At 64.9% G+C, this 57,671-nt stretch carries 48 protein-coding genes, 3 rRNA genes and 2 pseudogenes (2 of these 53 cut by a window edge); 20 read left to right on the forward strand and 33 right to left on the reverse strand.

Features of this window, described 5'->3' with window-relative positions; all coding sequences use genetic code 11:
• The 8 genes from LKE06_RS25590 to LKE06_RS25625 all read left to right on the forward strand — a co-directional run.
• A protein-coding gene (locus LKE06_RS25590; RefSeq protein WP_228001920.1) for a dihydrodipicolinate synthase family protein crosses the window boundary here: on the forward strand, positions 1-151 show its end. The gene continues 761 nt to the left of window position 1, outside the view; 151 of the gene's 912 nt are visible here — the last part of the coding sequence; the start codon falls outside the window, past its left edge; it ends in the stop codon at positions 149-151.
• Between the two features lie 48 nt (positions 152-199).
• Complete coding sequence (locus LKE06_RS25595) at positions 200-1,663, forward strand: aldehyde dehydrogenase (NADP(+)) (protein WP_228001921.1); 1,464 nt, start codon at positions 200-202, stop codon at positions 1,661-1,663.
• On the forward strand, positions 1,660-2,895 hold the full coding sequence (locus LKE06_RS25600; protein ID WP_228001922.1) for an NAD(P)/FAD-dependent oxidoreductase: 1,236 nt from the start codon (positions 1,660-1,662) through the stop codon (positions 2,893-2,895). Before LKE06_RS25595 ends, LKE06_RS25600 begins: the two co-directional genes overlap by 4 nt.
• On the forward strand, positions 2,892-3,224 hold the full coding sequence (locus LKE06_RS25605) for a (2Fe-2S)-binding protein (RefSeq protein WP_228001923.1): 333 nt from the start codon (positions 2,892-2,894) through the stop codon (positions 3,222-3,224). Before LKE06_RS25600 ends, LKE06_RS25605 begins: the two co-directional genes overlap by 4 nt.
• On the forward strand, positions 3,221-4,735 hold the full coding sequence (locus LKE06_RS25610) for an FAD-dependent oxidoreductase (protein ID WP_228001924.1): 1,515 nt from the start codon (positions 3,221-3,223) through the stop codon (positions 4,733-4,735). The genes LKE06_RS25605 and LKE06_RS25610 overlap by 4 nt, the downstream gene beginning before the upstream one ends.
• Positions 4,735-5,736, forward strand: coding sequence for a proline racemase family protein (locus LKE06_RS25615; protein WP_228001925.1), 1,002 nt, complete (start codon positions 4,735-4,737; stop codon positions 5,734-5,736). The genes LKE06_RS25610 and LKE06_RS25615 overlap by 1 nt, the downstream gene beginning before the upstream one ends.
• A gap of 112 nt (positions 5,737-5,848) precedes the next feature.
• Positions 5,849-7,210 carry an amino acid permease gene (locus tag LKE06_RS25620; RefSeq protein WP_228001926.1) on the forward strand — a complete coding sequence of 454 codons (1,362 nt, stop codon included), beginning with the start codon at positions 5,849-5,851 and terminating at the stop codon, positions 7,208-7,210.
• 50 nt (positions 7,211-7,260) lie between these two features.
• Entirely contained in the window at positions 7,261-7,938 is a 678-nt protein-coding gene (locus tag LKE06_RS25625; protein WP_228001927.1) for a GntR family transcriptional regulator, read from the forward strand.
• Positions 7,939-8,054: 116 nt separating this feature from the next.
• Here LKE06_RS25625 and der read toward each other — a convergent pair whose 3' ends face one another.
• From der to steA, 11 genes are all read right to left on the reverse strand, one after another.
• Positions 8,055-9,470 carry a ribosome biogenesis GTPase Der gene (gene der / locus LKE06_RS25630; RefSeq protein WP_228001928.1) on the reverse strand — a complete coding sequence of 472 codons (1,416 nt, stop codon included), beginning with the start codon at positions 9,468-9,470 and terminating at the stop codon, positions 8,055-8,057.
• On the reverse strand, positions 9,467-10,144 hold the full coding sequence (cmk, locus tag LKE06_RS25635; RefSeq protein WP_228001988.1) for a (d)CMP kinase: 678 nt from the start codon (positions 10,142-10,144) through the stop codon (positions 9,467-9,469). Before cmk ends, der begins: the two co-directional genes overlap by 4 nt.
• 65 nt (positions 10,145-10,209) lie before the next feature.
• A complete protein-coding gene (locus LKE06_RS25640) occupies positions 10,210-11,667 on the reverse strand; it encodes a pseudouridine synthase (RefSeq protein ID WP_228001929.1) in 1,458 nt (485 codons plus the stop codon).
• A 9-nt stretch (positions 11,668-11,676) separates the two neighbouring features.
• Complete coding sequence (gene scpB, locus LKE06_RS25645) at positions 11,677-12,354, reverse strand: SMC-Scp complex subunit ScpB (protein WP_372477429.1); 678 nt, start codon at positions 12,352-12,354, stop codon at positions 11,677-11,679.
• A 53-nt stretch (positions 12,355-12,407) separates the two neighbouring features.
• Positions 12,408-13,283, reverse strand: a complete 876-nt coding sequence (locus LKE06_RS25650; RefSeq protein ID WP_228001990.1) for a segregation and condensation protein A — start codon at positions 13,281-13,283, stop codon at positions 12,408-12,410.
• Positions 13,284-13,363: 80 nt separating this feature from the next.
• Positions 13,364-14,239, reverse strand: a complete 876-nt coding sequence (locus LKE06_RS25655; RefSeq protein ID WP_228001991.1) for a ParA family protein — start codon at positions 14,237-14,239, stop codon at positions 13,364-13,366.
• Positions 14,240-14,668: 429 nt separating this feature from the next.
• On the reverse strand, positions 14,669-15,628 hold the full coding sequence (gene xerD, locus LKE06_RS25660; RefSeq protein WP_228001930.1) for a site-specific tyrosine recombinase XerD: 960 nt from the start codon (positions 15,626-15,628) through the stop codon (positions 14,669-14,671).
• A gap of 12 nt (positions 15,629-15,640) precedes the next feature.
• Positions 15,641-16,300 carry an NUDIX domain-containing protein gene (locus tag LKE06_RS25665; protein ID WP_228001931.1) on the reverse strand — a complete coding sequence of 220 codons (660 nt, stop codon included), beginning with the start codon at positions 16,298-16,300 and terminating at the stop codon, positions 15,641-15,643.
• Positions 16,297-18,021 (reverse strand): CTP synthase, encoded by a 1,725-nt coding sequence (gene pyrG / locus LKE06_RS25670; RefSeq protein WP_228001932.1) that lies wholly within the window; start codon positions 18,019-18,021, stop codon positions 16,297-16,299. The genes LKE06_RS25665 and pyrG overlap by 4 nt, the downstream gene beginning before the upstream one ends.
• A gap of 228 nt (positions 18,022-18,249) precedes the next feature.
• Positions 18,250-19,194, reverse strand: coding sequence for a copper transporter (locus LKE06_RS25675; protein ID WP_228001933.1), 945 nt, complete (start codon positions 19,192-19,194; stop codon positions 18,250-18,252).
• Entirely contained in the window at positions 19,194-20,402 is a 1,209-nt protein-coding gene (steA, locus tag LKE06_RS25680; RefSeq protein WP_228001934.1) for a putative cytokinetic ring protein SteA, read from the reverse strand. The genes LKE06_RS25675 and steA overlap by 1 nt, the downstream gene beginning before the upstream one ends.
• Before the next feature lie 208 nt (positions 20,403-20,610).
• Between steA and LKE06_RS25685 the strand changes: the two genes are divergently transcribed.
• The 3 genes from LKE06_RS25685 (at position 20,611) to LKE06_RS25695 (ending at position 25,014) form a co-directional block, all read left to right on the forward strand.
• Entirely contained in the window at positions 20,611-22,278 is a 1,668-nt protein-coding gene (locus LKE06_RS25685) for a sigma-54-dependent Fis family transcriptional regulator (protein WP_228001935.1), read from the forward strand.
• A gap of 83 nt (positions 22,279-22,361) precedes the next feature.
• Complete coding sequence (locus LKE06_RS25690; protein WP_228001936.1) at positions 22,362-23,870, forward strand: aldehyde dehydrogenase family protein; 1,509 nt, start codon at positions 22,362-22,364, stop codon at positions 23,868-23,870.
• 25 nt (positions 23,871-23,895) lie between these two features.
• A complete protein-coding gene (locus LKE06_RS25695) occupies positions 23,896-25,014 on the forward strand; it encodes an NDMA-dependent alcohol dehydrogenase (protein WP_228001937.1) in 1,119 nt (372 codons plus the stop codon).
• A 60-nt stretch (positions 25,015-25,074) separates the two neighbouring features.
• On the opposite strand, the gene LKE06_RS25700 is transcribed toward LKE06_RS25695, so the two are convergent.
• On the reverse strand, positions 25,075-26,007 hold the full coding sequence (locus LKE06_RS25700) for an endonuclease/exonuclease/phosphatase family protein (protein WP_228001938.1): 933 nt from the start codon (positions 26,005-26,007) through the stop codon (positions 25,075-25,077).
• Between the two features lie 376 nt (positions 26,008-26,383).
• Positions 26,384-26,521 (reverse strand): hypothetical protein, encoded by a 138-nt coding sequence (locus tag LKE06_RS25705; RefSeq protein WP_228001939.1) that lies wholly within the window; start codon positions 26,519-26,521, stop codon positions 26,384-26,386.
• Between the two features lie 103 nt (positions 26,522-26,624).
• Between LKE06_RS25705 and LKE06_RS25710 the strand changes: the two genes are divergently transcribed.
• Positions 26,625-26,828 carry an SRPBCC family protein gene (locus LKE06_RS25710; protein ID WP_228001940.1) on the forward strand — a complete coding sequence of 68 codons (204 nt, stop codon included), beginning with the start codon at positions 26,625-26,627 and terminating at the stop codon, positions 26,826-26,828.
• A 102-nt stretch (positions 26,829-26,930) separates the two neighbouring features.
• Here the strand turns inward: LKE06_RS25710 and recN are convergent, their stop codons facing one another.
• The 15 genes and pseudogenes from recN to LKE06_RS25785 all read right to left on the reverse strand — a co-directional run bounded on the left by recN (position 26,931) and on the right by LKE06_RS25785 (position 44,924).
• Positions 26,931-28,700: a DNA repair protein RecN gene (gene recN / locus LKE06_RS25715; protein WP_228001941.1), complete on the reverse strand. Its 1,770-nt coding sequence runs from the start codon at positions 28,698-28,700 to the stop codon at positions 26,931-26,933.
• Positions 28,678-29,676 carry an NAD kinase gene (locus tag LKE06_RS25720; protein WP_228001942.1) on the reverse strand — a complete coding sequence of 333 codons (999 nt, stop codon included), beginning with the start codon at positions 29,674-29,676 and terminating at the stop codon, positions 28,678-28,680. Before LKE06_RS25720 ends, recN begins: the two co-directional genes overlap by 23 nt.
• A complete protein-coding gene (locus tag LKE06_RS25725; protein ID WP_228001943.1) occupies positions 29,673-30,494 on the reverse strand; it encodes a TlyA family RNA methyltransferase in 822 nt (273 codons plus the stop codon). Before LKE06_RS25725 ends, LKE06_RS25720 begins: the two co-directional genes overlap by 4 nt.
• 1 nt (position 30,495) lies before the next feature.
• Entirely contained in the window at positions 30,496-30,780 is a 285-nt protein-coding gene (locus LKE06_RS25730) for a hypothetical protein (protein ID WP_308188440.1), read from the reverse strand.
• A gap of 25 nt (positions 30,781-30,805) precedes the next feature.
• A complete protein-coding gene (locus LKE06_RS25735) occupies positions 30,806-31,711 on the reverse strand; it encodes an HAD-IIA family hydrolase (protein WP_228001944.1) in 906 nt (301 codons plus the stop codon).
• A gap of 191 nt (positions 31,712-31,902) precedes the next feature.
• Positions 31,903-32,385 carry a MepB family protein gene (locus LKE06_RS25740; RefSeq protein ID WP_228001945.1) on the reverse strand — a complete coding sequence of 161 codons (483 nt, stop codon included), beginning with the start codon at positions 32,383-32,385 and terminating at the stop codon, positions 31,903-31,905.
• Between the two features lie 467 nt (positions 32,386-32,852).
• A pseudogene (locus LKE06_RS25745) lies at positions 32,853-33,776 on the reverse strand (tetratricopeptide repeat protein); the annotation flags it as partial.
• A 611-nt stretch (positions 33,777-34,387) separates the two neighbouring features.
• Positions 34,388-34,504: ribosomal RNA gene (gene rrf / locus LKE06_RS25750) — 5S ribosomal RNA — on the reverse strand.
• Positions 34,505-34,636: 132 nt separating this feature from the next.
• Positions 34,637-37,774 (reverse strand): 23S ribosomal RNA (locus LKE06_RS25755).
• A 331-nt stretch (positions 37,775-38,105) separates the two neighbouring features.
• A 16S ribosomal RNA gene (locus LKE06_RS25760) occupies positions 38,106-39,622 on the reverse strand.
• Together the 16S, 23S and 5S rRNA genes form the textbook arrangement of a ribosomal RNA operon.
• A 513-nt stretch (positions 39,623-40,135) precedes the next feature.
• On the reverse strand, positions 40,136-41,425 hold the full coding sequence (gene tyrS, locus LKE06_RS25765; protein WP_228001946.1) for a tyrosine--tRNA ligase: 1,290 nt from the start codon (positions 41,423-41,425) through the stop codon (positions 40,136-40,138).
• A gap of 177 nt (positions 41,426-41,602) precedes the next feature.
• Positions 41,603-42,031 carry a DoxX family protein gene (locus LKE06_RS25770; protein WP_228001947.1) on the reverse strand — a complete coding sequence of 143 codons (429 nt, stop codon included), beginning with the start codon at positions 42,029-42,031 and terminating at the stop codon, positions 41,603-41,605.
• Positions 42,032-42,150: 119 nt separating this feature from the next.
• On the reverse strand, positions 42,151-42,780 hold the full coding sequence (locus LKE06_RS25775; protein ID WP_228001948.1) for a DNA-3-methyladenine glycosylase: 630 nt from the start codon (positions 42,778-42,780) through the stop codon (positions 42,151-42,153).
• A gap of 74 nt (positions 42,781-42,854) precedes the next feature.
• Positions 42,855-43,745, reverse strand: coding sequence for an RNA polymerase sigma-70 factor (locus tag LKE06_RS25780; protein ID WP_228001949.1), 891 nt, complete (start codon positions 43,743-43,745; stop codon positions 42,855-42,857).
• Positions 43,746-43,781: 36 nt separating this feature from the next.
• Positions 43,782-44,924, reverse strand: coding sequence for an NAD(P)/FAD-dependent oxidoreductase (locus LKE06_RS25785; protein ID WP_228001950.1), 1,143 nt, complete (start codon positions 44,922-44,924; stop codon positions 43,782-43,784).
• Positions 44,925-45,316: 392 nt separating this feature from the next.
• Here LKE06_RS25785 and LKE06_RS25790 point away from each other — a divergent pair, with 392 nt between their 5' ends.
• From LKE06_RS25790 to LKE06_RS25810, 5 genes are all read left to right on the forward strand, one after another.
• Entirely contained in the window at positions 45,317-45,763 is a 447-nt protein-coding gene (locus tag LKE06_RS25790; RefSeq protein ID WP_228001951.1) for a MarR family transcriptional regulator, read from the forward strand.
• A gap of 170 nt (positions 45,764-45,933) precedes the next feature.
• Positions 45,934-46,167, forward strand: coding sequence for a multicopper oxidase domain-containing protein (locus tag LKE06_RS25795; RefSeq protein ID WP_228001952.1), 234 nt, complete (start codon positions 45,934-45,936; stop codon positions 46,165-46,167).
• Between the two features lie 82 nt (positions 46,168-46,249).
• Positions 46,250-46,984 (forward strand): ABC transporter ATP-binding protein, encoded by a 735-nt coding sequence (locus LKE06_RS25800; RefSeq protein WP_228001953.1) that lies wholly within the window; start codon positions 46,250-46,252, stop codon positions 46,982-46,984.
• Positions 46,981-47,748, forward strand: coding sequence for an ABC transporter permease (locus LKE06_RS25805; protein ID WP_228001954.1), 768 nt, complete (start codon positions 46,981-46,983; stop codon positions 47,746-47,748). Before LKE06_RS25800 ends, LKE06_RS25805 begins: the two co-directional genes overlap by 4 nt.
• Positions 47,745-48,383, forward strand: a complete 639-nt coding sequence (locus LKE06_RS25810; protein WP_228001955.1) for a TetR/AcrR family transcriptional regulator — start codon at positions 47,745-47,747, stop codon at positions 48,381-48,383. The genes LKE06_RS25805 and LKE06_RS25810 overlap by 4 nt, the downstream gene beginning before the upstream one ends.
• 36 nt (positions 48,384-48,419) lie before the next feature.
• Here LKE06_RS25810 and LKE06_RS25815 read toward each other — a convergent pair whose 3' ends face one another.
• Complete coding sequence (locus LKE06_RS25815) at positions 48,420-48,635, reverse strand: Trm112 family protein (protein ID WP_228001956.1); 216 nt, start codon at positions 48,633-48,635, stop codon at positions 48,420-48,422.
• A gap of 345 nt (positions 48,636-48,980) precedes the next feature.
• On the opposite strand from LKE06_RS25815, the pseudogene LKE06_RS25820 reads away from it, so the two are divergent.
• A pseudogene (locus LKE06_RS25820) lies at positions 48,981-49,897 on the forward strand (IS982 family transposase).
• On the opposite strand, the gene LKE06_RS25825 reads toward LKE06_RS25820, so the two are convergent.
• The 3 genes from LKE06_RS25825 to LKE06_RS25835 all read right to left on the reverse strand — a co-directional run bounded on the left by LKE06_RS25825 (position 49,891) and on the right by LKE06_RS25835 (position 53,627).
• Positions 49,891-50,496, reverse strand: coding sequence for a TIGR03086 family metal-binding protein (locus LKE06_RS25825; protein ID WP_228001957.1), 606 nt, complete (start codon positions 50,494-50,496; stop codon positions 49,891-49,893). The pseudogene LKE06_RS25820 and the gene LKE06_RS25825 sit on opposite strands and share 7 nt — an antisense overlap.
• A gap of 435 nt (positions 50,497-50,931) precedes the next feature.
• A complete protein-coding gene (locus LKE06_RS25830; protein WP_255649825.1) occupies positions 50,932-51,417 on the reverse strand; it encodes a GtrA family protein in 486 nt (161 codons plus the stop codon).
• Positions 51,414-53,627, reverse strand: a complete 2,214-nt coding sequence (locus tag LKE06_RS25835; protein WP_228001994.1) for a hypothetical protein — start codon at positions 53,625-53,627, stop codon at positions 51,414-51,416. Before LKE06_RS25835 ends, LKE06_RS25830 begins: the two co-directional genes overlap by 4 nt.
• 300 nt (positions 53,628-53,927) lie before the next feature.
• Between LKE06_RS25835 and LKE06_RS25840 the strand changes: the two genes are divergently transcribed.
• Positions 53,928-54,977: a glycosyltransferase gene (locus LKE06_RS25840; protein ID WP_372477430.1), complete on the forward strand. Its 1,050-nt coding sequence runs from the start codon at positions 53,928-53,930 to the stop codon at positions 54,975-54,977.
• A complete protein-coding gene (rffA, locus tag LKE06_RS25845) occupies positions 54,974-56,110 on the forward strand; it encodes a dTDP-4-amino-4,6-dideoxygalactose transaminase (protein WP_228001959.1) in 1,137 nt (378 codons plus the stop codon). Before LKE06_RS25840 ends, rffA begins: the two co-directional genes overlap by 4 nt.
• Positions 56,111-56,163: 53 nt before the next feature.
• Here rffA and LKE06_RS25850 read toward each other — a convergent pair whose 3' ends face one another.
• A protein-coding gene (locus LKE06_RS25850) for an acyl-CoA synthetase (protein ID WP_228001960.1) crosses the window boundary here: on the reverse strand, positions 56,164-57,671 show its 3' portion. 1,444 nt of this gene lie beyond the right edge of the window; the window shows 1,508 of its 2,952 coding nt (coding positions 1,445-2,952); the start codon falls outside the window, past its right edge — the gene reads right to left on this strand; the stop codon is at positions 56,164-56,166.

The following is a 57,671-nucleotide window of genomic DNA, read 5'->3' on the forward strand; positions in this document are numbered from 1 at the left end:
GACCGAATTCGTGCACGCGATCAAGCTTGCGCAGGACCTGGCCGGACGCAACGGTGGCAAGTGCAGGCCGCCGCGCGTGCCGCTCGCGCCGGAACTGGCCGACCGGATCACCGCCGCGACCCGCGACGTACTGGCCAAGGGCTACCGGTAGACCGAACACCCACGCAGAACGGTGAATACGGGAAGTGAGGAGCAGGCGATGACCGGAATCCTGGTCGAATCCGTCACGGACACCACCTCGGACGAGGTCGCTGCCACCGTCGCGGCGGCAGCAGCGGCGGCGCGGCCATGGGCTGCGATGTCGCTCGCCGATCGAGCCCGCGTGCTCGATGGCATCGCCGACGCGCTCGACGCGCATGCCGCACAGCTGATCGCGCTGGCAATGCGGGAGACAAATCTGGCCGAGCCGAGGCTGGTCGGTGAGTTGCGACGCACCAGTTTCCAGTTGCGGCTGTTCGCGCAGACGGTGCTCGACGGCGGCTTTCTCGACGTGCGCATCGACGACGCGGACGCCGACTGGCCGATGGGTGCGCCGCGGCCGGAGCTGCGACGCATGAATATTCCGCTCGGCCCGGTCCTCAATTTCGCGGCGAGCAATTTCCCGTTCGCGTTCTCGGTCGCGGGTGGTGATACCGCCTCCGCACTGGCCGCCGGATGCCCGGTGATCGTCAAGGCCAATCCCGGGCACCCGGCACTTTCCAGTGCGGTCGGCGAGCTCATCGAGACGGTGCTCGCCGAATGTGGCGCGCCCCGTGGGAGTTTCGGGCTAATCTTCGGCCGCAACGCCGGGGTTCAGGCGCTTACTCATCCGGCCGTCGCCGCAGTGGCCTTCACGGGTTCCACCGCGGGCGGCCGGGCGCTCTACGACCTGGCCTGCGGACGCCCGGTACCGATCCCCTTCTACGGGGAATTGGGCTCGATCAACCCGGTGTTCGTGACGGCCGACGCGGCACGGTCTCGGGCACCGGAGATCGCCGCGGGGCTGCTGACCGCGGTGAGTTCCAGTGCCGGGCAGCTGTGCACGAAGCCGGGACTGGTTGCGGTACCCGAACAATCACCAGTGCTCGACGAGCTGACCCGCACCGCTTCGGTGCCGACCGGAGAGATGCTCAACGAGACGATCGCCGCAGGGTTCGCCAGTGCTGTCGCGCGGGTGCGCGAGCATCCAGAGGTGCGGGTACTGGCAGGCGGTAGCCCCGGCGAAGCACTGCTGCTCGTGACGTCAACGCGCACCGTGCTCGCCGATCGGGACGCGTTGATGCACGAAATGTTCGGCCCCGCGACGTTATTGGTGACCTACCGGGATAACGACGAACTCCTCGAACTGGCCCGGTCGGTGCACGGCGAGCTGACCGTGTCGATATTCGGTGACCACACCGACGACACCGCCCACGCACTGCTGAGCACGGCGGCGGGCACGGCCGGGCGGGTGCTCTGGAACTCTTGGCCCACCGGGCTTTCGGTTACCTACGCCCAGCAACACGGCGGACCATACCCGGCGACCACCGCCCCGGCGACTACGTCGGTGGGCACCGCGGCCATCGCGCGTTTCCTGCGTCCGGTCGCGTTCCAGTCGGTGCCCGATGAGATGCTGCCGCCGCAGTTGCGTATCGCGAACCCACTCGGCGTGCCGCGCTCGGTGAACGGGGCACGCGCGCAATGAGTCTCGACTCGCCCGGCGCGGCGTCCCTTCCGGGGACCGACGTACTGATTATCGGCGGCGGCATGATCGGGTGCGCGCTCGCGGACCGGCTCACGCTCGATGGCGCGTCGGTGCGGGTCTGTGAGGCAGGCGGTTTGGCGTCCGGCACCACCGCGCACGGCGAGGGCAACGTGCTCGTCTCCGATAAGGGCCCCGGGCCCGAACTGGAGCTTGCGCAGCTATCGCGCGGGCTGTGGCCAGGCATCCTCGAGCGCATCGATGAGGGGGCGCTCGAGGATGTCACGGTCGCCGAATGGGAACCCAAGGGCGGCATCGTCGTTGCCACCACCGATGCGGGGGCCACCGCGCTGGCTGAGTTCGCGCGCAGCCAGCGCGCGAGCGGGGTGCGCTGCGAAAACCTAGACGCGGATCAGTTGGCCGCCGCCGAGCCCGCGCTGACCCGGGACGTCGCCGCCGCCGTCTATTACCCCGATGACGCCCAGGTCCAACCGGTCGGCGCGGCATCCGTATTGATCGGAGCCGCTGTCGCCGGCGGCGCGGTTGTCGAAACACGCTGCGCCATAACCGGACCAATCGTCCGCGACGATCGGCTCGTCGGTGTGCAGACCACCAGAGGACCCCGCTACGCCGATATCGTGATCAACGCGGCCGGGCCGTGGTCGGGCCCGGTATCGGATCTGCTCGGCGCGCCGATCGCGGTCAAGCCGCGACGCGGCGACGTATTGATCACCGCACCGATGCCACCGACTGTGTTCCACAAGGTCTACGACGCGGACTATGTCGGCGCCGTCAGCAGCTCGGATACGGCCTTGCAATCGTCAGCGGTGGTCGAGTCCACCCGCGGCGGCCCGCTGTTGCTCGGGTCCTCCCGCCGCCAGTGCGGCTTCGACAATCGACTGCGCCCCGACAGCATGGCCGCCATCGCCCGAAAGGCACTGCGGCTCTATCCGATCCTCGCCGATATCGCGATCATGCGCGCATACGGCGGTTTCCGTCCCTACGTCGACGACCATCTCCCGGTTATCGGCCCCGATCCGCGGCTGCCAGGACTCTGGCACGCGACCGGACACGAAGGGGCGGGCATCGGTCTGTCGGTCGGTACCGCGCACTTGCTATCCGCGGCACTTGCCGGCCGCTCCGTCGAGATCGAAATCGCGGCCTTCGCTGTCGACCGGCCGGCCGTCATCGCTCCCCGCTGCAGCGAACCGGCCGCGAGAAAGGTATCCCGATGAGTCCCAAGGTGATTCCCCCGGACAGGGATCCGGTCGGCCGAGCGGACCGGCCGCTGACGATCATCGTCGATGGCGCGCGGGTCCCCGGTGTGCGCGGGCAGACGCTCGCGTCCGTGCTGCTTGCCGATGGTCGCTCGCACTGGCGGACCGCGCCGACCGGCGGGTCGCGCGGTGTTTTCTGCGGCATCGGAATCTGCTTCGACTGCGTCGCGACTGTCAACGGGGTGCCCGACATCCGGTTGTGTCGCCGTCCCGCCCGCGACGGCGACACCGTCACCACCCAGACCCGTCTCCCCCACTCACCTGACGCCGACCGAGGTGTGCAATGAGCAGGCACGTGGTCGTGATCGGCGGCGGGCCCGCAGGCACCGCCGCCGCCGAATCCGCGCTACGCGCCGGTGCGACCGTGACACTGATCGACTCCAACGAGGCGCTCGGGGGCCAGTACAACCGGCGCATCCCGGCCGCCTACGAGGTCCGGCGCCCCCTGAGCATCGGGCACGGGTACGCCGCCGCCGAGCGTAGCGCGCGCCTGCTGAGCGAACACCCTCGCTGCGAATACCTCTCGTGGGCAACGGTTTATCAGATCGAGCGCCACCTCGATGGCGGCTGCCCAGCCGTGCGGCTGCTGCTCGGCGTCGAGGGTGACCCGCGCACCCACCGGGTGATACAGGGCGACGCGCTGGTACTGGCCACCGGCGCATATGACCGGGTATGTCCATTCCCCGGCTGGGATCTGCCCGGCGTCTACACCGCCGGGGCGGCACAAACCCTCGCGAAAACCCAGCGCGTGCTCGTCGGCCGGTCAGTATTGCTTTCCGGCACCGGCCCATTTCTGCTGCCGGTGGCACAGTCGCTCGCCGCAGGCGGTGCCGACGTCGCGGCGGTCCTGGAAGCCAATCCCGGCCGCCGGATCGCCCGGCACTGGACCACTCGGCCCTGGCAGTTACGCCACAGTGCCGGCAAGGCCGCCGAGTTGTTGGAATACATCACTTGCGGTGTGCGACACCGGATTCCACTGCGCACAGGTCGCGCGATAGTCGCGGTGGCTGGCGACGGCCGGGTCGAGGAGGCGACGGTTGCTCGCCTCGACGAGAACTGGACCCCGATCCCCGGCAGCCACACCACGGTCCCGGTGGACGCGGTCGCCGTCTCACACGGATTCACCCCGCAGCACGAACTCGCGGTCGCGGCCGGAGCCCAGCTGAGGGCGGACGGCTTCGTGCTCGTCGACGGCACCCAGCGGACAACCGCCGAATCGGTCTGGGCGGCAGGCGAACTGACCGGCATCGGCGGGTCACAGGTTTCGGCCGTGGAAGGCGCCGTCGCTGGGTTGGCCGCCGCAGGTGCCGACCCAACCATGGATCGGGCGCTGCGTGCGCGCCACCGTACCGCCGAACAGTTCGTGGCACGCCTGGCGGCCGCGCATCCCATCCGGCCCGGCGTGCTGACCTGGTCACAACCCGAAACCGTGATCTGCCGCTGTGAAGGCACCAGCCGCGGCGAGTTGGCGTCGGTATGGGCCCACGCCACGGGCGACGGCTACCGGTCGGCCAAACTGGCAACCCGCGCCGGACTCGGCCCGTGCCAGGGCCGGATCTGCGCCGCCAATATCGAGGCACTGCGGGTACGCGAACATGCGGACGGTGCCGTCGACGCACAGGATCGCGCCTGCCCGGGCAGCGCCTGCGAAACCCTACATGACCAGCAATACCCGGCCGGTGCCGTCGAACGGTCCGCAACCCCCGGCCTAGCCGCCGCCACCCCCGCCTGGCGACCACTCGCCGCTCCGGTGCGACTACGCGAACTCGCCGATCTCGACAGCGAAGGACAGCCCTGATGCACAGCAGCATGATCATCTCCGCCATCGACACCCACACCGAAGGGATGCCGACGCGCGTGATCACCGGTGGCGTCGGCACGATCGCCGGCGACACCATGGCCGCTCGCCGCATGTATTTCACCGAACACCTCGACGGGCTACGCAGGCTACTGGTCAACGAGCCGCGCGGGCACGCCGCGATGAGCGGGGCGATCCTGCAGCCAGCCACCACCGACGACGGGCATTACGGTGTGCTGTTCATCGAGGTCAGCGGGCTGCTCCCGATGTGCGGACACGGCACCATCGGAGTGGCTACCGCGCTGGTGGAGGCAGGCATGGTACCGGTCACCGAGCCACACACCGAGATTCGGCTGGATACCCCGGCCGGACGGGTGGTGGCCTCGGTGGCCGTCAGCGGTGGTCACGCTGATTCGGTCACTCTGCGCAATGTGCCCGCGTATTGCGACAGCCTGGACAACAAGGTTGAGGTGCCCGGCATCGGCGTGGTGCGCTACGACATGGCCTACGGCGGAAACTTCTACGCCATAGTCGATATCGCCGAACTCGGGCTGCCGTTCGACCGCACCCGGAAGGATCGGATTCTGGAATCGGGCCTGCGAATCATGGAGGCCATCAACGAATTCCGGCGCCCGGCGCATCTGGAGGACGAGCGGATCGCCGGCTGCAAACACGTACTGTTCCTGGCCCCGGATTCCGAACCGGCGCACACCCGCAACGCGATGGCCATCCATCCCGGGTGGTTCGACCGCTCTCCTTGCGGTACCGGCACTTCCGCACTGCTGGCCCGCCAGCATGCTCGCGGCCTGCTGTCGGGTGATCAAGTGCTGCACAACGATTCGTTCATCGGCACCACCTTCACCGCGCGCGCCGTCGACACCACCACCGTCGGCGACCGTACCGCGATCGTGCCCGCGATCACCGGCCGCGCCTGGCTGACCGGAACGGCGAATTACCTACTCGACCCCACCGACCCCTTCCCCGAGGGTTTCGTCTTCTAGCGCAACAGATCTCCGACGCTTCACATCACCACCCCTGCGAAAGGCCACGACAATGTCTGTCGTCACCCGAAACCCGCGTCCACCCATCACAAGAAGCGGCATGATGCGGCGAATGCCCGTCACCGTCCCCGAAACCGGTGACTTCAAAAAGAGCATGGGCCTATGGCAACTGGTCGCGCTCAGCCTCGGCGGACTCGTTGGGGCCGGTGTATTTTCGCTTGCGGGCGTGGTGGCGAACGAGGTGTCGGGCCCGGCCGTGCTCGTATCGTTCGCGATCGCCATCATCGCCTCCGGAGCCGCCGGTCTGTGTTATGCCGAATTCGCTGGCATGGTTCCGAAAGCGGGTTCGGCCTACACCTATTCGTACGTGGCGCTCGGCGAAATCATCGGCTTCATGATCGGCTGGGACCTGCTGCTCGAGTACACCGCCATCGTCTCGGTGGTCGCGATCGCGGTATCCGGCTATCTGAACTACATCACCCACTATGTCGGATTCGACCTGCCCACGTGGGCTCTCGGCGCGCCCGGCACCGGATCCGGTCACAAGATCGACCTGTTCGCGGTCCTGCTCTGCCTGCTGCTGGCGTTCCTGCTCTCGCGCGGCACCCGCGAATCCGCCCGCGTCCAAACCGGCCTCGTCGCAGTCAAATTGGTGATCGTCGCGGTGGTGGTCATCGCGGGCGCGTTCCATATCAAGGCGGGCAACTACACACCATTCTTCCCATTCGGCGTCGGCAGCGCGGTTTCCGGTGCGGCACTGGCTTTCTTCGCGGTCTACGGCTACGACGCGATGAGTGCCGCCGCCGAAGAATCCAAGGACGGCAAGAAATTGATGCCGAAGGCCATCATGATCAGCCTGGGCATCGCCAGCGTTGTCTACCTGCTGGTCTGCCTGGTCATCGTCGGGATGGTCAACTACACCGACATCAACGTTTCCTCCCCATTCTCCAGCGCCTTCGACACTGTGGGAATGGGCATTCTCGGCCTGGTGATCGCGGTCGGTGCCGTCGTCGGCGTCACTACCTCCGCGTTCGCGAATATGCTCGCTGTCACTCGCGTCGGCTTCGCCATGAGTCGCGACGGTCTGCTGCCCTCGTACTTCGGCAAGAACAGCCCGCGCCGCAAGGTTCCCAGCCGAGTGATCTGGCCGGTCGGCATCGTGTCTGCCGGGATCGCGGGCTTTCTACCGATCCGGGAAGCCGCCGAACTCACCAATGTCGGAATACTCATGGCATTCATCGTCGTCGCGATCGGCGTGATCCAGCTGCGCCGGACACGCCCGGACGCCGATCGGGCCTTCCGCACGCCGTGGGTTCCGCTTGTGCCGCTGATCGGTGTCGGCTTCTCCGCGTGGCTGCTCAGCCACCTCGACTGGGTCACCTGGCTGCGGTTCGTCGTCTGGCTGATGTTGGGTCTGGCACTGTATTGGGGCTTCAGCTACCGGAACTCGAAACTGAATACGATGGAGAGCTAACTATGCTCGGAGCCTCGGGCACACCCACAGGAGAAACCCGGAGTGCATTGATGATCGAACGGTTGGACACCCGCAAACGGCCCACGCTGCGCGATCATGTCTCGGACGCGCTGCGTGCGGCGATCATCTCCGGTGAACTCGAGCCCGGCGAGCTCTACTCGGCGCCATGGCTGTCGGAGCGGTTCGGGGTCTCGGCGACACCGGTACGCGAGGCGATGCTGGATCTGGTCAAGCAGGGTCTCGTAACCTCGGTGCCGAATAAGGGTTTTCGCGTCACCGAGACCTCCGAGCACGACCTCGATTCGATCGCCCGCATCCGCATGCTGCTCGAGCCACCGAGTGTCCGGGCGATCATCGACAGCATCCCCGCCTCCGATATTCCCGGGCTGCGCGAGCAGGCCGACAAGATCGTCGACGCCGCCAAGCACGGCGATCTGGTCGAATACATCGACGCCGACCAGCGATTCCATCTGATGCTGCTGGACTATTGCCACAATCCCCGGCTGTCGCGGATCGTCAGCGACCTACGCGCCCAGACCCGGCTATTCGGCCTCGCCGCGCTCGTCGAGCGCGGCGAACTGGAGAATTCCGCGCAGGAACATCACACGATCGTCGACCTGATCGAACGCCGAGCGGGCGAGGAGGTCGAACGCTTTCTGCGTCGGCACATCGGGCATGTGCGCGGAATCTGGGCAGCAGGCAACGCCCCTGACGAGGAGATCTCGTAGCCGCCGGTGCCGGTGCCGCACGTCGAGTCACTTCAGACGTTTACCCGCCCCACTGCGGCCATAGCCACTGTGAGGCGTGTAAACGTTTGCGAGACAGCGTGTTTCGCGCCTGATGGCTATTTCCTGCGGTCCCGCTTCTCCCGCACACGCACCGAGATCCGCACCGGTGAACCGTCGAATCCGAATTCCTCGCGCAGGCGGCGCTCCAGGAAGCGGCGATAGCCCGCTTCCAAGAAGCCGGTGGAGAAAAGCACGAAGGTCGGGGGGCGGGTGGTGGCCTGGGTGGCGAACAGGACGCGTGGCAGCCGGCCGCCGCGCATCGGCGGTGGTGTCGCCGCGATGACTTCCTTGAGCCAGGTGTTCAGGCGGCCGGTGGGGATGCGCTTATCCCAGGATTCCAGGGCGGTTTCCATTGCGGGAACAAGCTTTTGGACGGCGCGGCCGGTGTGGGCGGAGATATTCACCCGCTGCGCCCACGGGACGCGGACCAGGTCGCGATCGATTTCGCGCTCGAGTTGCAGGCGACGGTCCTCGTCGACCAGATCCCACTTATTGAATGCGAGCACCAACGCGCGCCCCGACTCGGCGACCATGCTGATCACCCGCAGATCCTGCTCGGTGATGGGCTGCGAGGCGTCGACCAGCATGATGGCGACTTCGGATGCCTCCAGCGCCGATTTGGTGCGCAGCGACGCATAGAACTCCATGCCGCTGGCATGCGAAACCTTGCGACGCAGACCTGCGGTGTCGACGAACTTCCAGACCTTTCCACCCAATTCGACCAGCGTGTCGACCGGGTCGACGGTGGTACCCGCGACATCGTGCACCACCGACCGCTCGTCGCCTGCCAGCTTGTTCAGCAGGCTGGACTTGCCGACATTCGGCTTGCCGACCAGCGTGACACGACGCGGGCCGCTACCGCCGCTACCCTCACGCGGGGTTTCCGGCAGCACGGCGAGCACATCGTCGAGCAGGTCACCGGTGCCGCGACCGTGCGAGGCGCTGACCATGCGCGGCTCACCCAGACCGAGTGACCACAGTGCGGCGGCCTCGGACTCCAGCCGTTGATCATCGACCTTGTTGGCGACCAGGATGACCGGCGTCTTGGCGCGGCGCAACACCTTGACAGCGGCCTCGTCGGTCGCGGTCGCGCCGACCACCGCATCGACGACGAGCAGGATCGCATCGGCGGTGTTCATGGCCAGTTCGGCCTGGCGCGCCACCGACTGCTGCAAGCCCTTCGCGTCGGGCTCCCAGCCGCCGGTATCCTGCACCAGAAACTTGCGTCCCGCCCAGTTCGCCTCGTAGGACACCCGGTCCCTTGTCACCCCGGGAATGTCTTCCACGACCGCCTCACGACGGCCGATAATCCGATTGACCAGCGTCGACTTGCCGACATTCGGGCGGCCGACCACGGCGAGGGTCGGCATGGGAAGGTGCGCGTCGACATCGAACTCACCGTCGAGATCGGCTACCTCCCAATCGGATTCGTCACTCCATACCCCGTCGCCGACGAGAACGTCCTCGCTCACTGCGCACCTCCCATCCGGCTCGCCGAAACCTGCTGCCGCACAACGCGGTACAGATCATCGATGACTTCGTCCATATTCATCTCACTGGTGTCGACCAGTACCGCGTCGACGGCCGGGCGCAACGGCGAGACCTTGCGGGTGGAATCGAGGTTGTCGCGCCGCTGCACATCGGCGAGCACAGCCTCGTAGTCGTCACCTCGGCCTTCACGAATGTTCTGCTGGTTGCGCCGTTGCGCGCGGGCCTCAGCGGAGGCGGTCAGGTAGATCTTCGCGTCCGCGTCCGTCAGCACGACCGTCCCGATATCGCGGCCCTCGACCACGATTCGCTGTGCGGCGGTGGCGATTTCGCGTTGCAGGGCAACCAACAGTTCACGCACCTCGGGCACGGCGGACACCGCCGAGACAGCCTTCGTGACGGCATCGCCGCGAATCTCCTCGGACACATCCGCACCGTCGAGCGCGATCACTTCCTGACCCGGATCGGTGCCGATCGTCAGCGGCAATTCCTTGACGGCAGCGCCGATGGCTGCGGTGTCGGTCAACTCGATACCGGCACGCAGCACACGCAGCGTGGCCACCCGGTACATCGCACCGGTGTCCAGGTATCGAGCGTTCAGGCGGGTCGCCAAGCGCCGCGACACACTGGATTTACCGGTACCCGAGGGACCGTCCATCGCAACAACCAGTGCCGAAGCGCCCGATACCTGCCCAGGGGCCTCGACCGGGATCTCCAGACCGTTCACAACGACACCGCCTCATACAGTTTGCCGATTTCATCGCGACCGAGCACACGCAGCGTGCCGGGCCGTTGATCGCCCAATGCGACCGGACCGATATTGGTGCGCACCAGCCGGGTCACCGGATGGCCGACGGCGTCGAGCAGCCGGCGCACGATGTGCTTGCGTCCTTCGTGCAACACCAGTTTCACCAGAGAACGTCCCTCGCCCAATTCGAGCACCTGGAACTTGTCGACCTTCGCGGGGCCGTCATCGAGTTCGATTCCGTCCCGCAGCCGTTTGCCGATCAACCGGTTGACCTCGCCGTTCACCGTCGCCAGGTAGGTTTTGGACACCTCGAAGGAGGGGTGCATGAGCCGATGAGCGAGGTCGCCGTCGTTGGTGAGCAGCAGCAGCCCCTCGGTGTCAGCATCGAGACGGCCGACGTGGAACAGTCGTTGCCCGGCCGCGATGCGCTCGGCGACGATATCGCCAACACACGGACGGCCGAGATCATCGGACATGGTGGACTGCCAGCCCTTCGGCTTGTTCAGCGCGATATGGACCAGTTCCGCACGCACCATCACCCGGGTGCCGTCGACGCGAACCACGGCGGTCTCCGGATTGATCCGCAGCCCCTGCTCGGTAACGATGGCGCCGTCGACCTCCACGCGGCCCTGGTCGATCATCTCCTCGGCGGCACGACGCGAGGCGACGCCCGCCTTGGCGAGCACCTTTTGCAGCCGTTCCCCTTCGCCCGCGGGCAGCTTCACGTGTCCGGTACCGGCGGACGGCTCGACATGCTGGCGCCTGGCCGGCTTGGCATTGCTCAGCAGCGGCGACTGCGACGCTGCCCGCTGTGGCTTCGGGTTCTTGGTCTTGCGGCCGGTGGTCCCACCCGATGGCGACTGCGTGGGCCGCCGCGCGGAACCGCCCTGCGCGGCACCACGGTAACCACGGCTCTGCGATGAACTCCGTTGCGCGCCTTCACCCTGCTCGGCGCCACGGTAGCGACCCTGCGACGAACCACGTTGCGCGCCACCACCTTCCGAACCACCACGCGGCCCCTGCGAGGACCCGCGATAGCCACCGCTCGGTGAGCCACCGCGATAACCGCCCTCGCCCTGCGACGAGCCGCGATAGCCGCCGTCGTTCTGCGAGTTTCCCCGGTAGCCGCCGGTCGACGAGCCGCGCTGCCCGGAACCGCTCTGCGAGGACCCACGGTAGCTACCGCTGGTCGACGAACCGCGCTGCCCGGAACCACCCTGGGTGGAGCCGCGATAGCCGCCCTCGGTGTTCCCCCGGTATCCCTCTCGCGCACCCCGCTCGGCGCCGCCCCATGAGGCACCGCGCTGGGTACTCCCCCGTTGCGTTGAACGCGCGTCTCGCGCGCCTGCGTTTCGGCCTGCGCCACCCCTGGTGGGCTGGTCGCTTCTGTTCCTACGATCCGGTGTGCCATCTCGGCGAGCGGGCGTATTCATGTTGTCCTGTCATTCTTCGGAACCGAGGTCCAAATCGGCCTCGGCGGGTTTCCTCAGCCTGGTGTAACGGGGATCCGTTTCCAGGCTCTCATTGATCTCATCGATCAGGTCGACGCCCGGAAGTAGGGGCGCCAGTGGCGGCAGATCGGTCAGCGACGGCAGTCCGATCCGTTCCAGGAACAGTTCGGTCGTGCGGTATTGCGTGCCGTTCGTCTCCGGGTCGACGCCGGCCTCGGAGATCAATCCGCGTGCCAACAGGGTCCGCATCACGCCATCGACGTTCACACCGCGTACCGCGCTGACCCTGGTCCGGGTCACCGGCTGACGGTATGCCACCACCGCCAGAGTTTCCAATGCCGCCCGCGTCAATTTCGAGCGAGCGCCATCGAGCAGCATCCGTTCCACATACGGCGCGTACTCGCTGCGAGTATAGAAGCGCCAGCCGTCTCCGACGAAACGCAGGTCGATACCACTGGCCCGCGCGGACAGTTCCGCGGACATCTCCCGCAGGGTGCGATCCACCCGCACCGGGGTATCGGCCAACGCGTCGGCCAGCAGCTCTACCGGGGCGGGAGCGTCCACGATGAGCAGCATCGCCTCCAACGCCGACCGGAATTCGTCGTCCCCGAGAGCGTCCGGCGTGAACTCCGCCACGTCGCGGCCGGATGCGGCTTTTTCGTCGCCGATTCCGGCGCTGGCGTCCTGCCCAGCCGAGTCCGTGGGCTGCTCGCCGTGCTCGCTCACCCGTAGTCCTCCTCGATAGTCACGGTGTCGGCCGTCGGGGCGTCATCGTCCTTCGGGTCGCCGATCCAGCTGACCGCCAGTGGGCCGAGCGGGTCGGGCTGGTCGAATTCGATCGTCTTGCCGCGATACAGCTCGAGCAGTGCCAGGAAGCGAGCCACGATCTGTATCGGCATCTCGCAGTCGGCGACCAGCTCAGCGAAGGTCGTCCAACCGCCCGGGCCGCGCAGCTTCAACAGTTCGAGCACGATCGCGGCCTGCTCGACAACCGAGATGGCATGTGAATGCAGGTGATCGAGCCCGACTTTCGGAATCGGGCGCGGCCGGAAGGCGGCGGCGGCGATCGCCGCGAACTCGTGCGCGTCGACCCCGAGCGTGACTTCGGGCAGCAACTGCGCGAACCGATCCTCCAGCCCGACCGCACGCGGATAGCGGCGCAGCGCGACGGCCTCCAACTCGCCGAGCAGTTCCGCGACCTGTTTGAACGCCCGATACTGCAGCAGCCGAGCGAAGAGCAAGTCGCGCGCCTCCAGGAGTTCGAGATCCTCGGCGTCGGTCATTTCACCCGAAGGCAGCAACCTGGCCGCCTTGAGATCGAGCAACGTGGCGGCGACGACCAAGAATTCGGTGGTCTGGTCCAGGATCTTGTCGGCACGCAGAGCGGCGCCGGTGCCGCTGCCCGATAGCGCCGCGGTCAACGCCTTGGTGTAGGCGATGAATTCATCGGTTACCTTGTGCAACGCGACTTCGGTGACATCCAGCTTGCGTGAGCTGATCAGGGTCAGCAGCAGATCGAACGGCCCCTGGAAATTGCTCAGCCGTAGGTGAAACCCGGACTTCTGGCCGGCATCGGCCTCGTCGCCGGGCAGCTCCATATCCGAATCGACCGGACCCACAACAGGCTCCGAGTCGAGCGTTTCCGTGGTTGTCGATGGCGCCGGTTCAGGAGCCTCGGTCACCGGCCGGACCGGTGGATGACTTCCCGCGCCATCGCCCGATATGCTTCGGCCCCACCGGATTTCGGCGACCACGTGGTGATGGGTTCGCCCGCGACACTGGCGTCGGGGAATCGCACGGTCCGCGAAATGGCCGTGTCGTAGACCAGGTCACCGAACACTTCGACCACCCGCGACATGACCTGACGCGAATGCAGTAGGCGGGCATCGAACATGGTGACCACTATCCCGTACAGGCTCAGCCGCGGGTTCAGCCGGTCACGTACCTTTTCGACGGTGTCGTTGAGCAATGCCAGCCCGCGCAGCGAGAAATACTCGCATTCCATCGGGATGATCACGCCGTCGGAGCAAGCCAGCGCATTCACCGTCAGCAGGCCGAGCGAAGGCTGGCAGTCGATCAGGATGTAGTCGTAGCGGTCGCGCACGGGTCCCAGCGCGCGGCCCAGCGTCTGTTCCCGTCCGACCTCGTTGACCAACTGGATCTCCGCCGCCGACAGATCAATATTGCTCGGTAGCAGATCCATGTTCTCGACGCGGGTCTCCATCAGCACGTCTTCGATGGACACCTTGGAGCCGATGAGCAGGTTGTGCACGGTCAGATCGAGGTCATGGTGGGCCACACCCAGGCCGGCCGACAAGGCTCCCTGCGGATCGAGGTCGACCAGCAGCACCCGCCGCCCGAATTCCGCAAGCGCGGCACCGAGGTTGATCGTCGAGGTGGTCTTGCCGACGCCGCCCTTCTGATTGCACATGGCGACGATGAGGGCATCGCCGTGCCGCTCGACCGGTGGTGGGTCAGGAACCGCACGCAGGGGCCGACCGGTGGGGCCGAGCGCCGCACCGTCGGGGGCCGGTTCGCCGCCGTTGCCCCACAGTGCTCCCGCCGAGGCCTCCGGGTACGACTGGGTACCCGTAAGCGGCTGCGCCCCAGCACTGATCGGCGGCTCCGCCGCACTGGCTGTCGTCACGATCCGCTGCTCCTTATACGTTCCTGCCCGTTGCCTCGCCGAGCGTAGCGAGGCCGATCAGGCCCGACCTCGCTTTCGTACGGTCCAGCACTCGCATGAACGCTACCGCTTGACTGAGTCCAACTGCCGCGCTGAGTGCGGCGTGTTCGCAGTGAAAACGTTACCTCTCACTCTGTCATCACCATGTGGGTCCGCCATAGAAATGGACATCGAACCCACCCGAAACGGACGATACCCGGTGTGAGCACCACCAGATACTCCACCGGGCTGTGATCGTTCTCCGATGTCGGAGAACCGAATCCGATTGGTGTGCACGTGGTCCCCGGTCGCGGCGGGCTAGAGCGCGCGTGGATGCGCGGTGGCCCACACCTCACGCAGGGTGTTCACCGTGACAAGCGTGTAGATCTGTGTGGTCGTGACCGAGGCGTGCCCGAGCAGTTCCTGGACAACGCGAACATCGGCGCCACCGTCGAGCAGATGCGTCGCGAACGAATGCCGCAGTGTGTGCGGCGACACTGTTGCGGTGATCCCGGCGCGCTCGGCCGCGGTCTGCAGCACCTGCCACGCGGTCTGGCGTGACAGCCGACCGCCGCGCGCGTTCAGGAACAGCGCGCCCGCATTGGCCTTCCCACGCGCGGCGAGCACCGGCCGTCCCCGCACCAGATAGCCGTCGACCGCGGCGAGTGCGGGCCTGCCGATCGGCACCATGCGTTGTTTGCCGCCTTTGCCGTGCAGCACGACGGCTCGCTCGTCGACATCGATGTCGTCGACATCGAGCCCGACCATCTCGGAAATGCGCGCGCCGGTCGAATACAGCAACTCGAGCAGCGCGCGATCGCGCAATCCGCGCGGCCCGCCATCGGTCGCCACTGACGCCTCGGGATCGCCGGCGTCCATCGGCCCGCCACCCGCGGCCTCGAGCAGCTTCAGAACCTGGCCGTATGGAAGGGCTTTCGGCAACCTCCGGCCCGGTGCGGGCGGCTTCACGGTATGCGCGACATCGGTGGCGGTCATGCCCTCGGCCGCCGCGAACCGGTGTAGCCCGCGCACCGCGATCAGTGCCCGGGCCACCGAGCCCGCCGCCAGCGGCGGATGGTCGGCACTGCCCGTCCGCAAGGCGATGGCGAACTCGGCGACGTCGGATTCCGAAACCGCGTCCAGCCCATCGACACCATGCCCGGTGAGGAAGTCCCGATAGCGGTCAAGGTCCCGGCGGTATGCACCGAGGGTGTTACGCGCCGCGCCACGCTCCACCGCGAGATGGTCGAGGTAGGCGTCGATTTCCCGCGCGAGCACCGCCGGGTCCCGTCAGTCTTCGGACTGCTGCTGTGCCGCCTTGCGGCGCAGGAACGCACTGGGCCGGCCCGGCCACGGCGCGTCGGCGGGTCGCAGTTCGACACCGCCCGCGCGGGCGGCCGCGAGTGCGAGCACACCCGCGACGGCCGTCGCGTTGACGATCTCACCCGACAGCGCGGCCCGCACGGCGTCGGCGACCGGCATACGGACCAGTTGCAGGTCCGCCTCCTCGTTCTCCGGCTCCGGTTGATGGGTCTCGTACAGCCCGCGCGCACAGTAGACCCGCAGTGCCTCGTCGGTGAAGCCGGGCGAGAGCGCGACGTCGACCAATACCGACCATTCCCGCGCCGCCAGGCCCGTCTCCTCGGCAAGCTCGCGCTCGGCCGCGTCCAGCGGATCCTCCCCCAGCAGGTCGAGCAGCCCGGCGGGTAGTTCGAGCAGCCGGGTACCGATGGGATGGCGGTATTGACGGATCAACACCACGTTGTCGTCATCGTCGATGGCCGCAACCGCGACCGCGCCGTGGTGTTCGATCACCTCGCGTTCGACGACCCGGCCACCGGGCATCGCCACCCGGTCCAGCCGCAATGCGAGGATCGCGCCGCTGTATATGGTGCGGCTGGATACCGTCTCGAAATCGTGGCTACCCGGTCCGCCCCCTGGCTCGGTCACGACGAAGCCTGGTCCGCGGCGGCGAACTCTTCGTCCGGCAGATCCACCGGAAGGCGTTCGGCCAATTTGTATTTCAGTGCCGCCGAGATCAGTGCCGCGAACAGCGGATGCGGCCGGGTCGGGCGGCTCTTGAGCTCGGGATGCGCCTGGGTGGCGACGAAGAACGGATGCTTGTCGGCAGGCAGTTCGACGAACTCGACCAGATGTCCATCCGGCGATGTGCCGCTGAACTGCAGCCCGCTCGCCGCGACCTTGTCGCGGTAGGCGTTGTTCACCTCATAACGATGGCGGTGCCGCTCGGAGACCTCCTCGGCGCCGTATGCCCGCGCGACCAACGACCCCTTTGCCAGAATGGCCGGGTAGGCGCCCAGTCGCATCGTGCCGCCGAGGTCGGCCTCACCGGCGACGACCTGCTGCTGATCGGCCATGGTCGAGATCACCGGATGCGTTGTGTCCGGCTCGAATTCGGCCGAGTTGGCATCGGCCAGCCCGACCGAACGCGCGGCCTCGATCACGACGCACTGCAAACCGAGGCAGAGTCCGAGCAACGGTAAACCCCTGGTGCGGGCATACCGGATGGCACCGACCTTGCCCTCGATACCGCGAATACCGAACCCGCCGGGGATCAGCACCGCGTCCACGTCACGCAGCGCCGCCTGCGCACCGGCGGGGGTCTCACAGTCGTCGGACTGGACCCAGCGAATGTTGACCTTTGCCCGCGAGGCGAACCCGCCCGCGCGCAACGCCTCGGTCACCGACAGGTAGGCGTCCGGCAGATCGACGTACTTACCGACCAGCGCCACCTCCACGGTCTCGCGCGGTGAATGCACGCGGTCGAGGAGATCACCCCACACCGTCCAGTCCACATCACGGAACGGGAGTCCGAGCTTGCGTACCACGTAGGCGTCGAGGCCCTCGCGATGTAGCACCTTCGGAATGTCATAGATCGACGGCGCGTCCGGGGTGGAGATGCATGCGTCGACCTCGACGTCACACATCAGCGCGATCTTGCTCTTGAGGCCCTGCGGCACGTCACGATCACAGCGCAGGATCAACGCGTCCGGCTGGATACCGATGCTGCGCAGCGCCGCCACCGAGTGCTGGGTCGGCTTCGTCTTGAGCTCACCCGAGGGTGCCAGGTAGGGCACCAGCGAGACATGCAGGAAGAAGACGTTCTCCCGGCCCACATCGTGACGCACCTGACGTGCCGCCTCGAGGAACGGCTGCGACTCGATGTCGCCGACAGTGCCGCCGATCTCGGTGATCACCACATCCGGGACGTGTCCCTGCAGATCGGGACCGGTCATCGCGAGGATGCGACTCTTGATCTCGTCGGTGATGTGCGGAATGACCTGCACCGTGTCGCCGAGGTATTCGCCGCGCCGCTCCTTGGCGATCACCGACGAATACACCTGTCCCGTAGTCACATTCGCGTCGCCGGACAGATCCCGATCGAGGAATCGCTCGTAGTGACCGACATCCAGGTCGGTCTCCGCGCCGTCCTCCGTCACGAACACCTCGCCGTGCTGGAACGGGTTCATGGTTCCCGGATCGACGTTCAAGTACGGGTCGAGTTTCTGCATGGTGACGCGCAGTCCACGCGCCGTCAGCAGTTGACCGAGGCTGGAGGCGGTAAGGCCCTTACCCAATGAGGAGGCGACACCACCGCTGACGAAGATGTGCTTCGTGGCCGTTCGCGCCTGAATCCGTGTTTGACCCACGGGTCTTCACGGTAACACGAATCCGCTCATCCGAGCACACGCCACGCACGTTTGCCGCCCGGTCGCTGCGATCGCTCGCAGACGTCGACGGCAATGTTCGCAGCGCCGGGCCCCAACCGCGCGCCCGCACCGATACATGGGCACGGCCGCTGTGAGGCAGGTCGCCTCGACACCGCCGCCGCATCGCTACCACCAGGCGGGACGACCAGTGCCGCGACGCCGCGGAATTCAGCGCGGTAGAGCCACGACGGTCAGCGAGTTCGCCTTGGTACCGGTGCCGTATCGGCCGGCGCCGCCGCTTAGTTGCTCGGTGAGCCCGAGTACGGCCGTAACGCGACCGATCTCCCGGTCGAGGTTGTCCACTGTTGTCACGGCGGTGGCCAGTGCGGCATCCGAGCGCACGACGGAAATAGGGCCCGGGTTGTCGGCCGCGCCCGATCGACCGGCCAGCACCACGCCCGCACCGCGCCCACGCAGCGCCCCCGCGAATCGGGCCGTGTTCGAGCCCTGAGCGTTCTCGCTGGAGTGAGCGCCATTTCCGGTGACGACGACCGCGAGTTGCGCGGGTTGCACCGGAGTGTCGCCGTAGGCGAGGAAACCGCCGCCACGCAGCGTCTCGAGCGCCAGGCTCAGTTCCTGCGGGGTGCTGCGTGGTTGCGAGTTGGCCGGGTCGAGCAGCATCACCAGCCCGAGCAGGTCCCCCGCCATGCTGCCCTGATCGACGGCCCCGGTACGCAATTGGGCGCCGGCCGGAATGACATTGGTGATCGCGGTGCGCATCCGGTCCCCCTCGGTCGCGTCGAGGAAGGCGTCGGTGAGCGCGATCTTCCCGGTCATGGTGGCACCCGCGGTTTCCAGCCCCTTCGTCACCGCCTCGATATCGGCGGGATCTGCGTCAGGGGTGGTGAACACCACGACGCTGCGTTCGGAGAGGGTGCCGCCGAGGATCCGGCCGGCCGAGCCCGCGATGAACCGGTCGGCGGCGTTCAACTCGTCGGTGAGTTCGCGGTTCTGCTCGGAGAGCGTGCCGACTTGGGTGCGCAAATCTGTCTTGTCCGCGCGCAGCCCGGACAGCAGATCGGCCGCCACTGTCTGCGAGCCGAGTACCACCCCGACCGCGAGCGCCAGAAAGATCGCTACGATCGAAATGACATGCTGCCGTATGGAAATCATCAACGGTCTCCGATTATTCGCTGCGCCCACAGCGCAAATCGATTCCAGGTATCGATCGCCCAGTCGAGCGCATCGTTACCCAGGTGCGAGGCAAGCAGCGCGACGATCACCGCGACGAGCGCGGCCAACACGACCATCGCGATCGCCGTGCCGGAAACCCGGTTTCGGTAGAGCGTGCCGACAGCCTTCGCGTCTACCAATTTCGTCCCGACCTTGAGCCGGGTGAGGAACGTCGCCGGGTTGCTGTCTCGGCGTCCGCGGTCGAAGAAATCATCGAGTGATGCGGCGGCGCCCGCTGTCACGATCAATGCCGCGCCGTGGTGGTCGGCCAGCAGCAATGCCAGATCCGCTGGTGCGCCCGACGAGGGGAATGTCGTCGCGCCGATACCCAGATCCTGGATGCGCTCCAGCCCCTTGGCGTGGCCATCGGTGTCGGCGGGCAGGATCACCTCGGCGCCAGATTTCAGGGTATTGCTGGTGATCTCGTCCGGGTCGCCGATGATGAGGTCGGGCCGGTAGCCCTGCTTCATCAGGGTGTCGGCGCCGCGGCCGACGCCGACCATGATCGGCGCGTATTCCTTGATGAACGGCTTGATTCGCTTCAGGTCGTCGGCATGATCCGGACCGTCGGCGACCACGACCACATGGCGTTGCTTCATGGTGAGTTCGAGTTCCGGTACGCCGATGCCATCGATGAGCAGCGAGCTCTCGGTACGGACGAACTCGATCGTGTTGCCCGCGAACGCCTCGAGATGGTCGGCCAGCCCGTTGCGGGCCGCGATCATTCGGTCCGCGATCGCCGACTCGGTCAGCTCGATGCCCTCGACCAGGACCTCGGGCTCCTTTTTGGTCAGCTTGTCCACATAGACGATGCCCTCGGTGATGCGGACCTTGGTACCGTCCTTGATCCGGCTGAACGCATCCGAGCTCACCGTGTCCAAGAGCAGAATTCCATTGGCCACCAACACTTCTGGACCGAGGTTCGGATAGCGACCCGAGATCGAGGGTGAGGTGTTCACCACCGCGACCACCCCCGCTTCGATGAGCCGATCGGCGGTGAGCCGATCGAGATCCATCTCGTCGAGCACCACCACGTCGCCGGCTCCGACCCGTTTGAGTAGACGCCGGGTGTTGCGGTCCACCCGGGCAATACCGGAGAGACCAGGCAGTGTTTCGGTGTTCTTCGACAACAGCGCCAGCATCTTCATGAGCCCGATAATGGCCGGTAACCCTCAACCATTGGTGGAGGCGCGCCGCACCACCCGTCACATACGTCACTGTGATAGTTGTGGCTGGATGCCAGCGAAAGCCGTTCCCGGCCCAACCGCGACCGCGACCGCTACCATCTGGACAACGGAAATTATTCTTGGATGACGAGATGGATGCTGAACAACTGGTAACCCGACGGTGCCGCGAATGAGGTCCATGCAGCATCCACCGGAGTCGGCCGCATTGCGGCCCGACATCGTGCTGTCGTGGCAGCGATCCCGGCAGTGCGGTGTAGATCCCGGCGCGGCGGTGGGCGGCGACCCCGACTCGGATGTCGAGAGCGGCGATCGGCTGCTCCATGCGGCAAAACCGATCCTGGACGAACTCGCGTCCCAATTGACCGACAGCAGCCTGTGCGTCCTGCTCGCCGATTCCGACGGCCGAATCGTGGATCGTGTCTTCGGCGACCGGACCATGGCGCAACGCATAGAACGGGCCGGGGTGGTGGTCGGTTCACGACTCGGCGAGGACGAGGTGGGCACCAACGCGCTTGGAACCCCACTGGAGCTGCGGCGCGCGATCATCGTCAACGGTGCGGAGCACTATCTCGAACGTTTCAAACAGATGAGCTGTTGCGGCCAGCCCATCATTCATCCAGCGACGCAACGAGTCGAAGGCGTGCTCGACATCACCGGCATCAGCGACCAGGCCAATCCGCTGTTCGCACCGCTGGTAGCCCGCGCGGTCGCCGACATCGAGGGTCGATTGCAGGCCGGACGGCGGGCGGCGCAGCAACGGCTGATGGATGCCTTCCAACGGATATCGGCACGACCGGGCGCGGCGGTCGCGGCGATCAGCGGCGATCTGGTGCTGGCGAACCCGGCGGCCTTGGAGCTACTCGGGCCGGTCGACTATCAGAATCTGCGGGATATCACCGGCGAAAGCCACACGGGTCGGATCAAGTCTGGATCGATCGAATTGTCCTGCGGCGAACGGGCTCTCGTCGAGGCGGAGCGAGTACCGGGCACAAACAATGGCGCGGTATTCGTCGTTCGCGCGGATCGCTCGGCGCCGCGCATCTCCCGAGGCTCGATTCCGCTGCACACCGCAGGGGCACGAATCAAAGACCGGCTGCGCGTTATTCGCGGTGCGACCGGTGCGGTCCTGGTGTGTGGGGAACCCGGTTCGGGACGTACGACGGCAGTCGCCGATCTCGTCGAGGGCTCGACGCCATGTCTGGATGCGGCGACCGCGGCTGTCGCCGGGACTCGCGCTTGGTTACGGACGATCACCGAGCAGTTGGCGACACGACCAGCGTTCCTGGTGATCGAAAACGTCGATTGCGCGACGACAGAGGCGATTGCACTGCTCACCGAAATGCTGTCGATGCCGCATCCCACACGTCTGGTTCTGACATCACCTCCGGTCACCGAACTGTCACCGGCCGTCGCGGCACTGGTCGCCCGCTGCCCGCACCGCATTGATCTGCCACCGTTGCGAAACCGGTCGAACGAGATCGACGACATCGCCCGGCACATGTTCGACGGCATCCGGCCCGGCCTTCGCGTCACTGCCCGCGCGGCGAGCGCGCTGCGCGCCGCGACCTGGCCCGGCAATCTCACCGAGTTGCGGGCTGTGCTGACCACAGCTGCCGGCACCTGCCCCAGCGGACGCATCGATCTCGCGGATCTGCCTGAGCCCTATCGAGTCTCGCCGCGCATAGCCCGACTGTCGGAGCGCGAGCTCGCCGAACGACGCGTCATCATCGAGGCGCTGGAGCGGTGCGGCGGGAACAAGGTGCACGCCGCCCGTCAGCTCGGCATGAGCCGGACCACGCTCTACGCACGGATGCGGATGCTCGACATCGACCGTTGACGGTGTTCAGACATTGAACAGTTAGTCATACCGAATTCATCGGAATATGTGCTGTGTCACAGCAATTCCCTGATGGAGGTCCGATGACAACGGTGTCCGAATACCCGATCCGAGCCGAGGTCCAAGGTTTTCTCGACCGGCCCAAACAACTGCTCATCGGCGGCCAGTGGGTGGACGCGGAATCCGGGCGCACCTTCGCCACGGAGAATCCCGCGACCGGCGCCCCGCTGGCCGAGGTGGCCCACGGTGCCGCGGTCGATGTCGATCGTGCGGTGCGCGCGGCCCGCAACGCCTTCGATAACGGTCCTTGGCAATGGATGAAGCCGAACGAGCGCGAACGACTGCTCTGGCGCGTCGGCGACCTCCTGTCCGAGCGAGCCGCCGAGTTCGGCGAACTCGAGGCCCTCGACAACGGGAAGTCCGCGGGCATCGCCACCGCCGTTGACACTGCCTGGGCCGCCGACGTGTTCCGGTACTACGCAGGTTGGGCAACCAAGATCGAGGGCGCGACGGTCAATGTGTCGATGCCATTCGCACCGGATGGCCAATTCCACGCGTACACGCTGCGCGAGCCGGTCGGCGTATGCGGTCTGATCGTGCCGTGGAACTTCCCGCTACTGATGGCCGCGTGGAAGCTCGCCCCCGCTCTCGCCGCCGGAAATACCGTGGTACTCAAGCCCGCTGAACAGACGCCGCTGACCGCGCTGCTGCTCGGAGAGGTGTTCCAGGAGGCGGGATTCCCGCCTGGCGTGGTGAACATCGTGACCGGTTTCGGTGACGCGGGTGCCGCGCTTTCCGCGCACGACGGCGTCGACAAGGTCGCTTTCACCGGTTCCACAGAGGTCGGCAAGCTCGTCGCGGACGCGGCCAGGGGCAATCTGAAAAAGGTGTCGCTGGAACTGGGCGGCAAGAGCGCCAATGTCGTATTCGCGGACGCCGATTTCGACGCCGCGGTCACCGGTTCACTCAATGCGTGGCTGTTCAACCACGGCCAATGCTGCGTCGCGGGGACTCGATTGTTCGTGGAGGACAAGATCTTCGACGAGTTCACCCAGGCCGTCGCCGATGCCGCCGCCGCAGTGCGCATCGGGCCAGGTATGGACCCGACCACCGAACTCGGACCACTGGTCTCGCAGGAGCAGTTCGACCGGGTCACCGGGTACCTGCAGGCCGGGCTGGCCGAGGGCGCCCGCGCGCTCACCGGCGGAAAACGTCACGGCGATACCGGTTATTTCGTCGAACCAACGGTATTCGTCGATGTACGACCGGAATTCAGCATCGTCCGCGAGGAAATCTTCGGCCCGGTCGTCGCCGCGCTGCCGTTCAATGCCGACGACGGCATCGACGCTGCCGTTCACGCGGCCAACGATTCGATCTACGGTCTGGCCGCGGGCATCTGGACCCGCGACATCTCCAAGGCACACCGCACCGCGCGGCGTTTGAAGGCCGGCTCGGTGTGGGTCAACCAATACAACGGCTTCGATACGGCGATGCCATTCGGTGGCTACAAGCAGTCCGGCTGGGGTCGCGAACTCGGCGCCGAAGCCATCGGCCTCTACCTGCAGACCAAGTCCGTCAACGTCGCGCTCTGAGCGCCCGTAGTCCCTGGAGATTCCCGTGAAGACCACCGCAGCAGTCCTTCTGGAGCCCGGCAAACCCTTCGAGCTCATGGAACTCGAACTCGACGGCCCCGGCCCGGGCGAAGTCCTCATCCGCTACAGCGCGGCCGGGCTGTGTCATTCCGATCTACATCTCACCGACGGTGACCTGCCGCCGCGTTATCCGATTGTCGGTGGACATGAGGGCGCCGGCATCATCGAGGAGATCGGGCCCGGCGTCACCAAGGTCAAGCCCGGCGATCACGTCGTATGCAGCTTCATCCCGAACTGCGGGCACTGCCGCTATTGCTCCACCGGCAGGCAGAACCTGTGTGACATGGGCGCGACCATCCTCGACGGCTGCATGCCCGACGGCACCTTCCGATTCCACGGCAACGGAATGGATTTCGGTGCCATGTGCATGCTCGGCACCTTCTCCGAACGCGCCACCATCTCCGAACACTCGGTCGTCAAAGTCGATGACTGGCTGCCGCTCGAGACCGCGGTACTCGTCGGCTGCGGCGTACCGTCGGGTTGGGGTAGCGCCACCTACGCGGGCAATGTCCGTGTCGGCGATATCACCGTCGTCTACGGCATCGGCGGCCTCGGCATCAATGCCGTTCAGGGCGCCGTGCACTCGGGCGCCAAATATGTCGTCGTGATCGACCCGATCGAGTTCAAACGCGAGACCGCACTGAAAATGGGTGCCACACACGCATTCTCGACCGCGGAAACGGCTGCGGAGAAGGTCAACGAACTGTCCTGGGGTCAGGGCGCCGATCAGGCGATTATCACCGTCGGTACAGTCACCGAGGAAGTCGTTTCAGCGGCCTTCGACATCATCGGCAAGGGTGGCACCGTGGTCGTCACCGGCCTGGCCGATCCGGCGAAGGCCACCATCCACGTCTCCGGCGCGATGCTTACGCTGAACGAGAAGACCATCAAGGGCACTCTCTTCGGCTCGGCCAACCCGCAATATGACATCGTACGGATGCTGCGGCTCTACGATGCCGGACAGCTGAAGCTCGACGAGCTGGTCACCACCCGCTACCGGCTCGAAGACATCAATCAGGGGTATCAGGATCTGCGCGATGGCAAGAACATTCGCGGCGTCATGATCCACGCCGGCGACCGATAGCGTGCTGGACAACGCGGCGCGGCGGCCGACGCGATGGCGTCGCCGCAGCGCCGCGTGATGCTAGCCCGCAGCGTTCGCCTGTCGCGCGGCGATGAGCTGTTGCCGGAGTGCCGGCTCGTTGATCTGGTAGTCCGCCCATACTGGGAAGTGATCGGACTGGACGCGGCCGACTCCACTGGCAACGACACTGAACTCCGACGTGGCGCCGACCTGATCCGGCGCACCAGGCCAGGGGACGGTCTTCGTCCCGGGAGGCAACGCCATACGCACACCGAGATCGTCGACGATGTCGCCGTAAACCTTTCCCGGTTCCGGAGTATTGAAATCACCGCCCAGTATGGCGGGCCGACCTTCGACCATCGAACGCATCGTGCGTCCGTTCGCCAAGGCATCCCCCACACCCTCACCGTGTGCGTAGCTTGCTTGCAGGAACTCATACGGACTCGGGTGGGTGGTGAGGTGGGTGACGCCGGCAATCTCGACCGCCTGGGCCTGGCGTTCGAACGGCACGGTCGGCCGGCCGTTGAACTTCAATTTCGTCAAGGGGACCGGAAGTAGCTTCGTGTGGGCTGCTTCGATCGGTAACCGGCTGAGCACAGCAATGCTCAAGGTCTTGCTGGTGTCCATATGCGACGGGCACATCTTCGTTTCGAACACGTGCGGATAGCCGGCCCGCTCGGCCAAAGCCGTCGCGGTAGAGCCGAACAGACCGACCTCGGATTCCTGGATATAGACGACGTCGGCATCCATGCGGCGCAACACCTTTGCGAAGTAGTCCAGGTCGACCTGGCCGTAGTCGAAGGCGGTTTTCGAGCGGACCGGACGCGCACCAGCGATGTTCCAGGACGCGACCCGCAACTGCCTCTCACGAAGCCTCGCGTTTGCCGCGCTGCTGCGGGCGGGTAGACCGAGCGACACCCAAGAGTCGGATTCGGCCGCCGTGCGGGCGACACGGGACCCGCCTACGTAGTCGCCGCCATCGAAGGCATCCACCGCGTGGTCGGTTCTACGGCCGAAACCACGTAGTCCGGTGGCCCGATCACCGGCAATGGCGTCGATATCACGCTCCAGGAACCTTGTGATCTGGCAGAACTTCTCAGCGATGATTTTGCTGATCAGGACGTCACCTTCGACCTCTCACCACACCCAGCCTCGATGAACTCCCTGCCTCGAACGTCATCCCGGCCGCGCGAAGCACCCACGACGCTATCAAGATCGACACACAAATTGTTGGCACAGGCATGAGCGCCGGATGCATCCTTTCCACTCGACAAACGACCCCAGCCGAACCGACGCGCGACCGCTTCGTGCCCATCGCGACGTGCCCTCGGTGATGTCGAGCCCTGTGCGTGGCCGGTCATGAGCCCACCTAGGCGAGCGCCACCGCCTGGCACACCTGGATGGCACGCAGGATTGTCACCGACGTCGCGGCGACAACAATCACGAACCTGTCCACGACGATGCCGGCATATATCCACAGTCGGCCGGACCGAACAGGCGAACCCATCTTCACAATGCTGTACGGAACGGCCGTCGCAATCGTGGCGCCGACGGCCTAAACCCGACTCGTCGGGCTGGCGCGCGCAATTCGAGTGGTGCCCGGTGAGCGCATGGAATACAAGATCGTCAAAGGTGCGCCCGTCAAACGCCACATCGGCATCGTCACCTTCACCGACGCCGAGAGCGGCGGCACTGCGGTCTCCTACACAATGGAATCGGAACCGAGCCTGCCGGTGCCGTCCACGATGCTGGAATTCGGCCTCCGCAACCTGATCAACCAGTTCATCAACGGCGCGAGGAAGGCCGTGCGCTGATCCGGAAGGGCATGTCCCGCCCCTTCCCGAAATCGTGCTGCGGGATCGAGAAGGGTTGCAGGCGAACCCTTTAGGGCCGCAGACCGACCATCTGTGTTCCGGTCAGGCCGGTGCTCGTTCGGCGCGGGCAGTTTCCAGGAGTTCCTCCGCATGCGCACGGCCGGTTTCGGTGTCGTCCAACCCCGCGAGCATGCGAGCCAATTCGATGACCCGCTCATCCTTGGTCAGCGCCCGGACACCGCTATTGACCTTGCCCTTGCCATCGTCGGACTTGTCCACCACCAGATGGGTGTCGGCGAACGCCGCGACCTGTGGGAGGTGGGTCACCACAATGACCTGATGGGTGCGCGCGAGCCGCGCCAGCCTACGCCCGATCTCGACCGCCGCACGGCCACCGACACCGGCATCTACCTCGTCGAACACCATCGTCGCGCCGTGATCGGAACTGGCGAGCACCACTTCCAGCGCCAGCATCACGCGCGAAAGCTCACCGCCGGACGCACTCTTGCTCAACGGCAGCGACTGCGCGCCGGAGTGCGCCGACAACCGGAACTCCACCTCGTCCACACCATTCGAACCGGCGTGTAACTCGCTCCCCCCGACACTCAACGGCGCGGAATCCTGCGGATTCGCGGGCACCGGACGTACCTCGACCTCCAGCCGCGCCTTACCCATCGCCAAGCCACCGAGTTCGGCGCTCACCAAGGAGGCGAGTTTGCTCGCGGCTTTGGTCCGCGCTGCGGTCAGCTTGCGGGCCGCCTCACAGACCCGTTCGGCCGCGATATCCACCGCGGCGCCCAGCTTGGCCACCGCCTCGTCGGACACATCGAGTGAATCCAGCCGGGAGCGCGCATCATCAGCCCAGGCGAGCACACCATCAATATCGGGCGCGTACTTGCGAGTGAGCGTTTTCAGCTCCCCCTGCCTGGTCAGGAGCGAATCCAGGGCTCCAGGATCCGACGGCAAGCCCGATAGATAGCTGCTGAGTTCGGTGGTCAGGTCGACCACCGCCGCGACGGCCTCGCCCAGCCGGGGCGCGAGCGCCACCAGCGCGGGATCCTCGGCCGACTCGATACGAGAACGCGCGACCCCGAGTAATTCCAGCGCGCCGGAACCTTCTTCGGGCGCATCGGCCGGGCCGGCCAATGCGTCATGCGCGGTGGCCGCCGCCTCACGCAGCGAATCCAGATCACTGAGCCGACGTACCTCGGCGACAATGCGGATATCCTCGCCGGGCTCCGGTGCGACAGCATCGATTTCGGTGAGCGAATGCTTCAGCCGGTCCGCCTCCAGCGCGAGTTCCCTACTGCGCGCGGTACGTTCGAGCAACTCGGTGCGCGCATCGAGCCACGACCGCCGCCGGTTTCGATACGTGCGGAGCAAGGGGCTGACGGTCTCTGCGGCGAACTGATCCAAGGCGGACAACTGCTGTTCCGGACGCTGCAGTCGCAGCTGGTCATTCTGGCCGTGCACGGTCAACAATGAGGCGGTGAAATCGGCGAGTACCGCGGCCGGAACACCGCGACCGCCGAGATGCGCGCGCGATCGCCCGTCACTGCCGACGGTCCGGATCGCAATAATGCTGCCGTCGTCATCGGCTTCGGCCGCAGCCGATTCCAGTACCTGGCCGACCTCGAGACGCGCCGCGTCGTTGACGTCCTCGACCGTGAACCGGCCCTCCACCACGGCGCGCGCGGCACCGAGCCGCACCCGGCCCGCATCGGCACGCGCCCCACTGAGCAGGTGCAGGCTGGTGACCACCATGGTCTTGCCCGCGCCGGTCTCGCCGGTCAGTACCGTCAGACCCTCATGGAATTGCGCAGTGGCCGTGGATATGACGCCAAGTCCGTCAATCCTGATCTCTGTCAGCACGTGTGCTCTCCGTTCGCCGTCGGCCACGCCAGCCTGTCACGGGCAATTGGAATTTGCGCACCATCCGGTCCGCGAACGGCGCGGAATCCAACCGCACCCAGCGCACCGGCTCAGCGCCCCGGACCGCCTCGACCCGCCCGCCCTTCGGCAATGCGAGAGTGCGCCTGCCATCCAGGAAAACTAGCGCATCATGGCCCGTCGCCACGGATTCGACCGCGATCCTGGACTCCGGACTGGTCACCAGGGGCCGCGCGAACAATGCGTGCGCGTTACTCGGAATCACCAGCAGCGCTTCGAGTTCCGGCCACACAACGGGACCACCCGCGGAAAAAGCGTACGCCGTCGATCCGGTGGGGGTCGAGATCAGGATGCCATCGCAGCCGAACTGCGATACCGGACGTCCATCGACCTCGAGCACCACTTCGAGCACACCCATCCGGGCCGCATTCTCGATGCTGGCCTCATTCAGCGCCCAACCGGTTTCGACGACCTCATCGTCGACTCGGACGCTGACATCGATGGTCATTCGATGCTCGATGCGATAGTCCCCGCGGACCACCTGGCCGAGCGCCTCGTCGAGATGCTCCGCCTCGGCCTCGGTGAGAAATCCGATGCGCCCCAGATTGATTCCGAGCACCGGCACCGCAGCGGGCCTGGCCAGTTCGGCGGCGCGAAGGAAGGTTCCGTCGCCACCGAGCACCAGCACCATCTCGCAACCCACCGCCGCGTCCGGGCAGTGCTCGACCACACGAACCGGATAGCCGCCCGGTGCCGCCACCGCCGATGCACCCGGCTCCGCGCAGTCGGCATCGACATCGAATCGGGTGCCCTCCGCCTCATCGGCGAGTACCCGCAGCCCGATTCCCGCGTCCGCGAATATCTTCGCCACCCGATGGGCGGTCTCGATGATCTCCGCACGACCTGGATGCGAAACCAGCAGAATCTCCCGGCCGCCGGACGGTGACTGCGCGTTCACTGTGGCCCCTCCTCAACCGCACGCTCGACGAGAGCCGCGACCTGCTCGCCGTCGTACTCGAACCGCCCATCTTTCCGCAGCCACACAAAGTACTCGACATTGCCGGACGGGCCGGGCAGCGGGCTGGCTACAACCGCCTTGGTGCGCAGCCCCAATTCGGCTGCCGCGGCAGCGACATCGCGCACCACCTCGGCGCGCAACGCCGGATCCCGCACCACACCGCCGGAACCTACGCGCTCCTTGCCCACCTCGAACTGTGGTTTCACCATGGGCAGCAGATCCGCGCCCGGCGCCGAGCACGCGGCCAGCGCGGGTAACACCAGTCCCAGGGAGATGAACGACAGATCGCCCACCACCAATTCGACGGTCCCGCCGATCGTTTCGGTAGTCAGGGCGCGGACATTGGTGCGGTCGAACACGCGCACCCGCTCGTCGTTGCGCAACCGCCAGATCAATTGGCCGTAACCGACATCGACGGCAACCACCTCACGCGCCTGCTTCGACAGCAGGACGTCGGTGAACCCGCCCGTCGAAGCACCCGCGTCCAGACAACGCTTACCCGCGATGGTCAACCCCACGGGTTCGAACGCCTCCAGCGCCCCGAGTAACTTATGCGCGCCACGCGACGCCCACGACACCTCGTCGGGCTTCGCGCGCACCACCAGCGGTGTGCCCGTCTCAACGGCAGTCGCGGCCTTCACAGCGACAGTCCCGGCTATTAGGACGCGACCCGCGCCGATCAGCTCGACCGCGTGTTCTCGCGATCTCGCCAACCCGCGGCGAACCAGTTCAGCGTCCACCCGCGCGCGCCTGGCCACCTCAGATCTTGTCCACCGTGGCCAGTGCCTGGACGAGCACCTCGTGTGCCTGCTCCAGGATTCGGGCACGACGAGTGATATCGGCGCCGGATTCAGTGTTCTCGGGCACCCCCGTACGGGTGTCGAGCTCGGCGAGCAGGCTGTCGACATCGGCGCGAATCCGGGCCGGGTCCGCCGGTTCCTGGCGCCCATGCGCACCCGGCAAATGCCGGCCGGGCATCGGCACCGCTTGGCGGGACCCGGTTTGGCCCGGCCCGGGGATATCGGGCCGATTCGGTCGGAACATCGGAGTACTCATCGTGAAGTCAACGCTATCGGATTTCCGGACGAGACGCCCGCACCATCACGGCTCGGCCGGGGTTACGCCGCAACCGGTCGGCCAGGTCCACAATGCCGCCCGGTTCGGCCGTACCGTCCACCGCCGGGTAGTTGAGTGCGTCCAGCGAATCCGTGACATAGGTGGGAATCAGCTCGTCAGGAGCATCGCGTAACTCGTCGAGGGTGCTCACCCCGGTCAAGACCAGCAACGATTCCAGGCCCACCCGATTCGCACCCTCGATGTCGGTGTCGAGGCGATCACCGATCACCAGCGCATCGCGTGTACCGGCACGAACAAGCGCATCCTCCAGCAACGGAGCGTACGGCTTGCCCGCCACGACCGGCTCACGCCCCGAAGCGGTGCGCAACGCCGCGACCATCGCGCCGTTGCCCGGCGCGAGGCCACGCTCATTCGGCAGCGTCTTGTCGGTGTTGGCGGCAACCCACAGCGCGTCGGCCCGCAGCGCATAAGCAGCCTCGGCCAGATCCGGCCAGCCGGTTTCCGGCGAATGCCCCTGCACCACAGCAGCGGGCGCGACACCGTTGAATCGGCGAACCGGCCGCAAGCCCACAGCGTCGACCTCCGCGGCAAGGTCGTCGGTGCCGACGATCAGCACAGTCGCGTCGGGCTCGAGTCGTTCGGCAAGCAGCCGCGCGGCCGCCTGCGCACTGGTCACCACGTCATCGATGGTCGCCGGAAAGCCGAGCTCGGACAGATGCCGGGCAACCACCTCCGGACCGCGACTGGCATTGTTCGTCACGTAGACGAGCCGCTGCGGCGCAGACGTGCCTCCCGACGCCAGCGCCTCCGGTGCGCCCTCGATCACCGCGTCACCGCGATACAACGTGCCGTCCAGATCCAGCAGCAGGGCTTCGTAGCGATCTCGTAGCCGCTTCACACCAATCTCACTCCATGTCACCGGTCGGCACGATTGCCGAACTCTCACCTACACCGGTCGTGCCCGGCGTTCATGCCGACGCTGCCGCGGATCGACGAATGTCGACGCCTCGGAAGCACATCGCACATTACGCCGACCACCCGACCGAATCCGAACCCGTCAGCGACGCCGGCCGCGCGTGATGACGCGACTCACGTTTGTGTGTAGAGCTGTCGGGCGCGAGCAATATCAACGCGCCCATTTTCGGGAAGGTGCAGAAAAAACTCCAACTGCCACGCCTGCGCCGCATGAGCCTGACGGTTCGTTGTCTCCACCCATGGCGGGTAGCACCGAAATCCGCGCTTACCACCCGAACCATCAACCGAGACAATATCTTTCGAACACAAGGCCTGGCACGGAAAGACGAACTGTCCGAAGTGTCCCTCGGTGCGAGTGCTGATGACGAAAAGGGCCACACCATCGCTGCGATCGAACGGCCGAATCGGTCCGTCCGCGCGACGTTGCCACACCGTCACAAATTGTCCGACCTTCGTGGGAGTCGTCTTGCCGACCCGGAACCGCACCGAACGACCGTCGACGGTGAACCCGCAAGCGCCGTATTCGGCACTTTCCGGCTCCGGCACCGGCGCGGAACACGTGAAGCCGCCCGATTCGAACAGCCGCGATTTCACCACCGATAGGTCCGCATGAGCCGACCATGGCTCCACTGCCCTACCTGATGCCAATGCTCCGCCCACCTTTCTCGACGGATTGCCGTCAACTACCGGGCTTTTCCCCGGAGGCATCACAGGTAACGCACCTGTCAGCTCGCAGCACCGGTTCGCCGGTTGAGATCGGCGGACGCGGCGTGGACGGGCAGGCCGATTCCATCCTCAGCCCGGCCGGGCCGATGCCATAGCCGTTGACTTTTGACCTTTGACGATGGCACCGGCACCGGTGAGCAGCGGCCAATCCGTTACAGGCCAGAACGCCTTGATACCGGTCCACGCGCAGCTCTCCGAGCAGTACGTGCGCCACTGGACCTTCTCGGTGAACTAGCCACAGCCTGGTCGAACTGGCCCAGGCCCCATTCGGGCCGGGTGTTCCCGATAACCGGGTCGATCCCACTTCGTGAACACGATGTTCGGGACGGCCCTGGACGTCACACGTCGGTGTCACCTGTCAGTTCCGCGGCACGTTCCTCGGCATCGGTTTCGCCGTCGAGATCCGCCGACGCAGCGTTCAGGAACCAGGTAAGGCCGTCGTCGGTGCGACCGGCAGCGACTAGTGCGTCGGCATAGGCGTAGAACAGCCGGGCAGCGGTAGAACCGCTGCGGGACGGGTCGAGTTCGGGCGTCTGCAAAACAACCACGGCCTGGTCGAACTGCCCGAGATCCATTCGAGCGCCAGCAACCACAATGCGCAGCTCGGTGGCCTCATCGCCGCTCAGCGCACGGGCCTCGTCGCTGCGTCCGAGTTCGATGGCACGTTCGGGCCGCCCAAGACCGCGCTCACAATCCGCCATCACGGCGAGCAAGCCGGAACCACCCGACATCCGGCGCGCTGTGCGCAGTTCGGACAGAGCCTCGGCCCATTCACCCGCGTGATAAGCGGTCACACCCGCAGTTTCGCGTACCACCGCAATACGGCCTGCGCGCTGCCGCGCGGCACGTGCATGCGCGAGTGCCAGACCCGGATCGTCATCGATCAGGCGGGCCGCCATCAGCAGATGGCGCGCCACGGTCTCAGCGTTCCCCTTATCGAGGCTCAGCAGGTCCCGACGGACAGCGGGCTCCAACTCGGCGGCCTCGACATCATCGGGCAGATCCGGCTCCTCGGGACGCGGCGGACGCCGATCGAGCGAGCGACCGCCAGCAGCTCCAGCACGCGCACCCTCGCCGCCGCGGCGCCGATCCGGCGCCGCATCACCACGCTGATTCCAGTTGACACGGCCCGATCCACCACTCTCACCAGCATCATCGCGACGTTTGAATCCACCACGCCGACCCGAATCCTCACGGCGTTCGAACCCGCCACGATCGCCCCCACTCCGCGGCGCGGAATCGCCACGAGAATCGAACCTGCCACGCTGCCCCGAAGCACCACCGCGATCGGAACCACCTCGGTCACCGGTGTCGTCACGCCGGTTGAAACCACCTCGGTCACCGGAATCGCCACGCCGATTGAACCCGCCTGCACTGGAATCGCCTTGCCTGTTGGCATCTCCCCCACGGTTGAATCCGCCGCGTTCTCCCGAATCGCTACGCCGGGCGGCACCACCGCGGTCACCGGATTCGGTGCGCTGTTTGAAGCCACCACGCTCCCCGGAGCTGCCGCTGCGTTTGAAGCCACCGCGCTGATCCGAGCCGCGAGACGATCCTTGGCGATCACCGCCGGCACGATCCGGACGGCTCTGGGACGAACGCCCATCCGAACCGCGATCACGGGACGACCGATCGGCGTCCTTGCCACGCTGACCGGATCCAGAGGCAGGGGTGTCACGCCGGAAGGACTTCCGGTTGTCGTCCTGTTCCGACACGGTGGTCCCTTTCTAGTTCCGCAAGAGTGGTCGGGTGCTCCCCAAATTGAAGCACGCGCCGACGGTAGAGCTTGGCACGCATGGCTAGAGATGGGCACTGGAAGGTACCCAAACGCCGAAAGGGGACCCAGATTCTGGGTCCCCTTTCGCGAATGATGTTCCGGCGGTGTCCTACTCTCCCACACCCTGTCGAGTGCAGTACCATCGGCGCTGGCAGGCTTAGCTTCCGGGTTCGGAATGGGACCGGGCGTTTCCCTGCCGCTATGGCCGCCGTAACTCTATGAAACTATCCACACCCGCAGCATCAGTACCCCACCCCGATAGATTCCTCTATCGGAAGGATCAACTTGATACTGCAGTGTCTGTGTGTTGTTTCAGATACTGCACAGTGGACGCGTAGCTTCTTTGTTGGTAAGTCCTCGGCCGATTAGTACCAGTCACCTACACCCGTTACCGGGCTTCCAGTTCTGGCCTATCAACCCCATGGTCTGTGGGGGGCCTTAACCACTCGAAGGTGGTGAGAAACCTCATCTTGGAACAGGCTTCCCGCTTAGATGCTTTCAGCGGTTATCCCTTCCGAACGTAGCTAACCAGCAGTGCTCCTGGCGGAACAACTGGCACACCAGAGGTTCGTCCGTCCCGGTCCTCTCGTACTAGGGACAGCCTTCCTCAAGTTTCTTAACGCGCGCGGCGGATAGAGACCGAACTGTCTCACGACGTTCTAAACCCAGCTCGCGTGCCGCTTTAATGGGCGAACAGCCCAACCCTTGGGACCTACTCCAGCCCCAGGATGCGACGAGCCGACATCGAGGTGCCAAACCATCCCGTCGATATGGACTCTTGGGGAAGATCAGCCTGTTATCCCCGGGGTACCTTTTATCCGTTGAGCGACACCGCTTCCACTTGCCGGTGCCGGATCACTAGTCCCGACTTTCGTCCCTGCTCGAGCTGTCGCTCTCACAGTCAAGCTCCCTTGTGCACTTGCACTCGACACCTGATTGCCAACCAGGCTGAGGGAACCTTTGGGCGCCTCCGTTACATTTTAGGAGGCAACCGCCCCAGTTAAACTACCCACCAGGCACTGTCCCTGAACCAGATCATGGTCCGAGGTTAGAGGTCCAATACGATCAGAGTGGTATTTCAACGACGACTCCACACACACTAGCGTGCATGCTTCACAGTCTCCCACCTATCCTACACAAACCGTACCGAACACCAATACCAAGCTATAGTGAAGGTCCCGGGGTCTTTTCGTCCTGCCGCGCGTAACGAGCATCTTTACTCGTAATGCAATTTCGCCGAGTCTGTGGTTGAGACAGCAGAGAAGTCGTTACGCCATTCGTGCAGGTCGGAACTTACCCGACAAGGAATTTCGCTACCTTAGGATGGTTATAGTTACCACCGCCGTTTACCGGGGCTTAAATTCTCAGCTTCGCCACCCAAGGGCAGCTAACCGGTCCTCTTAACCTTCCGGCACCGGGCAGGCGTCAGTCCGTATACATCGTCTTACGACTTCGCACGGACCTGTGTTTTTAGTAAACAGTCGCTTCTCTCTGGTCTCTGCGACCCAACCCAGCTCCAGAAGTAAATTCCATCACCAGATCGGGTCCCCCTTCTCCCGAAGTTACGGGGGCATTTTGCCGAGTTCCTTAACCACAGTTCTCTCGATCGCCTTAGTATTCTCTACCTGACCACCTGTGTCGGTTTGGGGTACGGGCCGTGCACCAACTCACTAGAGGCTTTTCTCGGCAGCATAGGATCACTGAATTCGCCTCAATCGGCTACGCATCACCTCTCAGGCTTATGCAACACGGATTTACCTATGTTGCGCCCTACAGGCTTACACCAGTACAACCACTGACTGGCCCAGCTACCTTCCTGCGTCACCCCATCGCTTGACTACTACCAGCCGGGGTCTCGTGCATCCCCTCACCCGAGACCCGAAGGTCTTCTCGGAGGTTCAGGACAATTAGCACAACTGATTCATCATGGGCGCGGATACACGGGTACGGGAATATCAACCCGTTGTCCATCGACTACGCCTGTCGGCCTCGCCTTAGGTCCCGACTCACCCTGGGCGGATTAACCTGGCCCAGGAACCCTTGGTCATTCGGCGGACGAGTTTCTCACTCGTCTTTCGCTACTCATGCCTGCATTCTCACTCGCATAGCCTCCACGACTGGATCACTCCGCCGCTTCCCTGGCTACACGACGCTCCCCTACCCATCCACACCACTGGATAATCTCCCGCAGAAGAAAATCGGTGTTACGCGTGAATGCCGCGGCTTCGGCGGTGTACTTGAGCCCCGCTACATTGTCGGCGCAGGATCACTTGACCAGTGAGCTATTACGCACTCTTTCAAGGGTGGCTGCTTCTAAGCCAACCTCCTGGTTGTCTTCGCGACCCCACATCCTTTTCCACTTAGTACACGCTTAGGGGCCTTAGCCGGCGATCTGGGCTGTTTCCCTCTCGACTACGAAGCTTATCCCCCGCAGTCTCACTGCCACGCTCTCACACACCGGCATTCGGAGTTTGGCTGATTTCGGTAAGCTTGTAGGCCCCCTAGACCATCCAGTAGCTCTACCTCCGGCGTGAAACACGTGACGCTGCACCTAAATGCATTTCGGGGAGAACCAGCTATCACGGAGTTTGATTGGCCTTTCACCCCTACCCACAACTCATCCCCTCAGTTTTCAACCTAAGTGGGTTCGGGCCTCCACGACGTCTTACCGTCGCTTCACCCTGGCCATGGGTAGATCACTCCGCTTCGGGTCTAGAACACGCGACTGAAAACGCCCTATTCGGACTCGCTTTCGCTACGGCTACCCCACACGGGTTAACCTCGCCACATGCCACTAACTCGCAGGCTCATTCTTCAAAAGGCACGCCATCACCCACCACAGTAAACTGTGCACAAGCTCTGACGGATTGTAAGCGCACGGTTTCAGGTACTATTTCACTCCCCTCCCGGGGTACTTTTCACCTTTCCCTCACGGTACTAGTCCGCTATCGGTCACCAGGGAGTATTCAGGCTTACCGGGTGGTCCCGGCAGATTCACAGCAGATTTCACGGGCCCGCTGCTACTCGGGTACTCACTACAAGAGAGAACACGTTTTCGTCTACCGGACTCTCACCGTCTACGGCAGGCCATCCCAGACCACTTCGACTAACGCATTCTTTTCTGACTCCCGCTCAGTCCGGCAGAACCAAGAAAATGAGCCCCACAACCCCAAAAACGCAACGCCTGCCGGCTATCACACGCTCCTGGTTTAGCCTCTTCCGCTTTCGCTCGCCACTACTCACGGAATCACTATTGTTTTCTCTTCCTGTGGGTACTGAGATGTTTCACTTCCCCACGTTCCCTCCACACACCCTATATATTCAGATGCGGGTAACACGACATCACTCGTGCTGGGTTTCCCCATTCGGAAATCCTCGGATCTCAGCTCGGTTGACAGCTCCCCGAGGCTTATCGCAGCCTCCTACGTCCTTCATCGGCTCCTGGTGCCAAGGCATCCACCGTACGCTCTTAAACACTTACTAACAAAGATGCTCGCGTCCACTGTGCAGTTCTCAAACAACACACCCACTCAAACCTCACACCTGCACCAGCAGAAGACCTTCCAGCCTCCCCGGTATGAACAGAAAATCCGAGCGGATCGTCGTATTACCTCGAAAGAAACACTCGCGTGTTCTTTCAGGACCCAACAGTGTGCCGATATATCCTCGCGAGCCGGTCATGTAACCGCCCCGAATACGAGAAACTTGTCAGTGTTCCACCCATGAGCGTCCGCAGTCCTACGAATGAGAACTAAACGGTCTCTGCCACAACCACACTCACCTATGTGAGGCGTCATGGAGATGTGCTCCTTAGAAAGGAGGTGATCCAGCCGCACCTTCCGGTACGGCTACCTTGTTACGACTTCGTCCCAATCGCCAATCCCACCTTCGACGGCTCCCTCCACAAGGGTTAGGCCACCGGCTTCGGGTGTTACCGACTTTCATGACGTGACGGGCGGTGTGTACAAGGCCCGGGAACGTATTCACCGCAGCGTTGCTGATCTGCGATTACTAGCGACTCCAACTTCACGGGGTCGAGTTGCAGACCCCGATCCGAACTGAGACCAGCTTTAAGGGATTCGCTCCACCTCACGGTCTCGCAGCCCTCTGTACTGGCCATTGTAGCATGTGTGAAGCCCTGGACATAAGGGGCATGATGACTTGACGTCGTCCCCACCTTCCTCCGAGTTGACCCCGGCAGTCTCTCACGAGTCCCCGCCATTACGCGCTGGCAACATAAGATAAGGGTTGCGCTCGTTGCGGGACTTAACCCAACATCTCACGACACGAGCTGACGACAGCCATGCACCACCTGTACACCAACCACAAGGGGGCACCTATCTCTAGGTGTTTCTGGTGTATGTCAAACCCAGGTAAGGTTCTTCGCGTTGCATCGAATTAATCCACATGCTCCGCCGCTTGTGCGGGCCCCCGTCAATTCCTTTGAGTTTTAGCCTTGCGGCCGTACTCCCCAGGCGGGGTACTTAATGCGTTAGCTACGGCACGGATCCCGTGGAAGGAAACCCACACCTAGTACCCACCGTTTACGGCGTGGACTACCAGGGTATCTAATCCTGTTCGCTACCCACGCTTTCGCTTCTCAGCGTCAGTTACTTCCCAGAGACCCGCCTTCGCCACCGGTGTTCCTCCTGATATCTGCGCATTTCACCGCTACACCAGGAATTCCAGTCTCCCCTGAAGTACTCAAGTCTGCCCGTATCGCCCGCAAGCTTGGGGTTGAGCCCCAAGTTTTCACGGACGACGCGACAAACCGCCTACAAGCTCTTTACGCCCAGTAATTCCGGACAACGCTCGCACCCTACGTATTACCGCGGCTGCTGGCACGTAGTTGGCCGGTGCTTCTTCTACAGGTACCGTCACTCACGCTTCGTCCCTGTCGAAAGAGGTTTACAACCCGAAGGCCGTCATCCCTCACGCGGCGTCGCTGCATCAGGCTTTCGCCCATTGTGCAATATTCCCCACTGCTGCCTCCCGTAGGAGTCTGGGCCGTGTCTCAGTCCCAGTGTGGCCGGTCACCCTCTCAGGTCGGCTACCCGTCGTCGCCTTGGTAGGCCATTACCCCACCAACAAGCTGATAGGCCGCGGGCCCATCTCACACCGATAAATCTTTCCACCACAAACCATGCGATCCGTGGTCATATCCGGTATTAGACCCAGTTTCCCAAGCTTATCCCGAAGTGCGAGGCAGATCACCCACGTGTTACTCACCCGTTCGCCGCTCGTGTACCCCGAAAGGCCTTACCGCTCGACTTGCATGTGTTAAGCACGCCGCCAGCGTTCGTCCTGAGCCAGGATCAAACTCTCCGTTGAAGACTCTCGAAACACCCCAAAAGGAGCGAATCAGAAATATCTAAACTAGAGTCCGAAAACCCAGCAAAACAAAACGCCAGCAAAAAACTTTGCTGACTAAATGTCCGACCCACCCAAACGGGGGTTTGAGGAGCCGGAACCAATAAAAATTGGCACTGACATTCATCGACACACTATTGAGTTCTCAAAGAACACACGCACACAACTTACCCCTAGATTCTCTCCAGAGTCTTGCTGAGGCAACTTTTCCAGCCTAGTCGACCGTCCTGACGGAGTCAAGTCCGCTCGTGCGATCGGTGTAGCTGACAGTCAGGCGCTCCTCGTCCTACCTCGTTTCCCTGGCCTCTCGGCTCCGGGTCGGTGTCCGTGTCGCTCTGACTTGGATAAAGTTACGCGGCGGAGAACGACGAGTCAAATCCGCACTACACGCATGTAATTTCGCAGGTCAGAGGGTACGCACACCGGCCGGAAACCGGTTCGGGCCACTGAAATGTGACCCGAACCACGTTAACTTCACGCACTTGTCCGCAGTACGCCGGCGAAGTTCCGCTTGCCTCGACGCAGCACCAGCCAACGTCCGTGCAGGTAGTCGGTATCGGCGGGGGTCCAATCGAGGTCGGAGATCCGCTCGTTGTTCACCGACGCTCCCCCCTCGTTCACCGCACGACGAGCGGCACCGCGGCTCTCCGACAGGCCGGTGGCCACCAATAGGTCGACGATCGTGGGACGTTCGCCCGTTCCGATTTCGGCGACAGCTCCGTCGACGGCGGCTTCGCGTAGTGCGCTCGCCAGTGTCGGCTCATCGAGCTCACGCAGGTCCGCGCGACCGAAGAGAGCCTGGCTCGCGAGTTGGACCGCGCGAGTATTCGCCGCTCCGTGCACCAGCGTTGTCATTTCCTCGGCCAGCTTGCGTTGCGCTTCGCGCGCGTGCGGGCGCTCGGCCGTCGCCGTCTCGAGCTCCGCCAGTTCCTCGCGCGAGAGGAAGGTGAACCAGCGCAGGTAGCGGACGACATCGGCGTCGACGGTATTCACGAAGTACTGGTACCAGGCGTATGGGCTGGTCATCTCCGGATCCAGCCAGAGGCTGCCGCCACCGGTCGACTTACCGAACTTCTTGCCGTCGGCGGCGGTCACCAGCGGCACGGTCAGCGCGTGGACCGCGGCACTGTCGACCCGCCGGTTCAGCTCGACGCCCGCGATGATGTTTCCCCACTGGTCGGAACCGCCGACCTGCAGTGTGCAGCCGTACTGACGGCGTAGCTGCAGGTAGTCGTTGGCTTGCAACAGCATGTAGCTGAACTCGGTGTAGGAGATGCCCTCACCATCGAGGCGGCGCTTGACCGTGTCGCGGGCGAGCATGACGTTTATCGAGAAGTGCTTGCCGATATCGCGGAGGAAGTCGACGGTGGACAATTGCCCGGTCCAGTCCATGTTGTTGGCGATGACCGCACCGGTCGGCGAATCGTCGAGGTCGACGAAGCGCTCGAGTTGCGAGCGGATCCGCTCGGACCATTCGGCCACGGTGTCAGTGGAGTTCATGGTGCGTTCGCCGACGTCGCGTGGGTCGCCGATCAGTCCGGTCGCGCCGCCCGCCAACACAATCGGCCGGTTGCCCGCACGCTGGAAGCGCTTCAGCGCCAGCAGCGGGACCAGGTGACCCGCGTGCAGGCTGGCGGCGGTGGGGTCGAATCCGGCATAGAGGGTCAGTGGACCCACAGCCAGCGCAGAGCGCAGGGCGTCCAGGTCGGTGGACTGCGCGATCAGCCCGCGCCAGGTCAGTTCATCGATGATGTCGCCGCTCACGCTGTCCCATCTTTCCGCACGGTTGCCGATGTCCGGTGTGCGCCTCAGTGTCGACGGTCCGTGCCGTGCGGGTCGAGCGAATTTACGCGGCGGGCAGGGTTCGTCATGGCGCACAAAGCACGATCGACGGATCCGAGAGTCCGTCGATCGCGTCGTTCGATGGAGTTTTCGGATTACTCAGCGGGACAACATTTCCCGCATGGCGAGAATGCTGTCTCGGCGCTGCCAGGCGATCCATCCGAACACCACGACGAGCACCAGTGGGAAGACGGCGAGCGCCGGAGCGCCGAGGATGAACGCCTGGGTCGCTGCGGCACACACCACGGTGATGGACAGCCCGGCCGATGCCAGTCCGCTCAGCCGCGGCACCAGCAGGCCGACGCCGCCGGCTATCTCGACGACGCCGGTGAAGTACCGGAACCATTCACCGAGACCGATGTCGTGGAAGATACGCACGGCGTCCTCTTGGCCGACGAGCTTGGGCAGACCCGACGCGATGATGAAGAACAGTCCCAGCACTATTTGCAGGGTCCACAGTGTGCGGTTCAGATTCTTGGACGGGTGGACGGTCGTGGTGGCGGATCCGGTGGGGGCGATGGCGGTCATTGGTTCGATCCTTCGGTCGTAGCTGCGAGTGGGTGTCGCGCGCTTGCCAGATAGGACGGAGGCCACCGCGCAAACTCATCGCCGCTACCGAAGTTGGCGACCAGTCCGGGATTGACCGATCAGGATGCTTCGTCGATTCGCGGCGCTCGGGGACTACGCCGGTAGACCGAAACCGCGGCGGATGCGGGCAGCCAGAACCGCCACGGCTGCTCGGCCGCGGTACTGACGCCGACGCGCGGGCCGCTGGCGATCTCGGCGGCGTCGAGCTCACCGCTCAATTCCAGGCGGATCGGTGACGAGGTATCCAGCAGCGCAGTTCCGTAGTCGCCCAACGTGATTCCCAGGCTGCTACTGAGGTTGCCCGGGCCGCGAGCCAGGTCTGCGTCGGTGCGGGCGGCGGGTCGCCGGGAGCGCGCGACCTGCAGACCGTCGACCACCTCCCCGGATCGGATGAGCACGGCACTCGCCGTGCCGTCGGGGCCGCTCGTCACGTTGATGCAGGTGTGCACGCCGTAGCTGAGGTACACGTACAAGATTCCGGCAGGCCCGAACATGACCGCGTTGCGTTTGGTCGGCCCGCGCCCGGAGTGGGATGCCGGGTCCGGCCAGGGCCCTGCCGGGTCCCCGCCGTATGCCTCCACCTCCACGATTCGTACTCCGACGGGGCCCGATCGCATGGTGGCCCCGAGCAGTCGGCGGGCGGCGGCGGGCGGGTCGACCGCAAGTTCATCGGCACACACGGCGGCCATTGTCCTCGATCTCGCGGCAGCCCATTGGTGGCCGCCCCCGAACGCGGTGCGCCGGGCCTGGCGCGCTCAGGGGTTCAGCCCAGGGGGTCGGTCCCCAAGGACAAGCCTGCGAGTTTGTTCGGATTGACCTGGAATCGCAGGTTCCGAATGCGGCCGTCGACGAGGTCATAGGTGAAAGCGGCGACCGGCGCGCCGCCGAGGAGCGCGAGCACGCCGAGTTCGCCGTTGATGACGGCCGGTTCCAGTTCGAAGCCGGCGACGAAGGGTTTGGCAAGCACGCCGAGGACCCACCTGGCCACATGGTCGGGCCCGTACAACGGGCGCCGAGCGGCGGTGACCACGCCACCGCCATCGGACCATGAGGTGACGTCGGGGGCGAGCAGGTCCATGAGCGCATTGAGATCGCCCCCGGCGCATGCGGCCATGAACTGTTCGGTGACGTGATCGCGTTCGGCCTGATCGGTGTCGAATCGGGGCCTGCGCGCCTGCACGTGCGTGCGGGCGCGGTGCGCGATCTGACGGACGGTGGCCTCGGGCTTATCGAGGGTGTCGGCGATCTCGGCGTGTGTGTAGCCGAATACCTCGCGTAACAGGAAGACCGCGCGTTCCATGGGGCTCAGCGTCTCGAGCACCACCAGCATCGCGGTGGAGACGGTGTCGGCCAACTCAGCATCCTCCGCGACATTCGGTGTGGTCAGGATGGGCTCGGGAAGCCAAGGGCCGATGTATGTTTCGCGGGTCGCCTTGGCGGAGGTGAGCCTGTTCAACGACAGGTTGGTGACGGTCCGGACCAGATAGGACTTGGGATGGCGCACCGCGCTCCGGTCGATCTCGTTCCATTTGAGCCAGGTGTCCTGCAGGATGTCCTCGGCGTCGGTGACGGTTCCCAGCATCCGGTAGGCGGTCGCGAAAAGCAGCCGCCGATGCTCGAGGAACGGATCCTGCTCGGAGGTGTCATCAACCATCAGCCCAATACTCCTCAGTCGGAAGTGGGTGGCCAGCTACAGGGAAACCGCGATGTTCATCTTCTTGCTCATCTTGAACAACGGCACCGGGCTGCTGCTGACGATTTCCTTATAACGCGCGGCGGCCCGGCCGGTCAGGTATCCGCGCCGTGGGGAATCGTCGGCCCTGGTGAACTGGATGACACCGTCGTGGCGGCCCAGGCTGACCGGCTGGTGGAAGTAGCCGAACCGGAATGGCCGCACTTTCTTGCCACGCAGTTCGCGCGCGATGGTGTCGGCTGTATAGGCGGCGGTCGGCATACCGCTCTGGCAGGTGCCATGGATCAGACCCCATGCCTGGCGGACCGCAGCCGCGTCACCGATGGCGTGAATGTCGGGGTGCGAGATGGAGCGCAGGGTCGAGTCGACGACGATCAGGCCGCGCGCATCGGTTTCGATGCCTGCCTGTGCGGCCAGCGGGGACGCCCGCACGCCGGAGGTCCACAGGGTCAGATCCGAATCGACGAGTTCGCCGTCGGCAAGTTCGACCGCGTTGGGCAACACCTTGGCGACGGGAACGCCAACCTTGCGGATGACACCGAGCCGATCCATTGCGTGGTTGAGGTAGGCGCGGGCTTTGTCGCCCATCACGGCGCCGAGCTCGCCGCCGCTGACCAGCGTGACCTGCACGCCGGGATGGCTATCGGCGATTTCGGCCGCGGCCTCGATACCGGTAAGTCCGCCGCCGCACACCGTCACGGTGCCGTGGTCGGCCGCGACCACGGCGAGGTGTTCGGAGAAGCGGTGCGCGGTTCGGGGGTCGTTCAGGGTGCAGGCATGGACGGCCGCCCCGGGGACGATGCTGGTATCGGTGCTGCTGCCCAGCGCGTAGATCAGGGTGTCGTAGTCCAGGACAGCCGCGGCGCCGAAAGTGATCCGATGACGGTCCGGGTCGATGGAAGTTGCCCAGCCCTGGACGAATTCGACACTGGTTCCCGCCAGCAGCCCCGGGATCTCATGGTCGGCCAACTCTTGGCCCGCGGCGATCTGATGCATCCGGAGACGCTCGGTGAAGCGGGCGGACGGATTGACCAACGTGATATGGACGTCGAGTCCGCGGGTCCGCCGGGCCAGTCGCAGCGCGGCCAGCATGCCGCTGTAGCCGGCACCGAGGATGACGATCCGCTGTTCGGAATTCATGGCGCTCTCCCATGGTTTGTGCCACCGGGATTGGTATGTATCAGGTGGTGGCAACCATGGGACAAGCCACCGTCCGCGAACGTGACACGCCATTGATGTGATCCACGCCATTAGTTTGGCGCCCGCCCGGATTCAGGCCTTACCGAGGGCTTCGCGCCGGATGAGCTGGAACAGACTCGGGTTATCGGTCGTGGTGGCGACGCTGATTGTGGTACGTAGAACCGCTCGTCCTCAGCAAGTCGTAACAGGCTCGCCGCCAGGTCGACGCGGGCGGTATGCCGATAATCGACGTGCCCCACGGCCATTGTGTAATCGGTGACGGCGGGTAGCTCGTACAACCCACCGGAACGCACGATGGTCCAGTTGAGATCACTCGCCCGCAGCACCGACAGTTGGCCAATGCCGTCAAAGAGTCGCTGCGCGACCTGAATATCCAACTGGCACTGCTCAATCGGCAGTTCGGCACCAAGATCGAACTGAAGGACGCCGACTGGCAGTGCCTGGACCTCATCAATCGGCACGGCCCGCTCAGCCCCGGCGCCCTCGCCAAGCTTGCAGGCCTGCACCCCGCAACCATGACCGGAATACTCGACCGATTGCAGCGCGGCCGCTGGATCACCCGTGCGCGTGACCCCGAGGCGGCCGACCGACGCGCCGTCACGGTGCGCGCGACCCGAGATCGCGCCCCCGAGATCTACCGCATGCTCTCCGGCATGAACACCCGGATGGACGAGCTCTGCGAGCAATACACCGACGCCGAGCTCGCGCTGATCGCGGGATTCCTGCGCCGCACCGCCGACGCCGGGCGCGACGCCACCACCGAACTCGCGAGCGAGTGACACCCGCACCACCGCGCTTGAATCAGGGGGCTCCCCGATGTGCCGATGCCTACTGTCGTGGCATGTTTCGGTTTCTCGGCCACGTCGGTGGTGCCGATTGCTCGTATTCCGCCACGACTGCATGCCGCACAACTTCCACATCCATGATGTGCAGTTTTCGGGTGCCGGCGATGAACGGTGACGCGCCACCCGCCGCGGTGACCGGACCGAAGGACACGGTGTTCCTGCCGCCCAACGCCACGGCGAAACTGGCAATGCGGTTCGACGGCCCCGCCGATCCGAACGTGCCGTACATGCATCACTGCCATCTGCTTTGGCGCGAGGACCAGGGAATGACGGGCCAGTTCGTGGTGGTGGTGGATCCCGGCGGATCAGCGGGCGCGCCACTGCACCACGGGCACTGAGACGCGGGGTCTTGCCTCGTCGAACGGGTCGCGCTAAATTCATCATGTTGTGAATTCAACACTCGATGAATTGAGGCGTCCCATGCCGGACCTGCTCTCATCCCCCGCCGTTGACATCCGGAACCTAACGGTCCGCCGTGGGGGGCGCGAAGTTCTGCACGATCTGTCGCTGACCATTCCGCGCGGTTCGATCACCGGGTTGCTCGGTCCATCGGGTTGCGGCAAAACCACGCTGATGCGCTGCATCGTCGGCACCCAGATTGTGGCGTCCGGCGAAATCTCAGCGCTCGGCCTGCCCGCCGGTGCCAAGCAATTGCGTCTTCGCATTGGTTATGTGACGCAAGCACCGAGCATCTACAACGACATCAGCGTCCGCGAGAATGTCGCGTATTACGCGGCGCTCTACGGTCGCGACCGCGACGCCACCGATACCGCGATCACCGCGGTCGGACTGCTGGAACACGAGCATCAGCGTGGCGACGAACTGTCCGGCGGTCAGCAGACCCGCGCCTCGCTGGCCTGCGCGCTGGTGGCCCAGCCGGACATGCTGGTGCTCGATGAGCCGACAGTCGGCCTGGATCCTGTACTGCGCGTTGATCTTTGGAAACAGTTTAAAGAATTGGCGGCCGGCGGGACGACGCTACTGGTCTCCAGTCATGTCATGGACGAGGCCGAACACTGCGACCGCCTGCTGCTGATGCGCGATGGACACCTACTCGCGCAGTTGAGCCCGGACGAATTGCGGACCGAGACCGGCGAACAGAACCTCGAACACGCATTTCTTTCCCTGATCACGAGGGAAGGGACACGATCATGAGCGGCCCAACCCTGCGTCCCTACGCCGCGACAACCTCGCGCATTCTGCGCCAGTTGCGCAACGATCACCGCACGATCGCAATGATTCTCGTCGTCCCCGCCGTGCTCATGGCATTGCTGTACTTCATCTACAAGGACACCCCGAAGAACCCGCTCAGCCCGATCTCGCTGTTCGATCGGGTCGGGATCAGCATGCTCGGCATTCTGCCGTTCATCGTGATGTTCCTGATCACCGCGATCGCCATGCAGCGCGAACGCAGCTCGGGGACCCTGGAACGGCTGCTGACCACTCCCCTGTCCAAGATCGATCTGCTTGCCGGATACGGGTCGGCGTTCTCCCTCGCCGCCGCCGGGCAGGCAGTGGTGGCGTGCCTGGTGGCTTTCGGCCTACTCGGCCTCGAGTCGGCGGGCAGTCCGGGCTGGGTGGTGTTGATCGCGGTGGTGGACGCGGTCTGCGGCGTCGCCCTCGGCTTGCTGGCAAGCGCTTTCGCGCGCACCGAATTTCAGGCAGTGCAGTTCATGCCGTTGGTGGTCGCACCGCAAATCTTCCTGTGCGGACTGCTGGTTCCGCGTTCGCAGCTGCCGGGCTGGCTGGAGGCGATCAGCAATGTAATGCCGCTGAGCTACGCGGTCGATGCGCTGCAACAGGTTTCGACCCATTCCGAGGTGACTGGCGCGATGTGGCGTGACCTGTTGGTCGTCGCGGGGTTCGCGGGCGTCGCGCTATGTCTCGGCGCCGCGACGCTACGGCGGCGGACGGAATGACGGCACGCAATGGCGTAAGCGGCGAGAGTGAACCTGCGCCACGTACCGGGCGCAGACCGGGCCGGTCCGGCTCCCGCGAGACGATCCTCGTTGCCGCGCGCGCCCGGTTCGCCGCGCTGGGCTTCGACAAAACCTCGATCCGCGCGGTGGCCACCGACGCCGGAGTCGATCCGGCGCTGGTCCACCACTACTTCGGGACCAAACAGCAGCTTTTCGCCACAGTCGTCGAACTACCGGTGGACCCGGAGGCGACCTTGCGTGTCATCGAGTCCGCGCCGCTGGATGAACTCGGGGCAACCATTCTGCACGGGGTCATGACGGTGTGGGACTCCCCCGCTGGGCCCGGAGTGGTCGCGGCGGTGCGCAGCCTCCTCGCAGGCGGCGATATGGCGCTAGCAAGGACATTCCTACTGGACGTCGTGCTCGAACGGGTGAGGTTGCGGATCGCGACCCCCGATGATGACGGCCGGACCCGCGTCGCACTGGTCGCCACCCAAATGATCGGCGTACTCGTCGCACGCAAGATCATCGGCGTCGAACCGATCGCCTCGATGGCCATCCCCGACCTGATCGCCGCAGTCGGCCCAACACTGCAGCGCTACCTGACCGGCGAAATCGATCCTGCCGCAACATAATTCACCCGAGCACCCACCGACTCAGGAATCGAGCGCCTAGCTGGTGAAGGTGGCGTGTTCGGTGTCGGTGACGTCGCGAGCTTCGTCGATCAGCAGCACCGGGATGCCGTTGTCGACGGGGTAGGCCCGGCGCAGGCGGGGGTTGTAGAGGAGGCTGCTGCCGTCGGCGGTGTGGACCAGCCGCAGGGGACCTTTGTCCTGCGGACAGGCCAACAGGCTCAACAACGTCGCGTCCAAGGTGGTTTCCGACATAGTCGATAACCTACCGTCGCCGATTTGGGTACAGAACAGTCGGTGCCGCACCACCCCCCACGTGTCCACTCCCCACGCCACCATTTCCCGAGCCCAGCACGAAATCGATCCCCCCCAACTGCTGTGCACAGAAGAAGTCGGTGCCGCACGAGCCCACCCACGCGCCCACTAGACGATTGATTCCAAGGGGTGCGGTGTTGCGCCGTCGCGAATCGAGCAGGTTGAACAGAAGGGCCGCCGCACCCGGTGCAACCCAGTCAATCTTGCCGATGCCACGTTGAATTATGTTGTGGCGCTTGGTAGATCGTAGATGATAGTAGGCGCGAGGGTATCCATGATCATTGTGTGAAGAACGACGTGGATACCCTCGCTACCGCACTCTATGTCACCGTGGACGACCTGCTCAGGGCATCGCCGGACCTCGCGCCGGCGCGGCCGAAGGTCGGGATCGTGCCGAAACTCGAAGACGCCGAACTGGTGACGTTGGCGGTCATGCAAGCGCTGCTGGGCTTCACCTCCGAAGCCCGCTGGTTACGGCACGCCCGCAAGCACCTTCGGCACCTGTTTCGTTATCTGCCTGAACAGCCCGGCTACAACAAACGACTCCGGAAGGCGTGTCCGTGCTGATCAAGGGCGTAATCAGGGCTCTGTCGATCGAAACGAACTTGTGGACCGACGACGTGTGGGTAGTCGATTCCACACCGGTCGAGTGTGGTCGATCCAAAGAGACGGTGCGCCGCTCCGAGCTGGCCGGATGGGCAGAGTACGGGTACTGCGCTTCGCATGCCCGCTACTTTTGGGGCCTGCGGCTGCACCTGGTCTGCACCCTGGGTGGTCTCCCGATCGGGTTCGCGCTGGTAGGCGCGAAGCCGACGAACGCCAGACACTGCTCGACATCCTCGCTGTCAACCCCAGCCTTGTTGGTGAACGCCCAGGTCAGACGTTTGATCGGCGACAAGAACTACTTCAGCAAAGAGTTCGAGGCGTCCCTGGCCGATCAAGGTCTGCAACTGTTGCGCCCGGCACGAAAAGGCGAGGCCGAACGTCCCGGCGCCGGCCTGTTCAAGCCACTACGCCAAACCATCGAATCGATCAACCAGACCCTCAAAGGACAGCTCGACCTGGAGCGACACGGCGGACGCACCCCGGACGGAGTCGCCGTGCGCGTCTTGCAACGCCTCCTCGCCATGACCGCCGCGATCTGGCACAACGACAAAACCGGCGCACCCATCCGCCGATCCCTCACTGACTACGATCATTGACCAAAGCAACCCACGCGCCACAGCGGCGACCGGCCCATACGGTGCAGCAGCCGTTCTTGCTTTGATACGCCAGAAGTACCAGTGGGGGCGGCGAAAAACCTGTGCGTGGATTCAGGGTCGATCGGTGTCTCGACCAGGTCGGCGTATATCTCACCGAGTTGATCGCTGATCCACGTCACAAGCTCCGGATGCAGTGTGTCGTCCGCGTCGAGCGCCTGAGCGAGGTCCCACGTGTGAATCGTGCTGTCGGTGATCCGAACCGCAAGCGCCTGCTGACCGGAGACCTTCCCCAGTGGGTAGTCCAGAATCCGTTGCATCACACCCGGCTTACCGAATGCCCGAACGCACTCGTCGGCTGATCGAACGAAGGCGTCCACCGGGTCCGTCCCGAGCGCATCGACCTCCCGCGTCCGAAGGAAATCTGCTGCTGTCCCGCCCTCCAACAACTCGACATAGTTCAGGTTTCCCCGGGTCATGTGATTCACCAGGTGGCGCACATTCCATTCCGAGCAGGGAGTCGGCCAATCCCACTGCGCCTGTTGAATATTCCGCAGCGCCCGCTCGAACTCTGCACTGGCCAGCACGAACTTATCGATCATTCAATCCAGCATGGTAGCCCAGCAGCTTCATCGCTAGCGAGTATCAGACATCCAACTCTGAATAACGAGCCGCCGTCCGGCATCGGCCTACGAGCCGACCGATCGGCACGCGCACCGGCTTGCGGGTTCACCAGCCAACGCCGCACAGCAGGCTCAGACCCCTTGGAATTACTCGTCTAGGCGCGACACCAATTTTCGAGCGCAGCGAGACCGAGCCCCTCAACTGCCAAACCACAGCACCTATCTGTGTACAGAATCGGTCGGTGCCGCACGAGCCCTCTTGCGTGCCCACTGGGCGCGACACCAGTTTTCGAGCGTAGCGAGATCGAGCACTAGAGTTCGCGGCCGGCTCGGACGCGAGCCATAGGGGCCGCGAACACGCAGCGCCGCAGGCGCTGCCAAACAACACAGCCGCACCAGCGGCCAAAACCCAACCTAACCGCGGCCGATTCCGGACCGCTCCCGCGGTGCCGGTGCCCGCCGGAACGAAATGTAGCGGTGGCCGAAGAAGCTCACACCCGCCACGCTCAGCATCACCACCGCCTGCGCGGGCAGTGGTGGCGCGTGCAGCACCGATACGGCAAGCGTCATCAGTAGCAGATTCAGCACCAGCCCACCAGAATTGACGCCGACGAAGGCGATGAAATCGCGCATCATGTGCCCGTGGACGCGGAATACCAGTGTGCGGTGCAGGACGAATGCGACGATAACGCTCATGCTGTACGCCGCGACCACCGCGACCTGATAGAGCCGCTCGTTATCGAGTATCAGCGACCACAGCACGAAGAATATGTAGCCGACGGCGGTGTTGATGACTCCGACCATCGCGAACGCGATCGGCTGATGCTTGACGATGCGCAGCAGCGGACCGGGGTTCTGCTGCTGAGCGTCCGCCGCGCTTATCGGCTCCACCGCGCTCAACGGATCGCGTCCGCCAGATCGTGTTCCGGTGTCGGTGTGTTTTCGGTATCCGGCCCGTCGCCGCCCTCGGGCGTCTCGTCATCGGGTCGCCTGCCCCGCAGATACAGCCACTGCAGTACACCGACACCGATCAGGCCGGCCAGCGCGGTCAGTCCGCCGATCTTCCACCCCGGGGGACGCCAGGTCAGCTCGAGATCACCGTTCTTGGTTCCGGCCGGGACGTCCACGGCGACAAACGTTTTCGCGACGACCTTGAACGGGATGTCACGACCGTCGAGAGTTGCCCGGTAGCCGGGCCAGCCGAGTCGTGCGAAGACGACCTGGCCACCGTTCTCGGAATTCACCCGCACCCGGCTGGACATGTCCGATTCCGACACCGACGTCGCCGTCACATTCCTGGTGTCGGCGACTCGGCCGTTCTGGGTGGACAGCAGCCCGTTCTCGCGTTCGAGCACCGAAATATATTTTTCGTGTCCGGGATAGTCGACCCACTTCCAGCCCGGCGGCGCGGGCTGGTTGCGGACGTCCGGGTACAGCGCGCGCTGCAGCACCACCCGATCGACCTTCATCAGATCGACGATGGTGCGGCCGGTGGTCGGCTCGGTTGCGAAGGCCCTGCGATAGGCGTCGGGGCACACGCTCGTGTCCCAGCGCATGCAGAGCATGTCGCCGAACCAGAAGTGCCCGTTCGGCGTGTACCCGCTGACATAGGTTTTCTCGAGATCTTTGGCGTAATTGCCGAACACCAGCGATCCGTAGGCGCCCTGTAGGGTGCGCTCGCCCGGCTGGATAAAACCACGGTCGGCCAATTGCAGTGTGGTGCCTGGGAACTCGGGGAAGGCGGCCTTCATCTCCGAGCGGCGTTCGGGCAGGTTCCAGCTCATCGGTGTCGGCTGGGCGGCATACACCTGGATGTAGGCGATCGGGAACACCGAGACGATAGCGAGCGCGCACGCGGCCGCGGTGCCCTTGGCACGGCCGAGCCAGACCACTCCGGCACCGAGTGCCGCGACGCCGACCACGGACACGACATGCCAGCCCACATCGTGCGGCGACGCCGAGAACGTCCGCACGAATAGCAGTCCGATCAGCAGGCCACCGGCGATACCGCGACGGCGCCAGTCCGCGAAGGTGGCGTAGCGCCCGAGCAATACGCACACCAGCACCAACAGCCCGAGCGCCACCATCGGCAGCACACGCGCGGGCCAGCGCAGTGGACCGATGGTGCCAGGGCCAGCAGTCCACATCAGCGCCATCACCGCGAAGATGGCGACCGCGCTCAATTCGCGGGCACCGCCGCGCGCCTTGCGCCAGTCGATGAAGGCCAGCGCCGGAATGAGGAACCAGGCGATGTAGACCACCGGTAGCGGCTGGACGTAACCCCACCACGAACTGAACGCCGGCATCGTGCTGGGCAGGCTCGCGTTGAGCGACTCCGACCACGGCACCGTCAGGAACTGGTCGTTGTTGATCTGGGAGGTACCACGCCAGGTCACCTTGGCCGACAGCATGCTCGGCAGATAGGTGGCCATGCCCGCGAGCGCGGCGAAGACCGCCACGACGAGCAGCCGCGCCGATGGCTTCCACTTCTTCTGATAGATGATCTCGCCGATGGCGACCGCACCGATCATCAGACCGGCTTCGACGGCGGGAAATATGTACTGCACCGAAATGGCCAGGTACAGAAAGATAAAGGTCGGAATCGGACCGCTACGGCCACGCGCGTACCGGATACCGGAGGCCCAGGCGTGCACCATCCACGCGGTACCGGTGAACGCGGTGATCCAGCTGGCCTCGTCGAAGAACAGCAGCCATCCGGTGAACGGGATGCAGACGCCCGCCACCGCCGCCCACTGCGCTTTGGCGCCGTACCCGAGGCAGACTCGGTATACACCGAGCCCGAGGATGATCGCGAAGATCAGCTTGACGATGGTGGCGTACAGGGCGAGATTGTCGACCGAAGGCGCGATCAGATCGATCAGCAGCTGCGGCGGATTGAGCAAGCCTGCCTCTTCGATGGCATAGTTGCCCGCCATCCAATGCTCGGGGATCAGCGCCGGGAACTGGCCGTCACGTAGGTGCCTACCGAGCATCACCCATAGTGGGGCGTACTGGGATTCGGTGTCGTCGGTATAGAAATGCCGGATGTTGGCCAGCAGTACCGCAACGTATCCCGCAATCACCCCGAGTGCGGTAATGAAGCCCCACATGTACACGTCCCGCCGGGCGGGGGCGCTACTTTCCACCACGAGTTCCAGACCCTACAGGGCAATGCCCGCGATTGGCACCGCCGCACCGGCGGCCCCGCAAACGAGTCACGCAGTGGGGCATCGTCACCGTGCTAGAGTTCACGACGGCTCGGGCTCAGCCACGAGAGCACCGGCACGCACCGTCATCGAAAGTCGATCTCGCCAATGCCGTTCTCTTCATCGTTCCAGCCCCCCGAACGCTCCTCCCGGCCAGATCCGGGAACGTCGGGCGGTCGCCCCCGCCCTGGTCGGACGCATTCGATCTCCGTCGTGGTGCCGGTATATCGGGGCGAGCAGACGATCACCGCGCTGGTCGCGGAACTCGATAGATTCGCGCGGCCGACCACGACACCGGGCGGCACCAGCTTCGTCATCGACGAAATCATTCTCGTGCACGATAACGGCCCCGACCGCTCCGATGTGGTTCTGCGGGAGTTGGAAGATTCCTACGGTCAGTTGCGCGCGGTGTGGTTGAGCCGCAACTTCGGGCAGGACGCAGCGACCATCGCCGGAATGGCGGCCGCGCGTGGCGAATGGATCGTGACGATGGATGAGGACGGGCAACACGATCCCACCTTCATCGCGGACTTCATGGACGCGGCGCTGGCACAGCGCGCGGACCTCGTCTACTCGAAGCCGACCAATACCCGCCCGCACGGCGTGCTGCGCAACCTGACCTCACGCGGCGCGAAGATCGTGCTTGCGACGGTGTTCGCCTTTCCCGACTCGACGCGGTTCGAAAGCTACCGGCTCATCCGTGGCGATATCGGCCGCCAGCTCGCCGAGGTGGCCGCCAATGGGGTGTATCTCGATGTCGCGCTGACGTGGGTGGTCGGCAATGCGATCTCGGTGCCGGTGGTGCTTCGCGCGGAGGGCCGCGACGAATCCGGCTACAACTATCGGCGACTGTTTTCGCTGTTCTGGAAGATGGTGCTGTGCAGCGGAACTCGCGGCCTGCGGCTGGTCAGTCTGCTTGGTGTCACACTCGCGCTGGCCGGCGTGGTGATGGCGGCGGTGATCATCGTCCAGGCGCTGACGGGTGACAACAACGACCCTGAGGGCTGGGCCTCGATGATCGTCGTGCTGTTGCTGTGCTCCGGGGCGGTGCTGTTCTCGCTCGGCCTGATCGCGGAGTATCTCGGTGTGGCACTGCACATTCTGGTCGGCAAGCCGCTGTATCTGACCGTAGACTCCCCCACTCCACGCCCGGATACGATCCAACGGGACGACGTCGCGCCACAACACGACGCATCCGTACAACACGGCGTCGCGTTACCGGGTACCGCGACCGAAAGGGGCTACGGGGAGTGACAACCGATCGCATCATCTTCAGCAGGCCATTTCGCGCGAGCCGCGAGCTGTCGAATCTCGAGGCCGTACTCGGGTCCGATCACAGCCACGGCGACGGCCGGTTCACCGCCTCGGCGACAGCCAAGCTGAAGGAGATCACCGCCGCGCCGCACGCGCTGCTGACCACCTCGTGCACCCATGCCCTCGAATTGAGCGCGCTGCTGCTCGAGCTCGGCCCCGAGGACGAGGTGATCGTGCCGAGCTTCGCATTCACCTCCGCGGCCACCTCCGTGGCGCTGCGGGGCGCTACCTGTGTCTTCGTCGACATCGACGAGGAGAGCGGCAATATCGACCCCGACTCGGTCGCCGCCGCGATCACCGACCGCACCAAGGCGGTGGTTGTCATGCATTACGGCGGTGTCGCCGCCGATATGACCAGGCTGCTCGCGCTGTCCGAACTGCACGGCATCGCGCTGATCGAGGACAACGCCCACGGCCTCGGCGGCAGCTGGCAGGGCCGCAAGCTCGGCACCATCGGAACGCTCGGCACACAAAGCTTCCACGACACCAAGAATGTGCACTGCGGTGAGGGCGGGGCCCTGCTGCTGTCGGACGAGATCCTGATGGGCCGCGCCGAAATCATGCGGGAGAAGGGCACCAACCGGGCCCGGTTCCTGCGCGGCCAGGTCGACAAGTACTCCTGGCAGGATATCGGCTCCAGCTACCTGCCCAGCGAACTCAACGCCGCCGTGCTGGATGCGCAGCTCGACGAGTTCGAGTCGATCCAGGCGCAGCGTCACCGCGTGTGGGATACCTATGCGGCGCAGCTGCCGGAGTGGGCCGAACGCACCGGCGCCCGGCTCATGACGGTGCCCGAGGACCGGGAACACACCGCGCACATGTTCTTCGTGCGGATGCCGAGCGAAGCCAGCCGCGACGGGCTCATCCGGCACCTCGCACAACAGGGCATCGTGGCGCCCTTCCACTACATCCCGCTGGATTCGAGTCCGGCCGGACTGAAGTACAGCCGGACCCCGGTGCCGTGCACACGCAGCGCGCGATTCTCTGCGACGATCCTGCGCCTGCCATTGTGGCCGATGCTCACCGAGAGCCAGCTCGGCCGTGTCGTCGACGCCGTGAGTGCGTACGCCTGACCCTGGATCGCACGGTTACAACAGGGCGACGGGGCGGGTGAGCTGCCGGTGCTTCAGTTGGTTCCGAGTATCTCTCTGGCGACGGCCTCGGTCAGAACCTCATAGGACTCCGAAGCCCGGTTATACCACCAGGTGTCGGGCCCGGGCAGGGGGCGGCCCGCAGCCTGGACGGCTCGGGTGGACGGACGGTAGGAGGAACTGCGCGCAATATCCTCGACCACATACACGACCGTTGGCCGCTGGTGATAGTCGAGCGCCCGCAGCGCCTCGGTCACATCCTTCGACTCCAGCCGGAACCCGCCGCGGACGCTGACCGCCGCCACCGCGATCGTGTGGTCCTTGACCGGCAGTCCGTAGGCGACTTCCATGTCGACCGCGGTGATGTCATTGAGAGTGTCGACGATCGGCTGCATGTACACCGGCCCGCGCGGGGTGATAATCGCGGTGTCCGTGCGGTCCACCAGCCAGTAGTCGCCGTCGCTGTCGCGGCGGAATAGATTCTCCGTCGGCATCCACGCATCGCCGGGGGCGAAGACCCCACGCAGGCCGCCATCGGAAATGTCAACGCCCTCAGAGGCTTTGCCGATCAGCAGACCCACCTCGTTGTCCGCGCAGCGGCGGGCGAAACCGGACTCGTCGACCAATATCTGCTCGGTGACCGGGTCATAGGCGACGAGCTGGACCCGCGCGGTGCCCGGCACCGGCCTGCCTTTGCAGCCTGCCTTCACGCCTGCCACGTTGGCCAGCACCACATCGCCCTCGATCGAGGCATAGAACTCCAGCACCCGGGCGGGCTCGAACTGTTCGGTGGTACGCCGCCACAGTCCCGCGGGCATGCCGGAGCCGATGAACAATCGGATCGGATGACTGTGACCGACCGGGAAGACCTCGGCGTCGAGGATGTCGCGCAGCATGGTCCAGGTGTAGGTCACTACGGTGACGCCGTAGCGGTGCACTTCCTCGGCGAACTGCGCCGGGTCGAGCGATCGGGCTAGCGCGATGCGGCTGCCGCCCGCGATCGCGCCGCCCAGACTGACCAGCAAGCCCGACGAATGATGCAGCGGCGCAAGGCAATACACCGTATCCTTGCGATCGAGATCGGCCGAGGTCGCGGTGCCGAAGGCCGAGAGCGCCCAGCGATGATTGGTGATGTACTTCGCCTCCAGCCGGTCACCGGCGCCGGTGACCAGCACGAAGGCCAGCTCGCGTGCCAGGCCGGGATTGGGTTGATACCAGGCGGGCAGCCGCACCTGAGTCGGGTCGATCTGCTCGAGGTCGATCGTGTTCGGGTCGCTCTGAATATCGAGATCGCGCGCATCACCGCCACCGAGCACCAGCACCCGAGTGCCAGTGGCGGCCACGGTTCGCAGGTTCTCCGGGTCGGTGACGACGGTCTTGATACCGGTCAGCTCGATCGCCCGATCCAGCTCGCTGCCCGGCGCAAGTAGCACGGCCACCGCGCCGAGACGCGAGAGCGCGGCGACGGTGGCCAGCGCGCTCGGCCGCGTCTCCATCACCACCCCGACCCGCTGGGCCGGGCGAATACCGACCGAGATCAGCC

Origin of the sequence: Nocardia australiensis, from assembly GCF_020733705.1 — a bacterium.
Lineage (GTDB): Bacteria > Actinomycetota > Actinomycetes > Mycobacteriales > Mycobacteriaceae > Nocardia > Nocardia australiensis.

Excerpts from the sequence above, each read along its gene's own strand:
- LKE06_RS25595 (WP_228001921.1), top strand. The coding sequence starts at position 200 with ATGACCGGAATCCTGGTCGAATCCGTCACGGACACCACCTCGGACGAG.
- LKE06_RS25600 (WP_228001922.1), top strand. The coding sequence starts at position 1,660 with ATGAGTCTCGACTCGCCCGGCGCGGCGTCCCTTCCGGGGACCGACGTA.
- LKE06_RS25605 (WP_228001923.1), top strand. The coding sequence starts at position 2,892 with ATGAGTCCCAAGGTGATTCCCCCGGACAGGGATCCGGTCGGCCGAGCG.
- LKE06_RS25610 (WP_228001924.1), top strand. The coding sequence starts at position 3,221 with ATGAGCAGGCACGTGGTCGTGATCGGCGGCGGGCCCGCAGGCACCGCC.
- LKE06_RS25615 (WP_228001925.1), top strand. The coding sequence starts at position 4,735 with ATGCACAGCAGCATGATCATCTCCGCCATCGACACCCACACCGAAGGG.
- LKE06_RS25620 (WP_228001926.1), top strand. The coding sequence starts at position 5,849 with ATGCCCGTCACCGTCCCCGAAACCGGTGACTTCAAAAAGAGCATGGGC.
- LKE06_RS25625 (WP_228001927.1), top strand. The coding sequence starts at position 7,261 with ATGATCGAACGGTTGGACACCCGCAAACGGCCCACGCTGCGCGATCAT.
- cmk (WP_228001988.1), bottom strand. The coding sequence starts at position 10,144 with ATGGACGGTCCCTCGGGTACCGGTAAATCCAGTGTGTCGCGGCGCTTG.
- LKE06_RS25640 (WP_228001929.1), bottom strand. The coding sequence starts at position 11,667 with ATGAATACGCCCGCTCGCCGAGATGGCACACCGGATCGTAGGAACAGA.
- LKE06_RS25650 (WP_228001990.1), bottom strand. The coding sequence starts at position 13,283 with ATGGAGCTGCCCGGCGACGAGGCCGATGCCGGCCAGAAGTCCGGGTTT.
- LKE06_RS25675 (WP_228001933.1), bottom strand. The coding sequence starts at position 19,194 with ATGATTTCCATACGGCAGCATGTCATTTCGATCGTAGCGATCTTTCTG.
- steA (WP_228001934.1), bottom strand. The coding sequence starts at position 20,402 with ATGAAGATGCTGGCGCTGTTGTCGAAGAACACCGAAACACTGCCTGGT.
- LKE06_RS25685 (WP_228001935.1), top strand. The coding sequence starts at position 20,611 with ATGAGGTCCATGCAGCATCCACCGGAGTCGGCCGCATTGCGGCCCGAC.
- LKE06_RS25690 (WP_228001936.1), top strand. The coding sequence starts at position 22,362 with ATGACAACGGTGTCCGAATACCCGATCCGAGCCGAGGTCCAAGGTTTT.
- LKE06_RS25705 (WP_228001939.1), bottom strand. The coding sequence starts at position 26,521 with ATGGGTTCGCCTGTTCGGTCCGGCCGACTGTGGATATATGCCGGCATC.
- LKE06_RS25710 (WP_228001940.1), top strand. The coding sequence starts at position 26,625 with ATGGAATACAAGATCGTCAAAGGTGCGCCCGTCAAACGCCACATCGGC.
- LKE06_RS25730 (WP_308188440.1), bottom strand. The coding sequence starts at position 30,780 with ATGTTCCGACCGAATCGGCCCGATATCCCCGGGCCGGGCCAAACCGGG.
- LKE06_RS25770 (WP_228001947.1), bottom strand. The coding sequence starts at position 42,031 with ATGACCGCCATCGCCCCCACCGGATCCGCCACCACGACCGTCCACCCG.
- LKE06_RS25775 (WP_228001948.1), bottom strand. The coding sequence starts at position 42,780 with ATGGCCGCCGTGTGTGCCGATGAACTTGCGGTCGACCCGCCCGCCGCC.
- LKE06_RS25780 (WP_228001949.1), bottom strand. The coding sequence starts at position 43,745 with ATGGTTGATGACACCTCCGAGCAGGATCCGTTCCTCGAGCATCGGCGG.
- LKE06_RS25785 (WP_228001950.1), bottom strand. The coding sequence starts at position 44,924 with ATGAATTCCGAACAGCGGATCGTCATCCTCGGTGCCGGCTACAGCGGC.
- LKE06_RS25795 (WP_228001952.1), top strand. The coding sequence starts at position 45,934 with ATGAACGGTGACGCGCCACCCGCCGCGGTGACCGGACCGAAGGACACG.
- LKE06_RS25800 (WP_228001953.1), top strand. The coding sequence starts at position 46,250 with ATGCCGGACCTGCTCTCATCCCCCGCCGTTGACATCCGGAACCTAACG.
- LKE06_RS25805 (WP_228001954.1), top strand. The coding sequence starts at position 46,981 with ATGAGCGGCCCAACCCTGCGTCCCTACGCCGCGACAACCTCGCGCATT.
- LKE06_RS25810 (WP_228001955.1), top strand. The coding sequence starts at position 47,745 with ATGACGGCACGCAATGGCGTAAGCGGCGAGAGTGAACCTGCGCCACGT.
- LKE06_RS25815 (WP_228001956.1), bottom strand. The coding sequence starts at position 48,635 with ATGTCGGAAACCACCTTGGACGCGACGTTGTTGAGCCTGTTGGCCTGT.
- LKE06_RS25825 (WP_228001957.1), bottom strand. The coding sequence starts at position 50,496 with ATGATCGATAAGTTCGTGCTGGCCAGTGCAGAGTTCGAGCGGGCGCTG.
- LKE06_RS25835 (WP_228001994.1), bottom strand. The coding sequence starts at position 53,627 with ATGTGGGGCTTCATTACCGCACTCGGGGTGATTGCGGGATACGTTGCG.